Origin of the sequence: Reinekea marinisedimentorum, assembly GCF_004341165.1 — a bacterium.
In the GTDB taxonomy this organism is placed as follows: Bacteria; Pseudomonadota; Gammaproteobacteria; order Pseudomonadales; family Natronospirillaceae; genus Reinekea; species Reinekea marinisedimentorum.
In genome coordinates, this window is the sequence record NZ_SLZR01000013.1 from 57672 (window position 1) to 107634 (window position 49963).

Consider the following 49963-nt stretch of genomic DNA (forward strand, 5'->3'; position numbering starts at 1 on the left):
TGGGAAACAGCGCGCACCTCGATACCCAGGCGGGTGTAGCGCAAAATAAAGAACAACAGCGCGAACACGATTAAACAGAACACAATGATGTACAGCCGGTTGAGCGTGAAGCTGAGCAGCGGGTTCAGCTCGACAACCCCGGTCATGAATTCCGGTGTGGCCACCGAGCGGTTGAGCGGCGAAAACACCGAGCGCACCGCCTGTTGCAGAATCAGGCTGATACCGAAGGTGGCCAGCAGCGTTTCCAGCGGGCGACCATATAAAAAGCGGATCACGCCGCGTTCGATACCAATACCCACCAGGCCGGAAACCACAAAGGCAGCGGGGATCGAGATAAAGATCGATGCCGCTAAATGGTCGGGCATCAGCGTTTGAATCACGTAAGTCGTATAGGCACCGAGCATCATCAACTCGCCGTGCGCCATATTGATCACACCCATCACGCCAAAGGTAATGGCCAGACCAATCGCCGCCAGTACCAATACCGAGCCCAGGCTTAAACCAAAGAACAGGGTTTCGGCCAGCTCGGCCACCTTCACGCGGCCATCGAGTTTAGTGAGTGCGCTTTCGGCACTGCGGGCAAGCGCAGCTTCCGGCTCGGTTGCTAAAAACTGCGTTACCGCAATGCGCGCTGCCGGCTGGTAGCTGGCACCTAAGGTGCTCAGTGCCGCCAGTTGCTGATCGATTGCCGAGCCGGGCGCTTGCAGGCGATAAATGGCCAGCGCGACATCAATCAGTTCGCGCACGGTTCGGTCTTGCTCGGTCGCCAGTTGCTCGCTCAGGCGGCTGAACAGGGCTTCGTCAATATCACCCAGGGTTTGTTTAACCGCAGCGGCACGGTTGGCCGCCAGCGGCGAAGATAAATTCAGCAGCGCCAGCTCGGTTTTCAGCTGACCGCGCAGTTGGTTATTAATGCCAACGCGCTTAACCCGGCGTTTGCTGACGGTTTCGGTTTCGGCGTTTGCATCGGTAAATAACGGGCGAATGATGGGCTTGGAGCCGTTTTCACCAACGATGGTGACCAACTGATTTTCAGACCGGTACACATACAGCTGGCCTTCCAGCAGCATGGTTAATACATCGAACGCACGCTCGTCACCGCTTTGGCTGATCAGGCGAATGCCCTGGCTGATGTCGTTAAAATCAGAAGATAGCAGTTGATCCAGGCCACTCTTAAAGGCCGTTTGTTCGGTGCTGTTGGCCGATAGCGGGGCGAGTAGCATTGCCACCAGCAACAGGTGCCATATTGCCGCAAACTTGCGGTGGGTATGGCGGGTTAGACGGGTTATGGCATTAACCATATCGATTCCTCGAAGGGTCTTTGGTGCATCTTTTGTAGGTCGGGCTTCAACCCGACGGGCCCTGGCATTCTTGTTGGCCTAAAGACCAACCTACAGCGTTAACATCCTTTGTAGGTCGGGCTTCAGCCCGACAGTGCCTTGGCATTCTTGTTGGCCTAAAGACCAACCTACAGCGTTAGCATCCTTTGTAGGTCGGGCTTCAGCCCGACAGTGCCTTGGCATTCTTGTTGGCCTAATGACCAACCTACAGCGTTAGCATCCTTTGTAGGTCGGGCTTCAGCCCGACAGTGCCTTGGCATTCTTGTTGGCCTAAAGGCCAACCTACAGAGTTCGCATCTTTTGTAGGTCGGGCTTCAGCCCGACAGTGCTTTGGCATTCTTGTTGGCCTAAAGACCAACCTACAGGGTTAGCATCTTTTGTAGGTCGGGCTTCAGCCCGACAGTGCTTTGGCATTCTTGTTGGCCTAAAGACCAACCTACAGCGTTAACATCCTTTGCAGGTCGGGCTTCAGCCCGACGGTACCCTGGCATTCCTGTTGGCCTAAAGACCAACCTACAGAGTTAGCAACTTTTGTAGGTCGGGCTTCAGCCCGACAGGACCTAGGCATCCCGCCGAGCTGAAGACCAAGCCACGTTAACAACTAGTAATTCTGGCCAGAGCACTTACCCGTTTTCACGTTGTAGTTACCGCAGGCCAGCGGCTGACGCCAATCGGCAATCAGGTCTTTAGAACCCGGCAGGAAATCGGACCAGGCATCACCGGCCACCAGGCCCGAGGTACGCCATACGGTCTGGAACTGGCCGTCATCCTGAATTTCGCCAATCAGTACCGGCTTGGTGATGTGATGGTTCGGCATCATGGTGGAATAGCCACCGGTCAGGTTCGGTACCGCAACACCGATCATCGCCTCGCCGACCGCCTCTGGGTCTGTGGTACCGGCTTTCTTCACCGCCTCGACCCACATGTTGAAGCCAATGTAGTGCGCTTCCATTGGGTCGTTGGTAACGCGGTCTTCATTGCCGATGAAGGCGTGCCATTTTTCGATGAACTCGTCATTCACTTCGCTTTCATCGCTCATGAAGTAGTTCCAGGCAGCCAGGTGGCCGACCAATGGGGTGGTATCCATACCGGAAAGTTCTTCTTCACCAACCGAGAACGCCACCACCGGAATCTCATCAGCGGTGATGCCCTGGTTACCCAGCTCTTTATAGAACGGTACGTTGGCATCGCCATTCACGGTAGAAACTACTGCAGTCTTCTTACCGGCCGAGCCAAACTTGCTGATATCGGCAACAATCGACTGCCAATCGGAATGACCAAACGGCGTGTAGTTGATCATGATGTCGGCATCCGCCACGCCCTTATCTTTCAGGTAGGCTTCAAGAATTTTATTGGTGGTGCGCGGGTACACATAGTCGGTACCGGCCAGCACCCAGCGTTCAACGCCCTGATCCATTAAATAGTCCACCGCCGGAATGGCCTGCTGGTTAGGCGCAGCGCCGGTGTAAAACACGTTTTTGGAAGATTCTTCACCTTCGTACTGAACCGGGTAGAACAGCAGACTGTTGAGTTCTTCAAATACCGGCAAAACCGACTTACGGGAAACCGATGTCCAGGCGCCGAACACCGCATCCACCTCTTCTTTAGAGATCAGCTCACGCGCCTTTTCCGCAAACAACGGCCAGTTAGAGGCTGGGTCTACGACGACGGCTTCCAACTGCTTACCGAGCAACCCGCCCTTTTTGTTTTGCTCGTCCACCAGCATCAGCATGGTGTCTTTCAGCGTGGTTTCACTGATTGCCATGGTGCCGGAGAGTGAATGTAAAACGCCTACTTTGATGGTGTCGTCTGCAGCCAGAGCCATTCCGCTCAGCAGCGATGCAGCCAGAACAGAACTTGCTAAGAGTGTCTTTTTCATGTGCATGGTCCCTACATGGTTTTTCAGTTATCGAATGAACAATTGAAACTGCCGGGGCTTTGGCTGGCCCGATTCACAGTGAGCTCAGTATTGAAAAAACGATGCAAGCGGGATATGCGCAAAACAGGTCAGCGGACTACGTTGAATGACGCATATTTTCAATGTAAAAGTGCATTTACTATCGCGCATGCTAATAATGATTCAGTTTTAAGGCAGGCAGCCCGCCAGCCCAACCGAGTTTTGGGAGCGTAATTACACTCATGCAGCAGGTTCCGGTTAACCGCCGCAAGTACAACAAACTGGTCGCCAACGAACTACTGGAAGACTTCGCCCTGCGCTTTACCGCCAAGCGCGCGCGTAAATGGTCATCGGGGTGGATCGCCAACACTGCGCTGGGCATTGTGTCGTTTCTGGTACTGGAGGCACTGGGCGGCTCCATCACGCTTTCGTACGGAACCATCAACGCCTTATGGGCCATTGCTGCCGTTTCTGGTGTGGTCATCTTCAGCGGCATCCCTATTTGCTATTACGCCGCCAAATATGGTGTGGATATCGATCTGCTCAGCCGCGGAGCGGGCTTTGGCTACATTGGCTCAACCATTGTTTCGCTCATTTATGCCTCGTTCACCTTTATCTTTTTTGCGCTGGAAGCTGCGATTATGTCGATGGCGATACAGCTGCTGTTCGGCATTCCGCTATTTTTGGGCTACATCATCAGCGCGGTGGTGGTGATACCGGTGGTGATAATGGGCATTACCAACATCAGCCGGTTTCAGATGGTTTCGCAGCCGTTATGGCTGGCGCTGCAATTAATACCGCTCTACTTTGTGTTCAGCCACCCGGATGCTCAGCTCGATAGCTGGCTGAGCTACGCTGGTGTTACCGGTGATAAACAAGAATTCAACTGGCTGTTGTTTGGTGGCGCTTCAGCGGTGCTGCTTTCCATCGTGGCGCAGATTGGCGAGCAGGTAGACATACTGCGTTTTTTACCAGAGCAGAAAGAATGCGGCCGTACCAAGTGGTGGCTTTCTATGCTGTTCGGTGGCCCGGGCTGGATGCTATTTGGCGCGGCGAAGCTGGCGCTGGGCAGCTTTTTAGCCTGGCTGGTAATCAGCCACGGCTTCAGCCCGGCCGAGGCCGGCGACCCGGCGCACATGTACCTGCAAGTGTTCCGCTACATGCTTTCCGATACCCAACTGGCGCTGATTGTGGCCAGTGTGTTCGTGATTATCTCGCAACTGAAAATCAATGTGGCCAACGCCTATGCCGGCTCGCTGGCGTGGTCTAACTTTTTCTCTCGGCTCACCCACAGCCACCCCGGCCGCGTTGTGTGGATGGTGTTCAACGTTATTATCGCGCTGCTGCTGATGGAGCTGGGCGTTTACCAGCTGCTGGAAAAAACCCTGCAGGTTTATTCAGTGCTGGTGTTGGCGTGGATCGGCACGCTGGTGGCCGATTTGATCATCAACAAGCCGCTGGGTTTAAGCCCTAAAGGCATTGAGTTTAAGCGTTCGCAGCTGTTCGATGTAAACCCGGTAGGGCTGGGCTCTATGGTGATTGCCTCGGCCGTGGGGCTGGCGGCGCATCTGGATGTTTTCAACGAATTCGTCAAGGCGTTTGCCTCTTACATTGCCTTTGCCCTGCCCTTTATTACCGCGCCAATCATTGCGCTGCTCACGCGTAGCCGGTTTTATCTGGTTCAGCCCAATCACGAAATACCGGTGCACCTGCATGGCGAAATACAGTGCGATATTTGCGAGCACAGCTTTGAGCATGAAGACATGGCCTTCTGCCCGGCCTACGGTGGCCATATTTGCTCGCTGTGCTGTTCTTTGGATGTTCGCTGCCAGGACAAGTGCCGTAAAAAAGGCACGCTGGCGCAACAGATCCGTTCTCTGCTCAGGCCCATTGTGCCGAAGAGAATGCTCGGCTTGCTCGATTCGCCCATCAGCCATTTTTTGCTGGTACTGCTGTTAGTCAGCAGTTTTATGGGGGCCATCTTCCTGATTGCCTACAGCCAAATACCCGACCTTGCCCCGGAACATTTAAGCAGCATGACATCGGGCCTTGTACGCGCCTTTATCATGCTGTTGATTCCCGTTGGTATCATCAGCGGCCTGTTTGTATTGGCACATAACAGCAGTAAAGCCGCGATCAAAGAATTACAGGCGCATGCGCAACTGCTCAGCCAGGAAATCACCGCGCACGAAATCACCTCGCAAAAACTGGAAAAAGCCAAGCAACAGGCAGAAACCGCCAACAACGCCAAAAGCCGCTACCTGGCCGGGCTCAGTCACGAACTGCGTACACCGCTGAACGTTCTGCTCGGTTATGCTCAGTTGCTGAGCCACGATGAAGAAATCCCACCGAAGAAACGTGAGTATGCGCAAATACTGCGCCGCAACGGAAAGCACCTATCCGACCTGCTGGAAGGCCTGCTGGAAATATCCAAAATTGAAGCCGGCCGTCTGGAATTACAACGCGAACAGATAGACCTGCACGGGCTGCTCAACGAACTGGCCGAAATGTTCCGCCTGCAGGCAAACCAGAAAGGACTCGGCTTTGAATTTACCTACAACCCTTCCCTGCCGGTACATATTGCAGCCGATAAGCAACGGCTGCGGCAAATTCTGATTAACCTGCTCAACAACGCCGTGAAATACACCGAAGCTGGCACCGTCAGCTTTAACGTCAGTTACCGCAACCAGGTGGCCAGCTTTGAAATTAGCGACACCGGCGATGGCTTAACGCAAAAAGACATTGAACAAATTTTTAAGCCTTTTGAGCGCATTGAAAATGACAACTCGAAAATCATTTCCGGTACCGGCCTTGGGCTGACCATTTCCAACGCACTGGCCAGCCTGATGGGCGGCGAAATTTCCTGCAGCAGCACGCCCGGCAAAGGCAGCACCTTCACCCTGAAGCTGATGCTTTCTGCCATTGATACGCCAAGCCTGAAACAGCCCCTACAAAGCAAAAACATTGTGGGTTACCACGGAGACCGACAAACCATTCTGGTGGTGGATGACATTGAAGATCAGCGCATGCTGGTAAAAAACATCCTCAGCCCGCTGGGCTTTAATTTACTGCTGGCAGAAAGCGCAGAAGCGGCATTAAAACTTGCAGCCAGCGAGAAAATTCATCTCTTTATTCTCGACATCACCATGCCGGAAACCAGCGGGTGGCAGCTGGCCATTCAATTGCGTAAACATAATATCCGCAGCCCTATCATGATGCTCTCGGCCAACATTCATGAGCTGGAAAAAAGCAACATGCTGGCGCAATACCATAACGACTACCTGAGTAAACCGGTTTCCAGAAAAGAGCTTCTGGCGAAACTAACCAACCTTTTACCCATAGAATGGACGTACCAAAATACCGCTACCAGCGAACACGAGCGCACCAGCCACAACCTGATAATCCCTGCCAAAGAAGAACTTAAAAAATTACGCGAACTTGCTGAAATCGGTTTTATGACGGCCTTCAATGAAAAAATGGAAGCACTGATGCACAGCGGCAACGCCAGCAAAAGCTTTTTTGCCCCGCTGCAAAGCAGCCTGCAGCAGTGTCACTTTGAGAAAATTGTTAACTACCTGGATGCACAAATCGATGAACATTATTAAATCTAATAACATCATTGTTCTGGTTGTTGATGATTCACCGGAATCACTCGGCATGCTCAACGCCGCTTTAAACGAAGCCGGGTTAACGGTGCTGGTGGCCCTGAACGGCATGCAGGCGCTTTCTATCGTAGAAAAGGTTCAGCCGGATGTAATTCTGCTGGATGGCGTAATGCCGGAAATGGACGGCTTTGACACCTGCCAAAAACTGAAAGAAAAACTGCCTTCAACGCCGGTCATTTTCATGACCGGGCTGAACGATTCGGAACACGTTGTACGCGGCTTTGAAGTGGGCGGTGTGGATTACATCACTAAGCCCGTGGTGCCCAGTGAAGTACTGGCACGTATCAGAACCCACAGCCACAACGCCAAACTGGCGAAATCGGCACAGGCCGCACTCGACTATGCGGGCCAGTATATCTTTTGCGTTTCGGTCAACGGCGAGTTGGAATGGGCCACACCCCACGCCCAGGAGTTGATCGGCAGCCTGCAGGAAGACTTAGTCGAAAAATGGGCGCACATCAAACCCGCCATCGCCCAATGGTTGGCTGGCAATGAGCGCGACACACCACTCACCCTGCCGGAAATGAACGAGCCCCTGCATGCGGAATACGCCGGCGACTACGACCAACTGCATTCGCTGATACGGCTGGTAAAGCCCAAACAGCTGGGCACCGAAGCCGACCTGCAACAAGCGCTGAACGTCACCAAGCGCGAATCGCAAGTGCTGTACTGGCTCTCCTTCGGCAAAACCAATTGGGAGATCGCCACCATACTGGAAATGAGCCCGCGTACCGTGAACAAGCACCTGGAACAGATTTATAAAAAGCTGGAGGTGGATAATAGAACGGCGGCGGCGAGCAGTGCGATTCGCATACTGGAAAGCAGTTGACCCGAACCGGAACGCGGGCGTCCCGCCCGCATTTAGTAACAGCGGCTACTTCAAGCTTACTTCATCCTCTGTCATTACACGGCTCTCCCCTTCAGCCAACCCCGCCAGCGTATACCCCCCAACCGAAATTCGATGCAGCGCCAGCACCTCGTTATCAAAATAGCCAAACATCCGCTTAACCTGATGGAAAACGGCAACCAACTACTCAGCAAAAGCAGGCGGAGTTCGATTCATCCCCGCATCTTCGGGGAACGGATTTGACGGATTATAGAAACCGTTCCATGTATCGGTTCATCCCCGCATCTGCGGGGAACGGGATAGCGATTTCGTGCTGCACGTTCACCATGGCGGTTCATCCCCGCATCTGCGGGGAACGGCTAATGACATTAGACGACGTAGACCTGACAAACGGTTCATCCCCGCATCTGCGGGGAACGGGTGAAGCCGAGTTTTTGCGCCTGATGCGCGAACGGTTCATCCCCGCGTCTGCGGGGAACGGGCCTCTTGCCGTCAACCAATCACGTTCATAAACGGTTCATCCCCGCGTCTGCAGGGAACGGATAGGTCGGTTATCTTGTCCTGGATACTGGCGCGGTTCATCCCCGCGTCTGCGGGGAACGGGCCTCGGATGCCACCAGCGGCAGCGGGGCGGCTGGTTCATCCCCGCGTCTGCGGGGAACGGCACTTAACATGGTCTGTAATCGTTCCGAATGACGGTTCATCCCCGCGTCTGCGGGGAACGGTTTTACAATGCAACCGAATCAACCTGGGGAGTCGGTTCATCCCCGCGTCTGCGGGGAACGGGGCGTCCTTTATCGCCTGCGCCCGTGCGATTTCGGTTCATCCCCGCGTCTGCGAGGAACGGCCCCAGTCGTTCGCCCTGATCCAGCAAAAATGCGGTTCATCCCCGCGTCTGCGGGGAACGGGTATGGCACCCAACCCGGCGAGCAAACTCTGCCGGTTCATCCCCGCGTCTGCGGGGAACGGGATAACGAGCCGTATACAGAAACATGGGCTGACGGTTCATCCCCGCGTCTGCGGGGAACGGTCATCATTAAGTGCCCACTCAACAAACTCATCCGGTTCATCCCCGCGTCTGCGGGGAACGGAGTTGGTGGCGCCGGGTTCTAATGACCTGCCTCGGTTCATCCCCGCGTCTGCGGGGAACGGTATTCCCAAAAATTAACAGACTCATCAACCGGCGGTTCATCCCCGCGTCTGCGGGGAACGGGCGTATGACGATGACGGTTCAGACGACATGACCGGTTCATCCCCGCGTCTGCGGGGAACGGGGTTCCTGTGTCAAAATTAAGTATGCAAGTATCGGTTCATCCCCGCGTCTGCGGGGAACGGGCCTAGCTATGAACTTCTCAGTTCCGGTGCGGCGGTTCATCCCCGCGTCTGCGGGGAACGGATTCAGTTAGAGACGGCGGTGTGATATGGCGACGGTTCATCCCCGCGTCTGCGGGGAACGGCACTGTCTTTTGCGCCCATTGCTCAGGGGTAGCGGTTCATCCCCGCGTCTGCGGGGAACGGTCAATTATCGCCTGAGCGCTATATCCCCATTGCGGTTCATCCCCGCGTCTGCGGGGAACGGTTAAAACCCACTCATCTGATCCGAGGGTCTAACGGTTCATCCCCGCGTCTGCGGGGAACGGGCGGATTATCGCGCTGGAGTACCCGTCAGTAACGGTTCATCCCCGCGTCTGCGGGGAACGGTTCATGCCATCAATCAGGCCGTTGATGCTAGACGGTTCATCCCCGCGTCTGCGGGGAACGGACTCAAATCTGCAAGGTCTGCTATTGAGTCGACGGTTCATCCCCGCGTCTGCGGGGAACGGGCCGTAGCAGCAGCGGTAAATGCAGCAGTTAGCGGTTCATCCCCGCGTCTGCGGGGAACGGGGTTGTATACTCCGTGTGCTGATGTCTCAATGCGGTTCATCCCCGCGTCTGCGGGGAACGGCGTGAAACACTCACGAGCGATGGCATGGGCGGCGGTTCATCCCCGCGTCTGCGGGGAACGGAATTACGATGCTTCAAACTACATCTATTGGCGCGGTTCATCCCCGCGTCTGCGGGGAACGGAGTTGGTGGCGCCGGGTTCTAATGACCTGCCTCGGTTCATCCCCGCGTCTGCGGGGAACGGTATTCCCAAAAATTAACAGACTCATCAACCGGCGGTTCATCCCCGCGTCTGCGGGGAACGGGACATTGCACCAGAAACGATGCGGGAATTTTGCGGTTCATCCCCGCGTCTGCGGGGAACGGCAGATAGTTTGCTCATTGTCACCAAATCCAGCCGGTTCATCCCCGCGTCTGCGGGGAACGGGCCATTCCGTTGCATGGGAATGCTTTTTTGCGCGGTTCATCCCCGCGTCTGCGGGGAACGGCAAACGTCTCGCAGAATGAAATGACGTTTTACCGGTTCATCCCCGCGTCTGCGGGGAACGGCTGTCGAAACTTTGTATGACCCGCCAGATATACGGTTCATCCCCGCGTCTGCGGGGAACGGCCGTTGTGCTCGTTATAGGTGGGAATTAATGTCGGTTCATCCCCGCGTCTGCGGGGAACGGTGAATCAGTTCTTGCTGCTCGTCTAAACCCCACGGTTCATCCCCGCGTCTGCGGGGAACGGTGCTGCATTAAATGAAACGTACTCACAAATAACGGTTCATCCCCGCGTCTGCGGGGAACGGAGCGTATCAACTCCGGCTGGCGCTCTAAATTTCGGTTCATCCCCGCGTCTGCGGGGAACGGGGGCTGCGATAGTCTGCATGCCATCGATTGCGGCGGTTCATCCCCGCGTCTGCGGGGAACGGTAAGAGCAGTCCACACCCCCTCTTATCAACAACGGTTCATCCCCGCGTCTGCGGGGAACGGCCGATAAATGAGAATAGTCCACGCTTCGGGTCCGGTTCATCCCCGCGTCTGCGGGGAACGGTCAGTCAACGGCAAGGGCTTTTCGTGATAACCCGGTTCATCCCCGCGTCTGCGGGGAACGGAGAACCCGTCGCAACATCATCAACAAACACAACGGTTCATCCCCGCGTCTGCGGGGAACGGACCAGACATCCAAAGCATCATCACTTTGCCAACGGTTCATCCCCGCGTCTGCGGGGAACGGGTTTAATATTGTGGCTCCAGCAACTAAAACGCCGGTTCATCCCCGCGTCTGCGGGGAACGGACTATATCATCATCTAAAATAGATGCTCCGCACGGTTCATCCCCGCGTCTGCGGGGAACGGGAATGAAAGAGAAGCTGGCACGGTACAATAACCGGTTCATCCCCGCGTCTGCGGGGAACGGTCTAATTATAGGTGCTTGTTTTTAAAGAACAATTTAGATTGTTTTCAATCTACCAAGTTTTTATTGGATTATTTACTGCACTGAACAGGCTTGAATTTAACCAGCCTCATGCCATCAATACCTATGGGTTCACGACGATTCTCACCGTAAGTAACAAACTCGAAACCAGACTCCGTATTGGTTGCCCAGCTCATCACTACATTGCCATCTTCTGCAAGTGCATCCACCTGCTCCCAGATCATCTCCCTGATACGCCGGGAAACATCGCCAACATAAACACCGGCTCGAATCTCAAGCAGCCAGACAGCAAGGCGGCCTCGCAATCGATCTGGTACTGCTTCCGTTACGACCATCAGCATTGCCATATCAACCGCTCCTATGACCACTATCACCGATACTATCCGGCTCAGAAATAGCGGGTGGCTGGGCATCATCTGGTGGCAAAGGTGGCTCTATATCTCCGGCGGCCAGAACTTCCTCAATTAAGGGGATCAACGTTTTCAAGGTTTTTGAGGTACGGAAAATTTCCCGGCATGCAATTCTAACTTCACGATCGGGCGCTTTCGGGTGTTTAGAAGCGATTCTAAATGCAACCGGTACAACGGTTTCAAATTTAATAATGTCTGCAATGTCATAAACAAATGAGAGTGGTTTACCGGAATGGATAAACCCGATCGCAGGCGCATAGCCTGCTGCCAATACAGCGGCTTCGGTAATGCCATACAAACAAGATGTTGCCGCGCTGATGCATTGATTGACGACGTCGCCCTTCTCCCAGTCTTTTGGATCGTACTTTCGGCCGTTCCAGTCAACACCATATTGTTTGGCCAGAAGTTGATAGGTTTTGCGCACCCTTGCGCCTTCGATGCCGCGTAACTGATCGACACTTCGCCGCTCGGGTGCAGGCTCGCCAAAGCGAAGTTCAAACATCTTGCGAACCACTTTAAGGCGCAAAGATTCATCCAATGCCAGCTGCGCCTGATACAACAACTTATCGGAGCGCGCACCTCCGGGTTGACCAGAGGCATAGAGGCGCACACCGGCTTCACCCACCCAAATTAACAGGGTGCCAACCTGTGCGGCCAGTTTAATAGCAGCATGAGAGACGCGCGTTCCCGGCTCTAACATGATGCAGGCAACCGAACCCACTGGGATAAGCATTCGCTCACCGTTGACTTCGTCTACAACACAAAACGCACCGTCACGGACATCAATACGCCCCATGCCAACGAACACCATTGAGTTGCGGTCTTTCAGCGGGATGGGCTTTAGTGGAATGAACGACATCAGTCACCTTCACCGGGCAATAGTTGGCTACTGTTTGCGGCAACCAACACTTTCATTTGCTGGATCGCCAACTCATTGAGTTTGACGATGCGTTCAGACTGGCTGATACCCTGCTGAATAAAATGGGCGTTCATCGATTCCAAATTGGCAAGGCACACCAACTGATGAACATTAGCGTGGTCCCTCATATTGCCAGTCAGGCCGGGGTTGGCATCGCGCCACTGTTTGGCAGTCACACCGAACAGGGCGACGTTGAGCAGGTCGGCCTCGCTGGCATAGACAAATGCGATCTGTTGGCTAGTGAGTGCGTCCGGTATCAGATGCTCCTTAATGGCATCGGTATGGATCAGGTAGTTCACCTTGGCGAGGTTTCGGCGGATATCCCAGCCGAGCTGTTCAAACTCCTGTTCCTTAAGGCGCTGAAACTCTTTGATGAGGTACAGCTTGAACTCCACGGAGATCCAGCTGGCGAATTCAAAGGCGATGTCTTTTTGGGCATAGGTGCCGCCGTAGCGGCCTGCTTTGGAGATCAGGCCGATTGCACCGGTGGATGTGATCCACTGCTTTGGGGTCAGGGTAAAGCTGTTAAGGCCGGCTTCTTTTTTAAACCCGTCGAATTCGACGGGTTTAAAACTTGGGTTATTCAGTTGCTCCCATATACCTAAAAATTCAATGGTGTTGCGGTTACGCAACCAGTTTCGGATAAGATCATCTGATCGTGTACTGTGTTTATATTTAGCGATATCAGTAATGCAAATATACTCAATACCATCCTTGGTAGTCGTTGAGATGGTTTGATCTAACACTTGTAGTTTGGGTTTCATGGTTCTTCCTTGATGCCAATTTTATTGTCGATTCAGAAAGTACTCGCCTTTAACCAGAGCTTTAAACAAAGGCATATCATGTTGATATTTACGCTGTACACTAGAATAGATTCTTCGGGCTTCCCTTTGTAGCTCTTGAACAGCATCTTTCCTGAGCTGACTGGCCTCCTTGCGATCAACATCAAGTAAAATACTTTGTATGACCTGCTGGGCATTCGATATGTAGCGGTTCATCGCCTGGTCTTTAATCCCAGTAACAAAATTCTTGTCATAGCCTATACCAAACATCTTATTCAGAGCCTGAGAAAGCCGCTCTTTAGAATCCAGCCCCATGTCTACAACCTGTGTAACCTTAGTAAGCTGTCTACTCAGCGTGGACGGCATTGAATAAAGGTCATATACACGGCCAACTACTGACCCTTGGTCAGCGATATTGCCACCAACTAAAAGGTTGGCACGTGCACTGGATAACTCCTGAAATTGGTGAACAATGTATGCCGGTGCGAAAGTCGCTCTGGCAGACTCTTTACCAACGATATAGCTGCTTAAATCCTGCCAGGAGTGCCAATTTTGATCACGAGCGCAAACTGCATATATCCCATCTTCTCGAATTGAGCTTGGGGTGAACGGATGCGGCCACCACCCTGCACCGGCATCTCTCCCGGTTTTAGTAGAACCGTAAGAGCCTTTGTATTTTTCCCGGATAAAGGTGGTTACAGATTGCTCTGATGAATGGCCGCAAACGTCGCACTGACAAGCGCGCTCTTCAACAGGAAAGTCAATATGGTAAGCAAGAGCGAACAACCCTCGCACCAACCCTATCTTTTGAGCCTGATACACTTCCCCTTGTAATGGAGTGACCCACATTGGTTTTAACTCAGCATCGGTATCCAATTGAGAGTATTTCTGGAAAAGGTCTACGGCTATAACGTTGTTCATAACTGTCTGCCGCAGTTTGGCACCGGACACCAACGTACTAATCGCACCGCCACCACGAATCCCGGTCGCACCCGTCGGACCAAAGCACTCACCTTTTATGTTCATATGCAAATTGTAATTCAGCACATGTGTACAATCCGGGCAAATCGTTTCCGCACGCTTCACTTCGGAGAACAGGCCAATAGCATTCGGCGATGTGCCACACTCTATGCCTGATAACAATTTGGTGATTGGGGCTACTGGATTCTTTGCATTTGCTGGTGGCTTAGAACGCATGAAGCATTCCGAATCAAACCATTCTGAGCACACATCAGAGAGCTTGGAATCGTATACATCTTCGGTCAGGCCATTAGCAATATAGTCTCTAAGCTCTACCGCTGTAGGTTGCAAAACCACAGTCGCCAACGAGCTCAGCATCTGCAACATGGCAAGCTGCACCTCATCAAAGTAGTACTGCAGTTGGTAGTCAATCTCTGATGTCAGCAATGTTCTCAATGAGACCTTGCCTTGATTCGTTGATATGAAATCATCCTTGAGCAGATTCATTCTCACCCCCATTTTTAGCTGGCCTCTGTGGCTTTGCACATACGTAAACTGTGCGCATCCCGTACTTTCTGGGCTCAGAGGTTGTTCTATCCCTAACCTGCAATGTTGCAACCTGATTCTCACCAGCAACATCACTGAATATCTGGCCGCCAAAATCAAGAGCTTTCAGGGCATTAGCAGGGTTACCAACTTGACTCAAACACTCAAACAAAGGTCGGCTCAACGGGCACGACTTACGCCCCTGAAATGGCGTAAACTCAGGCTTCTTGACTCGCTCAGCGAGCATAGAAACGAGCTCCTCACCAGCACAGATCGCAAAGGTATGCTCGCTGTCACACCAATACTCACGATAAGTTGGCTTTGTACCGGATTGGATTTTACCCATTGGGCTGCGAAAATTCTGAACCGTATGGTAATCCACAATTTTCTCGCCACATTGATTCACCTGTACCGCGATATCCAGTTGCTCAGACAATTCAAACAATTCTCGGTGCCTATCACGGGTAATCCCCATCGCAGCCCCAATAAGCCCCATGACAGCAGAACGGGTTGGGAAATGATTAACACGGCGATGGACATCAAAGGTTTGCAACCCGTAAGCAGACATACCTTCAGTCCTTAAAATTAACGTAGAGGTTTGCATAAAACCTCCTTAAAACTTGATGTCACTGATTTTACTCACCCAGGTAATCTGCTCATTCTGGGCACTTCCGGTAAGGTCCAGTGCAATAGCCTCAGACTCTATTTCATAAGCATCTTTCAACTTTTCATAATGTTTAACCAGTGCTGTAATCGAGCCTTCCATAACCTCCCCTGTGTTTTCAATCGGCTTACGAAAAGCATTCGCCAGAGAGAGTGGCTGATCTGATTTAGTGGCCATCACAAAATCTGCCTGGTTGTGAGCAGCAAATACTTTCTGTTTTGCTGTTGGTGCGACCTGCGCAAAGCATCGGATAATCGTTTGAACGATCGGCATTACATCGCTAACGGTTGCCTTAACGTTGTTCGCCAGTAAATCAATGTTGATCGAAGCATAACGATAGAAAACACCGGAGCTAAACTCCGTTGTTCCAATATGGCCTGAACCCTGTTCTGCCAGGTCATCACAGGCTGTGAACCAATCAACTTCGATATCGGCAGTGTGGGTAGTAATAGAGTGGGCAACACTCATCGCGGCTTCAACGTTTCTGTCTGGGCAGCTGGCATCCATTCGACCCGATAGCGCAACATCATATGTTGGGATATGAACCGTTTTCTTTAGTTCTTTTAAATCCGTGCCGGCTTCAACCATGTTAATCGCCTCACGAATGGCGCCTAATGCATAGGGCTGAACTGCATCGAAGTAGCGGTGAGTTTCACCAGTCTCTTTATCTTTCTCTTTCTTAACTTTTGAGCCCATATTGAGAAGCACATCTTCAATTAGCTTTGGCTCTAAGTCTGGCATTTCCTTAATGCATAGGTTTAACAACTCATCAAATTTATTGGTACGAATGGACTTTTCCTGAACAGCATTGCTGTAAATATCGCTCTGCCGTATTGAGCGTTTCAAACACTGGCTCGATATACGGCTACGAACAGTACCGCCGAAAACCGCTGTTTTCTGAAGGCCTGAATCATCACGATTCATCATGGAGGAAGGGTGAGAAATTAGCGTATGGATATTGATAAAAGTAGTCATGATAAATTCCTTTATAATCAGTTAGATTCAGTTTCAAATTTTTCAGTATTTGCAAGAATAAATTCTTTTAGAAGCTGCCTTCTGGCATTTTCACCCCAGTACTGCGCCAACTTACCCAAGCTGACCTGGCTGACATCTTTACAGCGCACCAGCTGACGTTTCAGATAATCAATACCGTTGTCGCCACTGCGAACCAGCTGAATAATCTGGCCTTCTTTAACACCGGCATTAATTAATGCTTGCGCTACAGATAACCCATCCTCTCCATCAGCGAGTTTCGTATGGAGAAGCAGGAAAATAATTCTTTGTGTTTGCTTACTGTCTGGCGATTTACTGTAAGCTAAAATTCGGAAGTAAGCAGGCGCATCGGCAATAGAGGCTAAGCTACGGCGCTTCAAATCTGCCACATCACCTTTTGATAAAATCTGTATCGCGTTATAAATATTGTTGTACATGAGTGCTCCTTTAAGACATTCTGGCCAACGAAAGCAGGCCTGCGCCCGCATGTTTCTTACGGCCAATTCCCATCACCAATGCTTTTTCTATGAGCTGCGTATTTAAAACCTGAATAATGCCTTCAAAGCAAACGTATCGGCTGTTGTATGTTTTTTTGCTACTAACCAGAAAGCTATCCATTGCAGTCACCTGTACATTTGCGCCTTCAAGCTTTCGCTGCAACCACTCTACTTGAGCATCAGCTTCTTTTATTTCTACCACCTTTTTCCCGGCACTCAGGCATTTTGTCGGATATGCAACCAGCTTAAATTTGTAGAAACTTCCTTCTGATAGCTGAGGGTTAAACTCTTTAGTTATTAGCACTTCAGCTTCATCGCAAGAGGCGGGTTGAGTCGACGATTGCAACAGCAGCTTACAACTATTTTGGCTTTGCTCCTCGACACGAAACAAATGATCCCTTTTTCTCTCTGGTGTACCTGGGAACAGCTTCCAGATAGCCTGGTGTTGTTCATAGGTGTCATGGTGGTTCACCACAACCTTGGACAAATACATAAATTACCTCCCTACCTTAAGTTCTTCAGACAAATCTTCACGAATGAAGCCCATCTCGTTGTATTGGATATCCTCACCAATCACGGCTATATAGCAGTAATATTCTGCGCATTTTTTACCTTTAGCATGTTTAGGCGCTAAAGAGATCAAGCTTCGCTCCCTATCTGCCTGCTCGGCAAAATTACCGCCATGCCACAAACCACCTTTTTTATTGAAAAGAACAACTGACACACTCATTTCCCCTTCACGTGTTAACAGCGCACAACGCGGGTCAACATCATTTAAGGGTTTTGATTGCATAGCACTGATCTGGCGGGCGGTGTAATGGCTACCCTCCCCCTTTAGCTCAAAGGCTTCTGATAACTGAGTCAGCGCTTTTGGTTCTCCGACATGGGGTTCAAGCCCGTGAACATACTTAATAGCGCTACGATAACAGTCCGGAAATGCGAGCTCCGAGTTCTCATACAGGTATTGCTCTGTTCGATACAACCAACGTATGCTCTGGTAGACGAAGCCACTGCCACCATAGTGTTTCTTTAGACTATCAGGGCCCTGGTTCGGCTTAATTTCAGCGGTAGGAATTAAAGTTATAAAAAGCGGTTTATCAACAGCATCGGAACGCGGGCACAGTTCAGTACCATCGCGGTCATGTCGCCATAACCGCCCCATTCGTTGCATTAAGTACTCTATTGGCGCGATCTGGCTGATCAGAATATCAAAGTCTAAATCCAAAGATTGCTCAACAACCTGTGTTGAGATAAGCAAGCGGCCTTGGCGTGTTGCGTTCTTACCATAGTTCGTCAACACCTGATTTTCGATTCGTACTCTATCTGCAGCGGTATAGCGGGCATGAAATAAATCAACAGGAAACTCAACACAACTTAAGGATACCTGGCGATACAAACGTTGCGCATCGGCTACTGTGTTGCAGATCACACCCACCATTGCGCCTTGCTGTACCCAGTTATAAATTTCTTGGAGCTGTTCACTATCTGGCAAACAATCATTGCTGCGCCATAGTTCAGTATTAACAGTTTTCTTAGTGTTGGGGCTATTTAAACCAGATAAAGAATACTCATTAGTTTTACCGGACAGATCCGTGTGACTCACTAATGGGTAGTCCTGCGACTCAGATACTCCCTGATAGCAACCCAAAAGCTGCTGTTTTATCTGATTAGGTAAGGTTGCTGAAAGTAGAATGACACTTGAATAGGCTTCATGTTGGCCTTTCAAGACTTGCTCAATCAAGGCCATCATATAAGGATCAAAACTATGAATTTCATCCAGAATCAGTACTGACTTCCGGGTACCGAAGGAACGAACAAACTGGTGTTTAATTCCAAGTACGCCCATCAATATCTGGTCAATCGTGGCTACAGAAACGGAGCCAAGAAAGGCCCTCTTTTTAGACTGATGTAAAAAGCCACTTTCATCAGCAACTAAATAGTGTGATTTACCATGCGCAAGTGTTGCCTGGGCATCAGGAAACAAAATATTGGCGGCCGAACCTATTCGGTCAAACAGGCCATTTGCAGTCGCTTGTGTCGGCAAACCAAACACGATTCCGTCTGCCAAACCAGCTTGAATTAATGAAGATGCGTAAGCGAGAGCAAACTCTGTTTTTCCCGCTCCGGTATCCGCCTCGACAATGGTCAATCCTGCGTCCAGGGGCAAATCCGCAAGTAGACACTGAATACCTCTGGGATGATATTCGGGAAATAAAAACCCAAAACCCGACCCTTGTATCGACTCAATCATTCCTGAGTCTTTTAAAGCCTCTGCGGCACGAGGCAGTGCTCGCTGATAGTAGTCGGTTAGGTCTAGTGATTGGTCAATCGTAAAGTTGGTAATTGATGAACCTATCCAATCGGATACGCTGCACAACCCCGCCAGAAGAGGAACCTCCCCTATTTTTGGGATTTCATCCAGCTGACAAAAATCCAAGCAAAACTGAACCCACTCCTTTCTGGCCTGAACGTCTAGTTCGATTAGCTCATCATCTGCTTCGGGTTCATAGTAATCAAATGAAACGTCAACAAAACCATGGTGGCCAGCGACGGCCTTCATCGCCGCATTGGGTTCAAACTCTTCACAAAACTGTTTATAGCCGCAAGAACCATGGGAGTAATAACTTGGATCTTCTTCAAACCACCAATCACCTCCCTGAAGAGATTGGTGAATATCCGCACGAAAGTGCTGAAATCGCGTATCAAACTTTCCTAAATCATGAAGCAGTATGAAGAAAAGCATGAATTGACGGGCAATTTCAGTTTCAACGCCTAACTGACCGGTAATCTTTTTAAGTAAAGACGGTGAGGCTTTTAGCCAAACATCCGCCACCGCCGCAACATCCAAACAGTGATAGGGCAACAAATGGTAATCTGCACCTTCGCCATCGGGCTCTTTCTTAGCTTTCCCCCAATACTTCATATAGGCCGGAATTGTGCTTTCAGCGCCACTCATAAATCACCCCGCACCTTACAACGAGCGCTGTCCAAACTCTCGCCACAATCGGCCATCATGGTGCCAGTGATCTGAAGCACCTGGTTGTTGATGAGGCCATCACGCCCGATACGGTGCTTTTGCTTTAAGTGTTTGAAATTCAGGTTATCCATATACCCTTCCCTCCATGTGCGCCAGTTCACACTAACTGCACAAAGCTATCTCCGCATAAAAGGCTTGTCAATTTGAAAATCTACTATCAAAACGTTAAATTACCGTCTTTACAATTGCCTTGATGGGTTAAATTTGGCATCCCTGCCCTACTGCTATTCCTGGGGTTATTTCAGTGAAAAATGACCAACCTGTCTATACTGGCGACATGTACATGTCGCATTATCAGGCACGTTTTGAATAATCTGCCTGAATAATCGACATGACTATCTATCCAGGGTTCATGACTGGCCGAACAATGAAAAAGGAATTGAAATGAACGACCAAACTGCATGGCCAATGCGTTGGGATTTGCTCTCTCGCTACCGGCTAATAGAAATTGTTGCGCTATGGGAAGGCAGGCTAACAACTAACCATTTATGCAATAGCTTTGGAATGGGCAGGCAGCAAGCTTCTAAAGATATAAATAACTATAACCGCGAGGTTGCTCCGGGCAACCTGATCTACGATGCGCATCTGAAGGGCTATAAGCCTGCGCCTCATTTTAAGCCTGTTGTAACCACCGGCACCGCAGATGAATATCTGCATGTAATGAGCCGCAGCAAAGACCTTTCAGAAACTTACAGGGGGTTAGATTTAGCCTTTGCCCATTCAGAGATCCTGGCAATAGCTCCTCGTACCATTAAGCCTGAAATTCTCAGACCAGTACTTCAGGCAATACGAGAAAAGCGTCGTGTAGAAATTGAATATTCTTCGCTAGCATCACCTACGCCTGAAGTACGCGTCATTGCGCCACATACACTGGTGTGCACGCCTGTCCGATGGCATGTAAGAGCCTATTGTGAAAAAAATCGGGAGTTTCGAGATTTTGTTCTTAGCAGATTTCGGAACGAATCTGGCATTATGGATGAGACAGAGAATACAGTTGATAAGGATAGAGACTGGAATCATTTTGTTGATTTAAAGATAAAACCAGACACTCGGCTAACCACCGAACAGCAAAAAATCATCGCAGCCGATTACAACATGACAAGAAAAGTGCTCAAAATTCACTGCAGGGCGGCCATGGTGCGTTACATATTGAAAGCCTACGGAATTGACCACACAAAGCTTGAAGCTCAACCCGAGGCTCAACAAATCGTGGTTAGCAATATTGCTGAGGTTAAACGGTATATTTAAGGCCAGGTTGATAGTGACGAACTTCCTCAGAAGTTAATACTGAGCTCTCCCCTTCAGCCAACCCAACCAGCGTATACTCCCCAACCGAAGTTCGATGCAGCGCCAACACCTCGTTATCAAAATAGCCAAACATCCGCTTAACCTGATGGTATTTGCCTTCAACCAGGGTGAGCCGTGCTGTGTAATCGGAGGTAATAACCAATTGCGCGGGCTGGGTGGTTATGCCCTCGTACTGAAAATAAATGCCCTTGCGAAAAGCTTCTGCATATTCGCAGGTGATAGGCTTCGAGACCGTCACTTCGTAGGTTTTGCTCAGTTTGGTTTCCGGCAGGCTTATTTTGCGTGACCAGGCTCCATCGTTGGTGAGCAAAACCAGCCCCGTGGTGTTCCGGTCAAGCCGGCCGGCTATGTGAAGCTCGCTCTTTTGCGGGTGGTCGATAAGGTCGAGCACGGTTGTGTGCTGGGTATCTTTGGTGGCACTAACAACGCCCTTCGGTTTGTGCAGGCGGATATAAACCGGTTGTTTATCGTTCAGGCACGCGCCATCCAGCATTATGTGGGTGAATTGGCTGACCTTTTGCTGCACAGAATGTGCAGCCTGGCCGTTAAGCAGGATGCGTTTTTGCGCGATCAGCAGGCGCGTTTCTGAGCGTGAAAACTCGCTATTCTGGCTGATGAAGCGGTCGAGCCGGCTGGTTCTGGATTCCATGTCTCGTCAATGGGGTAAGCAGTAAGCTGGCAATTGTAACGCACAGCGCTTGCTCTGCTAAGCCGGTGCCCTATACTGCAGCCACTTTTAAAAACCAACGCCTCTCAGGAGCCTCATGAAAAAGACCTTCACTCTGATCCACCCTAAAATGAACACCGATAGGCGTGTGGAAGCCGTTAAGTATGAAATTAAAAAATACCTGAAGCGCGAACGCGGTAAGGCTCTGCCGGCCGATGCTGACTTTTGGGGGTTTGACTGTAAATTCGGCTCAACAGAAGCCAATGCAGAAAGCGTTCACCTTGCTGAGATCAACAAGAAAATTGATGAAGTTCATGCTCAGGCGGTAACCGAGTTCTATGTTGAGATTATTGCGGTTGCTCAGCAGAGAACACCGAAACCTGTTGAGGATGATGCCGAGGGCGTACAGGACCCGGAAAGCGAATAAGATCTGAGCCAGCTTAAAGACGTTTCGCTAACCATGCGCGGAGCTATTGATGTATCAGCGCTCACTGTATTTTGAACCAAAAAATAAAGGCAGGTAAACCTGCCCTTAGATGCGTAGTTAAAACAGCAACAAGCGTTACTATTTAGTTTTTCTGTTACGGCCAGCGATCAGTACCGGCAGCATGAATAACGTCAACCAGCCTAAACTACCACCCGCAAGCGAGTTACTACTGTCTTCATTTGTCGAGGTTTCGGTGCTGCTATCGTCAGAACCTGTTGAAGTATCTTCATCCGTAGTCTCTTCTTCTGATTCAACCACGGTAAGAATTACGCTGTCTTCAGCAGCCACTTCGTAACCATTTTCGTCAATGGCTATGACCAGTATGGTTACGGTTGTTGGCTCTTCCGGCATTGTTACATATGCAGTGCCTTCTGCGCTGAGCGTTTCCTGAAGCGCTCCATCCATATAGACATTAGCGCCTTCAGCGTTTTCATAGCTCACAGCTATAGCCAGGTATGAAGATGCTTCAACTTCATCGTAATCTTCCAAACCAGAGATAGATATGGAGGGCACCAGCGGTTCGGCAACCGTTACTGAAACGGTAGCAGGCGCTGACACAGAACCTTCATTATCGATGGCCGTATAGGTAAAGCTGTCTTCACCGTAGAAGTTATCATCGGGTATGTATGTTGCGGCAGAGCCGGAAATATTCACGGTGCCGTTAACGGGCGAGCTGGCTACCTCATAGTAAGCGATGCTGCCATCACTATCTGTTGCACTAAGGTTGATGCTAACGGATGTTGCGTAGCCCGTTTCAGCCGTTACATCGTTTGCAGTGGGCGCGCAATTACTGCCGGCATCACAGCTGACACTTGGCTCTTCCCCCCAAACAAGCTCGTCGCCTTCGTAAAGTGCAAACGAGGTCGCGTTAGTGTAGCCATTTGCAAAATCGCTGTTCCAGCTTGGGTCTGTACTGTATACCCACGATCCGCTCGCACTGTAAGGTAAGCGCATTCTGAACTGCACTTCTGATTTAGAATCGGTTGCGCTGATTGGGGTAATTTCTACACCGTCAAAGTTAACTTCAACATAGTAGATGTTGCCGCTCCATAAAATTGGCCCGCTAATGGTGGTTTGCGAAGATTGCGCATATCCACTTTCTATAGTGATGTCGTCTGCACTATAACCAAGATCAAACTCTTCTGATAAATCCATAAAGTAGCGGAACTTCAGGTTATCGGTTGCGCGCGCTGGCCAGGCGGTGTGGTTATAGGTTACCGAGGCAATTTCTAAATATTGATCACCCGTTGAATTAACCTTTGCTTCCACGTATAGCTCGTCATCGCGCTGCTCTGGCTCTGGGAAGTTTGAATCTGCTATTGGCTCGCCACCGTAATCCAGCCACAAACGCGCAGCGGCACCGGTAAAGCCTGCGTTGTAGTCAGTCGTGACTTCGTTCAGGTAATAATCGCTGCGGTCATCTTCGTAATCATCATTAGAGTCTGGGCCACCCACCAGTGCGCCAACAAGAATGTGTCGGTTATCAGTCGGGTTAGATGAAATGCTGTTCGCCCAGGCGCCATGGGCAGTACGGTGATGAGGCTTAACCGGGTAGTAATCGGAATAACCTATCTGATAGGAAATACCTTTCGGGTTGTCGCCAAGCAAGTATTCCATTTGCGATACCGCAAAGTTGTAGTAGGTATCGGCTTTACTGGCTTCTTCGCTGTTTTCATCCAAGTAATCGGCATACACCAAGGCCATAAAAGCGGTATTTGCGGAGTAACGCGCTGCACCCCAAACATCTAAGTAGGCCAAACCGCCACTGGTGTAGTTGACTTGTGCGCCGTTATAGCCGTCTGTCCAGTAATCCAGCCAACGCTCGGTATCGTCTTCGTATTTGGCATCGTAATAGTCTGTACCTCTTGTTGCTTTAGCCAACAACAAATAGGAGCCATAGCTTTTATCGTCCCAGGCTTGCGTCCAGGCATAGGCTTTTACGGTAGAACCCTGACCGCTGGTACCCAGGTTATCGTATTCTGCAATGGCTTTTTCCAGATAGGTTTCATCCCCGGTGGCACGATACAACCAGATAGCACCCCAAACGATTTCATCGTTGTAGCCACTCCATGAATTGTAATAACTGGCAGCATCGGTAATGGCGTCTGAATATACGCCGCGATAATTATCAGCGAAGGCATACAGTTCTTTTGCATGGCTGAGCAGCTCGGCGGCATAGTCCGGGTCATCATCAGCAAACACCATGGAAATTGCAGCCAGGGCTGCGGCTGTTTCACCGGCTAAATCGGAACCTGGGTTATCGGCATCAATTTTATATGCCGGGCGATCCATAGTCATAACTTCAGCAGAGCCCCACCAGGCATGATCGTAACCACCATTACCTACCTGCCCATATAACTCGTTGGTATCGGAATGGGCTTTAACAAAATAATCGGCAACGAAACTCAAATTATTTTTAATATGCTCTAACTGGCCAGTACCCTCATAGGCTTCAGGGTATTCCACAACACTCAACGCCAGCATGGTGGCCGAGGCTGCCATCGGCAGGCCAAACTTTACATGGTCACCAGCATCGTACCAGCCGCCGGTTAAATCGTAACCAACGTCTGAACCATCATCCAGGCCACTATCGCCACGCCACTCTACGCGGTTCCAATCTGGTAATGGGCCACTTTGCTGTGCTTCATAAAAGTAAATGGATTTTTGTAACACCTCACCATAATTAGGTGAGGCGTGTACCCATGAAGACGCTACTACAGCTACGGCCATAGCTAAGCCGTTTTTCAAATATGTTCTGCTGCTCATGTTTGATTACGCTCTGAATTTGCAATGGAGTTTTAAGCAATTGGGGAAACCGCTTTGAATCTGCTTGTGATTTATAAAACAACAAAACCTGCACATTCCGTACAGAAAATTTCGTTATTTATTGGTTATTTCACACTTAGAGGCGTTTATTTATGAACAGGCTGCGTGAGTTCACGCTCAACTTTAGAACGGGATCAACAATTCAATTTTGATAGATAAAGGCAGGCCGGCTTGCACCTGCGGCTGAATACCGGCCAGACTCGCCCATGAACAGGCTATTGCTTTACTCCAGGCAAAGCATAAGTAACGTGCGACAGCACGACTATATCGTAAAATCCAACGCTTGCTCTTTAATGAACGGCCAGTGAATTACCACCGGGTCAGCCGAATTACCTTCAGCAAAGAAGTAAGCCACCCTTGGGGCAGCGTATACCCGTGCGCCACGTTCCAGCGCTAAATGGCGCAGTTCGCTGTGACTGAGTTTACACTCCCATATTTTTCCATCGCCCCAACCAACCGGTTGCACATCTACCCTGACATCCGACCCCACCGGATTAATGGAAATAATATCTACCGGTAACGATGCTGTGTTGTTTTTCAGTGCCGATAAAGAAAGTTCATGACTGCGAATAAACAGTTTACCGTTCTGCGTAGGGGAGTCTTCGTGCGGTGGTGTTAAAAAAGCCTCGCCGTTGGTCCACTTCCCGGCGCTGTAGTTAACATCCAGCACGTTTACATTGCCAAGAAAATCGAACACGAACTGGCTAGCCGGTTTTGCGTAGAGCTGAACCGGGTCATCTACCTGCTCTATCTTGCCATTGCTCATCACCACGACACGGTCTGAAAGTTCCAGTGCTTCATCCTGATCGTGGGTCACAAAAATACTGGTGAAGCCCAACTCATCGTGCAGGCTTCGTAGCCACCTGCGCAGTTCTTTGCGCACCTTGGCATCGAGCGCGCCGAAGGGTTCATCCAGTAACAATACTTCCGGCTTGGTGGCCAACGCACGTGCCAGTGCAATGCGCTGTTTTTGCCCGCCAGAAAGCTGCTGCGGGTAGCGCTTAGCCAGGTGAGACAGCTGCACGGTTTCTAACAGCTGCGCCACCCGGGCTTTTATTTCCTGCCGGTTTGGCCGTTGCTTTTTATCCAGCACATCCAAGCCGAAGGCAACGTTTTCTGCCACGGTCATGTGGCGGAACAGGGCGTAGTTCTGAAAAACAAAGCCCACGCGGCGATCGCGTGCATGCACATGGGTCACATCGCGGTCGTGAAAATAAATTCGCCCGGCATCTGCGCCTTCCAGCCCGGCAATGATACGCAACAGGGTAGTTTTACCGGAGCCGGATGGCCCGAGCAGGCCGATCATCTCGCCCTTTTCTACTTCCAGGTTGAGCGGAGACAGCGCCTGAAAGCCGCCAAATACTTTAGCAATGTTTTCTATTCGAATACTCATAGTTCTATTAATCCGTTTCGCTTACCGAGACTTGCAGGCTCTGTTCCTGTCGCCATTCAACATAGGCTTTAACAATGAGGGTGATCAGTGCAATGGCCGCCAGAACCGAGGCACAGGCGAAGGCTGCTTCTGCCTGATAGTCTTGATACAACGCTTGCACCTGCAGCGGCAAGGTATTGGTTTCACCACGGATATTTCCGGAAACAACCGCAACTGCACCGAACTCACCCACCGCACGGGCATTGGTAAGGATGACACCGTAAATCAGCGCCCATTTAATATTCGGTAAGGTCACACGGCGAAACAGCTGCCACCAGGAGGCACCTAAAATGACCGCGGCCTCTTCATCGGAATGACCCTGCTGCTGCATGAGCGGGATCAGTTCGCGCGCTACAAACGGGCTGGTAACAAACAGCGTAACCAGAACGATACCCGGCCAGGCGAACATTATTTGCAGATCGTATTGGTACAAAAAGCTACCCAGCCAACCGGAGTTTCCATAGAGCAATAAGTACAACAGGCCGGCGACCACCGGAGACACAGCAAAGGGAATATCAATAAGCGTGACCAGTAACTTCCGGCCGGGGAATTCAAAGCGGGTCACGGCCCACGCCAGCATGACACCAAACACCAGATTGACCGGTACCGTCAGCAGGCTGACAAAAACCGTGAGGCCAATGGCATGCAGTGTATCGGCGTCGGAAAGGTTGCGCAGGTAGGCGCCAGCGCCGGCGGAAAACGCCTGCTGAAAAATACTGATCAGCGGCACCACCAACATAATAAATACCACGAACAGTGCCAGTGAAATTAACGTCCATTTTACCAGAGGGCTGTCGCCAACACGCCCGGGTTGATGCTGTTTCATAGTCACTCCCGTTAATGTCCGTGAATGCGGCGCAGGTAGCGCCCTTGCCAAAGGTTAATCAGCAACAGCAGTATCAGTGAGGCCATCAGTACCACCGAGGCCACCGCGCTGGCACCGGCAAAATCGAATTCCTGCAGGCGTACAAAGATCATCAGCGAGGTTATTTCGCTAACGTAAGGCATGTTGCCGGCAATAAAAATAACTGCACCAAACTCACCCAGGCTGCGGGTAAAAGAAAGCGCGGCACCGGTAATCAACGCCGGCAGGATGGCAGGAAAAATAACGCGCAAAAAAATTGCAGCATCGCTGGCACCCAGGGTTATTGCCGCCTCTTCCTCTTCGCTGGAAAGCTCTTCCAGCACCGGTTGCACAGTACGCACAACAAACGGAATACTGGTGAACGCCATGGCCACAATAATACCCAGCGGCGTGTAAGCCACCTTGATGCCCACCTGCTCAAGCAGGCTGCCCAGCCAGCCGCTGCTTGAATAAAGCGTCGCCAGCGTAATGCCGGCCACAGCCGTCGGCAGCGCAAAGGGCAGGTCGACCAGTGCATCCAGAATACGCTTGCCGGGGAAGCTGTAGCGAACCAAAACCCAGGCCAGCAACAAGCCAAACACCGCATTGAACAGCGAGGCAACGAGTGCCGAATAGAGGGTAATTTTATAGCTGGCAACCAGGCGCGGGTCACTGATGACAAACCAATACTGCGACCAGGTTAAACCCTTGGTTTGCATCACCAGGCCGGTTACCGGCAACAGCAACACCAGGCTGACAAAAAACAGGGAAACCCCCAGGCTGATGCCGAACCCGGGCAATACCCGTTTATGCCGGTTCAAAGAAATAGCGCTCATCTGAATGCTCTTAAATGGTTACTCACAACAAATCGCCGAACAGCTTGCGGGCCATTCAGCGATTCCAGGTATTACGGGTTTAGCGACGCTGCAGCTGATCCAGTTTTGCACCGCTGGCAAACAGCTCGGTCATGGCTGAATCCCAGCTACCGATAATTTGCTCGACGGTTAGCAGATCCACCGCTGGGAATTTTTCAGCAAATTCAGCTTTCACCGCTTCGTTATGAACGCGGTAGTTAAAGCCGGCCAGCAGGCGCTGGGCTTTTTCACTGTAAAGGTAATTCAGGTACTCGGTAGAAACCTCCAGTGAGCCGTTCTTTTTGGCGTTCCTTTCAACCACGGCCACTGGAAATTCCGCCAGGATGGACGTTTTAGGAACCACCACTTCGTACTCATCTACACCGTACTGCTGACGAATGTTGTTCACCTCCGATTCAAAGGTAATCAGCACATCGCCGATACCCCGCTCCACGAAGGAGGTCGTTGCACCGCGGCCGCCGGTATCGAATACCGCTACGTTATCGAGGAATTGCTTGAGGAAGGCATCCTGCTCGCTGGTGCTTTCTTTGCCGAAGGCTTTTTGCGCATAGCCCAGTGCAGCCAGGTAGGTGTAACGGCCGTTACCGGATGTTTTCGGGTTCGGGAATACCAGCGCAACATCGTCTTTTGCCAGATCACCCCAATCCTGAATTTGTTTAGGGTTACCCTTACGCACCAGGAAGGCCGTGGTTGAATAATACGGCGAGCTGTCGTTTGGCAGCTGCGCCTTCCAGTCGGCCGGAATCAGGTTGCCGCGATCGTGCAGAATTTGTACATCGGTAACCTGGTTAAAGGTTACAACATCCACCGGCATGCCCTGCAAAATGGAACGCGCCTGTGAAGAAGAACCAGCATGAGACTGTTTAATCTCAATCGTCTTACCGGTTTTTTCCTGCCAATGCTCAGCAAAAATTGGGTTGTAGCTGGCGAACAACTCGCGGGCAATATCGTACGAGGCATTTAAAATGGTTTGGTCTTCGGCCTGCGCCTGAATTGAACTGCTGATCGCCAAAACACCAGCAAAAACGGTTTTAATAAACTTGGATTGCATATGAGTATCTCTCTGAAGCATGTATGGGGCGCAGTTTTAAGATCGGCCCCAGATTTTGGCGATAGCTTAAGATATCCAAAGGGAATATCGAACACCATTAATAGACCGATTAATCATATGTTTAATTCGTTTTCATTTAAGCCAACAGCCAGGCCCAGGTATACAGGGTATAAAGGTTCGGTAAGCAACGCCTGAACAGGTGGAACTTCTCACGGCCGGCGTCATCTATATCGCGGCCATGAATAAATCTACTCGGCATACCCTGGTTTGCCTGAGTGTTTTTTTGGCTTTCACACAAATACGTATACTATCGATTTCTTTACTCATTAAGGCTGGACACTATGGGCGCAAAAAAGCACCTGGTATTAATTGGCGGTGGCCACACTCATGCACTGCTGCTGAAGCAGTGGGCTAAGGCACCTATAAAAGACGTTCAGGTTTCGGTCATCAACCCCGGCAAGCGCGCTGCCTATTCGGGCATGCTGCCCGGCTTTGTCGCCGGTCACTATGCGCTGACAGATTTACAGCTGAACATCGAAGCGCTGGCTAAAGAGTCTGGCGCAAAGTTCATACAGGCAGCGGCGAGCGATATCGACCTTGAGCAACAAACTGTCGGCTTAAGCATCGGTGGCACCCTTAGCTATGACATCGCCTCTATTGATATTGGCATTACCACCGGGCTTAAAAATATTGAGGGCTTTGCCGAGTTTGGCATTGCTGCCAAGCCACTCGATCATTTCGCGCAAAGCTGGCATCAGTTTATGAAGGATGTGCAGCAAGGCCACAAACGCCCGCAGCTTGCCATTATTGGTGGTGGGGTTGCCGGTTGCGAACTTGCACTGGCCATGGCGTATGCATTACGCAATACCGCGGAAGCCAGCATCGAAATCATAGACCGCTCGGAAATACTGGCTGAGGTTCACCCCCGCACGCGCCAGATTATAGAGCGCAAGCTGCATGAGCAGGGTATTCAGATGCACTCGAATACCGAGGTTCTGCGCCTGACTGAAAACCACGTTCACCTGCAAAAAGGCGACAACGTTCAGAGCCTTGCCTCCAGCTTTACACTCAGCGCTGCCGGTGCCCGCCCCTATGAATGGCTGAGCAGCATTGGCAATGAAGCAAATCCGTTTCTGCTGCACGAGGGTTTTATCCAGGTAGACCCTTACCTGCGCAGCACAAATGATAAAGTTTATGCGGTCGGTGACTGTGCCCACATGACCGCCAACCCGCGCCCGAAAGCAGGCGTTTATGCGGTACGTCAGGCACCGGTGCTGTACAAAAACCTGGTTGCAGAACTTCAGGGCAAACCGGAAAACCGGCAGCTATATCAACCACAAAAAGATTATTTAAAACTGATGTCGCTGGGCGCGAAGGAAGCGGTGGCCGATAAACTGGGTTGGCAGTTTTCCGGCAAATTGGCCTGGCAATTGAAGAACCGGATAGATCAGAAGTTTATGAGCTTGTTTAGGGAGCAGTAGCCATGACTGAGCAGCGCTATAAAGAACGTCAGCAAAAACGAAAAAACAAAGTTGATGAAACAGTCTCTTCCGCGCAAATCGAGCGCGGCTTGCTGCTGGTCATCACCGGGAACGGCAAGGGTAAATCGACATCCGGCTTTGGTACGGTTGCTCGTGCTATTGGGCACGGTCAAAAAGCGGCGGTCGTTCAGTTTATTAAAGGCACCTGGGAGTGCGGTGAGCGTAACCTGCTCGAATCGCACGGCGTTGAATTTGCGGTTATGGCGACAGGCTTTACCTGGGATACACAAGACCGCGAAGCCGATATTCTGGCGGCTGAAAAGGCCTGGAGCGATGCCAAACGGATGCTGGCAGACCCCGGCTTAGATTTGGTGCTGTTGGATGAGCTAACCTACATGCTCAGTTACAAATACCTGGGCTTGGAAGAAGTTCTGCAAACCATCGCAAACCGCCCTGCGGAAATGTCGGTGGTTGTAACCGGCCGCGGTGCGCACCCACTCCTGATTGAAATGGCCGATACCGTCAGTGAGGTTAAGTCAGTTAAGCATGCACTTAACGCCGGGCTAAAAGCCCGCAAAGGCATCGACTGGTAACGCCGGTGCCCTTCCCGCGTTAACCCCTGTCTGCTTTACAGCGCTCCTAAAAATATTTTAGCGATCAGCGGTGCATTGGATGGAAAGTACCAGTGAATATAGGACGCAATCAGGTTTTTCTTTTTCCATACCGGGTCCATCACCTTGCCGCGCTGCGAGCGTGGCGCGCACAAGACAACCTCGTCGGATTCGGTTTTCGAATAGTGGAATGTATGACCGCGCAACACTTCACCTTTAGCAAATTCAGCCTCCACCAAACCCAACGCCGCCAGCTTACTCTGCATTTTTGCCGTATTGCTCAGCACACCACACATGGCCCGTGCTTCGCCCTGGGCATTCGCCAGCTCGCTGCCCAAATAAAGCATGCCGCCGCACTCGGCCAATGCTGGTTTGCCGGCATCCACATGCGCCTGTATTTGCCGGTGTAGCCGGGTGTGATCAGCAAGTTCATTGATAAATAATTCCGGGTAGCCACCCGGTAGGTACAAGGCATCGCACTCGGGTAAATCGTTTTTTGCCAGCGGCGAAAAGAAACACAGCTCTGCCCCCAGTGCGTTGAGCATGTCGATATTGGCCTGATAAACAAAGCTGAAGGCAGTGTCTCTGGCAATGGCAATTTTGCAGCCAGTCAACAGCGCGGGGGCCGAAACAGGCGGTTCATAGGTAAACGCAACGGCTGGCGGCAATTCAATATCGGCCGATTCCGCCAGCAATTGTGCTGCGTTATTTAATCGTTCATCCAAATCGGTAAGTTCCGCTGCCTGCACCAAACCAAGGTGGCGTTCAGGCAACGTAAGGCCGGAACTTTTTGGCAGCGCACCGTAAAAACTGAGCGGGGCTGGCAGTGCTTCCTTCAACAGGCTGGCGTGGCTAACGGAGCCCACACGATTCGCCAGCACACCAAACATTTCAATATCATCACGAAAGTTGGCCAGCCCGTAAGCCACGGCACCAAAGGTCTGCGCCATGGCACCGGCATCGATCACCGCGAGCACCGGAATGCCCAGCGTGGCGGCAATATCGGCGCTGGAACATTTGCCATCAAACATGCCCATAACGCCTTCGATCAGAATTAAATCGGCCTGCAAGGCGGCTTCGGCAACCAGGCGTTTGCAGTGCGCTTCACCGCACATCCAAAAATCGAGCTGATACACCGGCTGGCCGGAAGCGTGTGCGAGAAACGCCGGGTCGATAAAGTCCGGGCCGGTTTTAAATACCCGCACCCGTTTGCCGGCATTGGTGAAGTGACGCGCCAGTGCAGCCACTACGGTCGTTTTACCACTGCCGGAGCTGGGCGCAGCCACAACCAGCGCCGGGCACTGCACGGTTTTAGTTGTTGCGTTAGTCATGGTCGGCCAGCTCCGGCCAGAGCAAACTTAAATTCAGGTGTTGTTCAATGGCATCGGCAACACGGTTAATGCCTTCTTCGCGAAGCGCGGCGAAACTCTGCACCGTTACCTGCTGCATACCCGCCCAACGCAACAGCGCTGCACAGGCATCCGGCTGTTCAAAAATACCGTGCAGGTAAGTACCCAAGACCTGGTTATTGCAGCCGATTGCGCCATCGGCCCCGCTGTGTAACTGCAGCGGCGTTTCGCCTGGTTCCGGTGTGCGCAGCCATTGCGTTTCACCGGCATGAATTTCATAGCCAAATACCGGTGTGCTTGGCTGGCCGGGCAGCGTCAGCTGGCCTTCGTTTCGGCGCAGCTGCTTCTGTGCTTTCACCTCGGTGGTCAACGGCAAATAACCCAGGCCTTCGCTTTCACCGGGCTCACCTTCAATGCCCAGCGGGTCACGGAGTACCTCACCGAGCATTTGGTAACCACCGCAAATACCCATCAGCTTGCCACCGAAGCGAAGGTGGCGGGCTATTTGTACTTCCCAACCTTGTTCACGCAAAAAAGCCAGATCGCTGCGTACGCTTTTGGAGCCGGGCAGGATGATCAGGTCTGCTGCGGGCAAGTCCTGGCCTTTGCCGATAAATTGCAGGTCTACGTTGGGGTGAACCCGCAATGGGTCAAAATCGGTATGGTTGCTGACGCGCTGCAGCACCGGCACAACCACCTTCAGGTGGGTTTCGCCTTCATTGAGCTGTTGGCCGTTAATGGCGTCTTCGGCTTCGAGCATAAGGCCGTGCAAGTATGGCAGCACGCCAATCACAGGCTTGCCGGTTTTTTCTTCGAGCCAATCCAGGCCGCTCTGCAACAGTGAAACGTCTCCGCGAAAACGGTTGATGACAAAACCGGCAACCCGCTGCTGTTCGCTTTCGCTGAGCAATGCCAGCGTGCCGTAAAGGTGCGCAAAGACGCCGCCGCGATCAATATCGGCAACAATAATCACCGGCACATCGGCAGCCTCGGCAAAGCCCATATTGGCAATGTCGCGATCACGCAGATTGATCTCAGCCGGGCTGCCTGCACCCTCAATAACAACGGCTTCAAATTCGCGGCTTAAGCGGTTGAACGATTCCAGTACATAGGGCATCACCGTGGGTTTATAGGCGTGATAGCTGCGTGCATCCATATCGTTAATGGCTTTGCCCTGAATGATCACCTGCGCGCCAATATCGGTATTGGGCTTGAGCAACACCGGGTTCATGTCGGTGGTTGGCTCTATATTGCAGGCAAAGGCCTGCACCGCCTGCGCACGCCCTATTTCACCGCCATCGGCTGTAACCGCGCTGTTTAACGCCATATTCTGCGGTTTAAATGGCGCAACCCGAATGCCTTTGCGCGCAAGTACACGGCACAGGCCGGCAACCAACACACTCTTGCCGGCATCCGATGTGGTGCCCTGCACCATCAGCGCTTTAACTTTCTCTGTCTCTGTTTGACTCATTTTGTCGTTCATCATTCGGTTAGTTTCTTTCGGCCCAGGGTTCTACGGCCAGCTCCAGATTTTCAATAATGTCTTGTTCACTCATGCCCTGCTGCTCAGCAAACACCATAATGCCACCGAAACCGCAGCCTTCGGTGACAAAGCCCTGCTCGTATAAACGAATGGCGTTGTATGCCGAGCTGTTCAGCTGTGAGGTTTGTGTCTTCAATTGGCATCGCGCAGGCAGCTGCGCCAGCAAACGGCTGGCCGCCGGTGACGACATCACCCAGCGAGTGGTGGCCACCTGAACGCTGACAGCCTGAATTTGATCCTGCATGGCAATGATCGGCGCAAGCATCATAACCCCACCGGCGAAGTTCAGCTTTGGCAGCGGTTCGTTCAACAGTGCGCAGCACACCCGTTGAATTGGGTCTGACAATGTTGTATCGCGGGTAAACGAGGAGACCTCAAGCGGTAATTCACGGCTGCGCGCCATTAACCGGTTTAGCAGCTGAGTTTTTAATGCCAGTTTTTCCGGGCATTGGGTACTGCCGGCAAAGGTTAGGTTTTCATCGAGCCAGTGGCGCATCCACAGCGTGGCGAAGGTGGTACCGCCGATACCACATTCGGCGATCAGATGCTGTTCTCCGGCACGCATCTGGCGATGCAACTCCGGCAACAGTTGGGTATTAACAAACGCTGCTTCCTGCCCTACCGGGCAATGGTGTATGACAACCTCATCGAGCTTCGATTCACTAAAATCCGGCGACGCCGCGAGCCCCAACTGATAACAATGAAATCGAATTTTAAAACCGCGCTTTCTAAGCGCCATTAACATGCCATGCACCAGTATTGCCGGTGTGACAACGCCCGATGGCACCACCGGCGTTGGCGAAGCGACACCGTTCAGCAAGGTATTGGCCCGGCCACAAACAATCAGTTCGCTGTCTCGGGTTGGGTGCAGTTGCATCAGGCCTTCGCCGGCGCCGGCATCGCTGACCTGATGCAAATTCGTAATTGGGGCCACGGCATTGAGCATCATAAAATTGAGCCAGCGGCTGCCGGTTTGCTTGGGGTCTGTCAACGTCATCATCCTTTGCTGTTGGTTGCCGCCTGCATTACGGTTAAGGCGCTTTCGAGTTTTTGCCATTGCCTGTCATCGCCCGGAATACCAAACCGCAGAGCGTTCTTTTCATCGCACAAACGGGTCAACACCTGTTGCTGACAAAGCGCCCCATGCACAGCCACGGCATCGCTGAGTTTTACCGTGATAAACAATGCATGGGTGGCCATGGGTGAGTCGAAATGCTGCGCCAACAGCCGGTGCAGGCGTTCGGAGCTGCGGGCCAGACGCTGACGATTCTGTTGCTGCCATTGACTATTACCAAGTGCCTGTTTGGCCGCCCAACGACTCGGGCCGGTGACCGTCCACGGGCCAATGGTTTCAGTAAGCGCCGTTAAAACCGATGGGTTCGCGAACACAAAACCCACCCGTGCACCGGCCAAACCAAAAAACTTGCCGAGCGAACGCAGCACAACCGTGTGATCAAAACGCTGCACGCGATTGAGCACGCTGCAGTGCGGCGTCACATCCATAAAGGCTTCGTCAACAACCAACCACCGCCCCTGCTCTGCCAATTTATTGTGTAATGCCCATAATCGTTCGGCATCCAGTAGGTAGCCTGTGGGGTTGTTGGGGTTGATCAGCACCACAACATCACAGCCAGCGAGCTGTGCATCGGTGGGTTGATCCTGATAATAAACAATGCTCCAGCGCTGATTGTTTTTCTTAAAAACGGTCCAGGCCTGCTCATGTTCTTTGTAGCCCACGCGCGGCAAAGCAACGGTTCCGCAACGGCCCAGCTGCTCGGTGATCACCGCCGGCAACGCCATAATGGCGGCCTGCGAGCCGGCAACGGCAAGCGGCTCGAATGCTGATTGATAATATTGCTGTGCCGCCTGCTCTAAACCGTCTGCGTTTTGTGGCAGGGCTTGCCACGCCTCGATTGGCACCGGCCCCAATGGAATGCTGAACGGGCTGACCCCATCGGAAAGATCCAGCCAGTCGGCAGCGTCGGTTTTGTAGCGCGCGGCGATTTCAAGCAGATTACCACCATGAGTGACAGCCATTCGTTGTTCCTAAACCAGGTAATTAAGCAGACAAAATACAAACCAGTGCAAACACAAGCCCCAGCTGCCGCGCTGCACCAATCGGTTAGCGCCGGTAATGGCGCGCCAGTCGGCAAAGGGGCCGGCACCCATGAAAGGCTTTTCTTTGCGCACGCCAAAATAAACCGCCGCGCCACCCACGGTAACCTGCAGAGCTCCGGCACCGGCAGTCATCACCACACCGCCATTGGGGCTGGCGCATTGTTTAGCCTGAGTTCGCCAGCTGTGCAGCGCCTTTCGGGTATTGCCCTGCGCTGCGTAGGTTAGTGCACAAATTCGCGCCGGAATAAAACCCAAGGCGTCATCCGCCTTTGCGGCAAAGCGGCCAAAAACCAGATAGCGCTCGTTGCGATAACCCCACATGGCATCGAGCGTATTGGCCAAACGCAGCAACACAGCACCGGGCGCGCCAAACAACGCAAACCAGAAAAGCGGCGCAAAAACGGCGTCGTTACCGTTTTCCAAAACAGATTCCACGGCGGCAGAGGTAATGGCCTGCTCATCCATCTGCTCGCTGTTGCGGCTGACAATCATCGCCACGGCGTTACGGGCCCGGTTTATATCGCCTGCCTGCAGGGGTTGGCGTATCGCTTCGGCATGCGCCAGTAAGCTGTTGCCACCGAGCGTCAAATACAAACTAAAACTGCTGGCAATGCCCCACAGCCAGCTATTGAAAGACAGCAGCACCAATAGACTCGCGGTGAACAAAACAATGGGCAACACCGCGAGCAGCCAGGCAAGTTGACCGCGAACGCTCAATGGCAAAAGTTCTATTCGGCGGCAGCGCGGTTCCAGCCACATCACCAGGTGGCCAAAGCCAACCAATGGATGAAACCGCCTGGGTTCACCGAGCAGGTGATCCAACCCTAATGCGATTAACATCAGTGCAGCGTTCATCAACAACCAGGCACTGATGCTGTTCATTGCTTCGGGTAAAAAGCTCGGCCACATAAACGCGCTACTCGCTGTCGATGACCTTCGCCTTGCGGCAGGCGTGGCTGAAGGTTGGGTCGTAGAGTTTGGAGTCTACGAAGTCATCAATCGCCAACACCTTGCTGACGATAATCATCGCTGTGGCGCGAATTTTTGCCGCCTTCATCTGCTCGGCGATATCGGCCAGTGTACCGCGCAAAATGCGTTGCTCCGGGTGCGAGGCTTTTTCGACCACGGCTACGGGCCAATCCTGCGGGTAAACCTCGCTTAGCTCTTTCACGACCTTGTTAATCAGGCTGGCGCTCAAAAACAAACAGAGGGTGGCTTCGTGTGCTGCCAGTGATTTGAGGTTTTCTTTTTCTGGCACCGGGGTGCGGCCCGAAGCACGGCTTAAAATGATGGTTTGGCATTCTTCCGGCAAGGTCAGCTCCTGACCGAGCGCTGCCGCCGATGCCTGAAACGACGACACACCCGGAACAACCTGCCAATCAATGCCCAGTGCATCCAGTCGGCGCGCCTGTTCGGCCAGTGATGAGTAAATAGACAGATCTCCGGTTTGAACCCGGGCCACATCCTGACCGGCCGCATGGGCCTGTTCGTACACGGCGGTAATCTCGTTTAAATCCATATCTGCTGAGTTGTAGACTTTGGCATCATCACGCGCGCGCTCAATCACGGCTTTCGGCACCAGACTTCCGGCATACATAACGACCGGACAAGCCTCTACCAGCTTGGCTCCCTTTACCGTGATCAAATCCGGATCGCCGGGGCCTGCACCAATAAAATAAACCGTCATACTTGCTCCTCACTTAAAACGGGTTGCGCAGTGGCCTGCTGCTTTAGCGCGTGGCCCGGCTTCTGGCCGGCGCGGGTTTTGCCGCTCTCCAGGCTGTATTTATTATCATAGCCACGCGGTGTGACAATCCAATCCTCAAAGCGATAGCTACTGCTGTTACCAACAATGACGGCGGCATTCATACCGAAGGCCAGTTCCGTAAAGTTTGCCAGGGTCGATAGCAGAACCTGTTGATCTTCGCGGTAGGCGGCGTTGACCACCGCAACGGGGGTATCTTCGGCGCGATGAGCTAACAGAATCTGCTGCGCTTCAATAATGTGGCCCTGGCGTTTTTTGGAACGAGGGTTATAAAAGGTGATGGCAAAATCGGCCTGCGCCGCGGCTTCGATGCGTTGGCAAATCACCTGCCACGGCGTCAGTAAGTCAGACAGCGAAATGGTGCAGCTGTCGTGCCCCAGCGGTGCGCCCACCAACGATGCACAGGCATTGGCTGCGGTAATGCCGGGTATGACATCTACGTCGATCTGCAGAGTGCTTTTAGAAAGCATTTCAAAAATCAGAGGCGCCATGGCATACACGCCTGCATCGCCTGAACACACCAGCGCTGTATTACTGCCGGCCATAACCTGTTTGATGGCGGCATCGGCACGCTGCCATTCTTTGGTCATGCCGCTGGCGATGACCGTCTGCTGATCAATTAACGATTCAATGAGTTCCAGGTAAGGGCCGTAGCCCACCACTGCATCGGCCTGCTGAATAGTTTGTTGGGCGCGTATCGACATTAAATCTAAACTGCCCGGGCCAATGCCCACCAAAGATAATTTAGCCACTCGGTTACTCTCCTTTGGCTTGTTTTGAATGAGGTTCGTTTTCGGGCTGCGGCGCATCGATGGGCGCAAAAAACGTTTCATCTACTACCTGATTTAGTGAAACGCCATCGGCCAGTGCCCGGAATAATGTGCGCCAGGTGTCTTCACTGAATGCCTCAACCTTACGCAACCAAACACCGTTGTTTACCGGTAACGCACTGCGCTCATAAATGGCCAGCGTGGCGCGGTTGCGGCAGGCGCCAACGCACTTGGTGCGGCTAATCTTTATGCGCTTATTGCCGCTGGCCAGGCCCATGTCTTTCAGCACAGCGCGCAGATCGTGTGCCAAATTCGCCGCACCCGCCTTAGCGCAACGCGCGCCTTCACACAGCACTATATGGTGACGGTGATGCAGCAATGGGCGGTTAAGATCTAAATGCCTGGGCTTACACTGATAGCCCGGCACAACTTCGCTGCCGTGGGCATTTATTCTTACCGGTTCGCCATGACGTTGATCGCTGCCATGCTTCTTTTCAGCAAACCAGTTTTTACGTTTTTGTGCGCTCAACGGCTCTGCAAACGCTTTGCGGCAGCAGGCAACGGTCATGTTAAAACCATCTTGCTTGAACGCCCATTTAGCCACCAGCAATTGGTTCCGCTGGGCCAACGCAAGTGCCGCCGCTTCGGCCACCGAGTTGCTGCCAGTTACTTTTTTAACGTAGTCAGAAGGGTTTTCGATACCGGTACGGTTATCGAGCTGCTCCGGCGCGTAGGTATGGAATGGCCACTGGTGCTGTTCACTGAGTTCCAACAAGCCGGTTTCGTCTGCTTTTAAATCGATGCTGGCAAATGCGATGACGGAACTGAGCGAAAGATTAAACTGTTTACTGAACTGAGCCAGGCCAGCCTGCAAAACAGCCAGCGGAGTATTGCGGTCACAGCCCAGGCCTAACACCAGAGACTTGGGGCGCCACAAGACCAGCCTATTCTGCCAGCCTTCCATTGCGGGTTCGGCTTCGTCGCTGATTAAAATCGCACCGCTGAAATCGCTGGGGTTAAGCTCGCTCAGGTTGCTGTGGCAAATCAGGTTAGATGGCATGCGTTTATCGCGCCGCCACCAGTGTTTATCGCCAGCCTGCTGCACAATGGCGACCGGTTGGTTGTTCACGACGGCCGCAGACACCGGCGTGATGGCGGGCTCACTGCGCTCACATAGCAGCCAACCGAAAGGAGCGCCCAGCATATCCAACGCAATGGTGCCGGAAACATCCGATGCCGTGGTAATGACCGGTGTCGCTTTAAGAACATGCGCGGCGCGTTCGGCCAGTGCATTTGCGCCGCCGCGATGACCACTGAGCAGCGGAATAACAAAATTCGCCTGTTCATCCACACAGACAATGGCCGGATCAACACGCTTATCCTGAATCAGGCCGCTGATAACACGCGTTACGATGCCAGTCGCGCAGATGAATATATGGCCTTCGTATTCGTTAAAGCGTTCGCCGAGAAACTGACTGAGCGGCAGGTTTAACGGTTGTGCATCCATGCCTTCAAGAAAGTCTGGCTTCACAAACAGATCGGCAAATGGCAAGCCGGACTGTAAGCGCCTGGCCTGCTTTGCGCCGTTTAAGGTAAGGGCGTAGATCGCAAGTTTCATTGCATTGCTCTGCTGGCAGGCGTGCCGCGAAGCACGCCTTTACGGGCACGAATCGACAGCTGAACCATAGCAAAGTAGCGGTGCTCTTCCGGCACATCAGCCAGGTTGTGGTATACCTCCTGATTGGCACCGCTGGCGTGGGATACATAGGTGGCGCAATGTTCAAGACCCTTATCCCTTAACTTAGTGAGCAGCTGCGGAACGATGCGCCCGGCTTTAATCAGCAGGATGGTATCGAACTCTTCAACCAGGCGATCCAGGCATTCAATTCCGTAGGCTGCCGGAACCACACAGAAGCGTTCCTTACCATCCGCCAGCGGGGTTTGAGTGGCCGCAGGCACCGCTGTAATGGAGGTAATGCCGGGTACAACCTCGGCATTGAGGCCAGGCATCAAGCCGTTCAGTTCATCCTGAATATAGGCCCAGGTGCTGTAAACCGAAGGGTCGCCCTCGGTAATAAAAACAACCTGCTTACCCGCGGTTAGGTGATGCATCAGCGTACGCGCGGCCTGCTGCCAGGCGGGTACGTTGATTGAGGCATCACGCGTCATGGGGAAGTGCAAATAGCAGCGCTCGCCGAGCATTTCCTGCTCGGTTAGTGCGCCCGTAACAATCTGCCAGGAGAACGAATCTTTTTGACCTTTGTTCTTTTCAGGTATGGCAATAACATCGGCACTTTTCAGCAGCCTTGCAGCCTTGAGGGTTAAAAGCTCACTGTCGCCGGTGCCGACACCTACTGCATAGAGCTTGCCTGTGGTGTTCAAATTAAGATTCCTTCTGCTTACGTTTGTTCGTGGAAATTTTTGTCATCAAAAATAGATGGATGGGGTTCTGCGCCTGATAGCGTTGATAGTGTGCCAGTGGCTGCGTTTCAGACACGTTAATCAGCTGGCACTGAAGCTCAACTTGCGCTTGTTTGGCCCACTGCACTACCTCGGCAACGGTTTCTAATGTGACGGCGCTTACGGCCAACTTGCCGTTATCTGCCAGCCGCTGCCAAACGCTGCTGAGAATTGCATCCATTTGGCCACGGCTGCCACCGATAAACACAGCCTGCGGTTGTGGTAACGCATCTAAACCTTCGGGTGCTTTCGTGCGAATTAGCTTCAGGTTGTCGGTACCATGCGCCAAGCTGTTGGCTTCAATACTGCTAAAACATTCCGGGTTACACTCAACCGCAAACACCTGACCGTGCCAGCATAATTTTGCCGCTTCGATGGCAACGGAACCGGAACCCGAGCCGACATCCCAAAAAGTGCTTTCGCTGTTTAAACCCAGTTGTGTCAGCACCAGATTACGCACTGCCTGCTTAGTAATTAAACCGGCCTTGGGGGTTCGTTTCAGGAAGGCATCATCCCCGGCAAACTGGCCATAACCGCCCCATGAATTTGCAGTGCTTGCTTGAATGACCAGTATGTTGAGCGCATCAAATGGCTGCCCGGTTTCTGCCAACTGCGCAACAGTAAAGGTGCTGATGCGCTCTTCCGTTCCGCCCAGTTGCTCACAGACATGAACCCGCCAATGGTGCTGCTGATAGCGCAACAAATGCGCAGCGATTCGCTGGGGGTTATTGTGTGCATCCGTTAAAACCGCGAACAGTTTGCCCTGCTGCATTTGACTGACCAGGCCAGCGCCTTCGCCAACCGGGGCGCGACCATGACAGGAAATAAACCGGGCCTGATCCCACGGTAACCCCAGGCGTGCAAACGCCAACTGCGCTGAACTCTGACTGGGCAGAAAGGCAAGTTCATCGGCGGGTAGTTTTTTTAGCAGCGTGTTGCCTATGCCAAAAAACAGCGGATCACCCGAGGCCAATACAACAACGCTGCCCTCTTCACTTTCGTCAATGAGTTGGTTTAACCAGCGACTGAACCCCAGGCCCATGTCCAGAAAGGTACCGCTGAATTGCGGGAACCAGGCCATATGACGGGCATGACCGGCCACAACCCGTGCACTAGCAACCGCATTAACCGCTTGACTGGTTAAACTCACGCAGCCATCTTCCGGCACACCGATAACTCGAATAGAAACGCTCACAGGCTACTCCGCTTGGTACAGCAGCGCATGAATACTGGAAACCACAAGCGGACTGCCGCCCTTACGGCCCAGGCTGGTAATAAACGGCACCTTGTTTTGTTGCGCCAGCGCATCTTTGGATGTATCGGCTTTAACAAAACCGACAGGGATGCCAATCACCAGCGCCGGGTTCGCCTCGCCAGCCTCCACCATACGCAGCAATTCCAACAAGGCGGTGGGCGCATTACCAATGCCGACAATGGCACCGTTTAACAGGCCTTCATCGCGCGCTTTGCGCATGGCCCAGATTGCACGGGTTTCACCATTTGCTTTCGCGGTATTCATCACATCTGCATCGCTGATAAAGCAGTGAGTACTGTTGCCGTGAACGGACAGGCGCTGCGCGCTTAGGCCGCTGGTAATCATGGTGACATCGCTGACAATCGGGCAGCCGTTTTTAAGAGCCTCGATACCACGTTCGACGGCCTGCGCGCTGAAGCGGAATAAATCTGCAAACTCAAAATCCCCGGTGGTGTGAATGGCGCGACGCACGACCTGCCATTGCGCGTCTGGAAAATCGTGGCCGCCATGACGCTCGGCCATTTCCTGATCGATAATGGCGAAGGAGCCGTTTTCAATTTTCTGCCCATCGCGGGTCATTTGCTGCATATCACTCATCGTGCCCCCTGCTATTGGGTGTTGAAACATCGCCGCTGCTGGCCAGCTGATCGCCATTAAAATCGATCAGCGTGACCTCAACGTACAGAGCGTTGTTTATATACTGTTTCGCATGTTGCCAGGCTTCATAACAAAGCCGATTTAAAAATTGATCACCTTGCGGCTGATCACGTACACAATCCAGAACATAACGGCCGGTGTTCGCCTGTGCTATTTGGTCGACGATCTTTACCGGCAAATGGCATTCTTCAGCGATGGCACTTAGCTGGCCAAAATCGATCGCGTAGCCTGAAACGTGTGTCATCATCCGCCCGGAGACTAGCTTGCTCAGCTTGCCGATCATCACCACCAGAGCGACCCGCTGCAGCCGGTAACGTTTGGCAGAGCGCAAGCCTATACCGATAAAATCACCTGCCTGAATCAGACCGATAGCGGGTATGTGTGGGTACAAGTTCATGGCCGCTTTTTCTGATCGGCTGCCCGTTGTTAACACGACTTCAGCAAGGCCGTTAGTCGCTGCAACCTGAACCGACTGCCGCACCGAAGAGGCAAAGGCCGATGTTGAATAGGGCTTTACCGTACCGCGCGTGCCTAAAATTGAAATTCCGCCAAGCAAACCTAAGCGCTCGTTAATCGTTTGTTTGGCCGCCTCTTCACCACCCGGAACGCCTATGGTTAAACGCACCCCACTCGCCTGCCGCAAATGCGCCGGGTGGCTTCGCCATTCTTCGTCGGCCATGGCCAGAATATTTTGCCGGGGCACCGGGTTGATCGCCGGTTCGCCAACCGGTAATTCAAGACCTGGCAGCGTGACCGTTGCAACACCCTCACCACCCGTTAATTTAAAACCCTGCTGCTCCTGCCAGGCTGCAAAGCACTGAATTTCCAGGCCGTGTGTGCAGTCTGGGTCGTCACCGGCATCTTTAATAACACCCGCCAGTACACCGGTTTGGTGGATGTCTAAACGGGCCAACTGAAAACTGGCCTGCGCTTTGTTCGGTAAGGTAATTCCAATTTTGCTAATAGCATGACCTGTTAATAAGGCATAAACAGCGGCCCGTGCCGCTGCGGCAGCACAGGCACCGGTTGTATAACCGCTGCGCAAATCGGTGCGTTTGGCTGAGCGTTTAAGTTGCCCCATGAAAATAACCTACCCTATTGCTTGCAGCTCGGGGGCGTTCAGGCGGGTTAGCCCCTGCTCTATTTGAAGCATCACGATATCGGTAACAGCTTGGGTAGAAATTAAATTAAATGACTCGCCTTCGTCATCGTGAGCCACCTGAACATCACAAACCTCTGACAGCGCCTGTTTAATGTCGGCCATGTCGTTAACAAAATGATTTCCGGAAACAAGCAACATGGGGATCACGTTAAGGCTCGGTTTACGCTCTTCAGAAAACGCGCTAATGCGCTGCTCAATGGCATGTTTCACCAGGCTAAAAGGCAGTGCGCCTTCTAATGAACAGGAGATATTTTTGTCTGAAAGTTTGCCCAGCAGGCTATCGACATAACTGATGGCCTGATGACCTGCGTTATCTAAATAGGGCGCGCCGTGGTGCACATATAAATTAATGTCGGCGCTATCGACAAATTTCTCGTTGAGCGCAGAAAGCAGGTCATTGGCCCGGTGTGTGTGATGGATAATCGCAGGCGTGTAATCAATGTGTGCCAACGAGAAATGCCGAAACCCATCAACAACCTTCGCTACCTGTTTGTGCTCATCGGTCGGGAACAAATAACATGAGACCACCAGAATACGCTGATAGCCTTCCAGATCTAAATCGGCCAGAACCGCTGGTAAGTGCGCGTAATGCTCGCCGGCCTGCTTTAACTTTTTAATCACCATACGCGAGCTGAGCGCCATACGAACCTCGCAGCCTGTATAGCGTGCGGCTATTTTCTGCTTCAAAGACTCGTATCGCCCTTGCTCTACCACCGAGCCGAAACAACTCAATACAATTGCTGTGCTCTGGGTGTAGTGCCTTAGTCTTTTCATATTTTAATCCCGTCACTTAAGTGAAAAATAATGTGCACGTTACAGAACCGCGATATGAACGAACGGTTCGAATTGCATTTTCAGGATGAGATCAGGGAGGTTAAGCCGTTAAAGGTAACGACAGCTTCGGTAGAGGGTTCCGAAAGCGCTAACCTGGAGACACCCGCTCACATGCTGATTGGCACTCGGTGCCATACACTTAAAGAACCTTAAGTGCAGCGGAGGCAGGTCTCCTGGCTTATGGGTCATCATTGAAACTATGCCTTCCCGAGATTAGTTACTCAGTGGCCTTATTTAGCTCAACTCACCATTTACAGTTGCGGGTACAGCCCAAGCTTTTCACTTGGTTCCCTTTTAGAGCGGTTTTCTATAGGTGCCAGATACAAGACACCGGGCCGCTCACCTCAGCGTTGGTCATAGTGCCACCAGATCCGGAATTCATATTGACTACTGTCAAAGGTGCGACGCAGATCCCCATTTGGATCACATTCTTTACAGTTGGGGGATGCTGCTGGAACTGGCTGCTATTCGAGGCTTCGGTTATTGGCGCCGCTGTACAGATGGAGCATCCAATGATGCGCTAGCTGTTGTGATGGAGCTCTGTACAAGGGCTATCTGGATACCGTTCGTAGCCATTACTCACCGCGAACCTTACCGCGCAATGCCTTTGTTTTACCGCGTTGGGTTTTCTTATCTACCCGGCGGCGCTGCGAGCCTTTGGTCGGTTTGGTAGCGCGGCGGGCTTTTTCTACCTTGCCGCAATCGCGAATAAGCTGCTGTAGGCGTTCCATGGCATGCAGCCGGTTCTTCTCCTGGGTACGGAATGTTTGTGCCTTTATCACGATAACGCCATCGCTGGTAATTCGCTGGTCGTTCAGTGCCAGCAGGCGCTGCTTGTAGAATTCTGGTAGCGACGATGCGGCTATATCAAAGCGCAGATGGATAGCACTGGAAACCTTATTCACGTTCTGGCCGCCAGCGCCCTGCGCTCGAATAGCACTGCATTTTATTTCGGAATCGGGAATTGATACGGTGTTAGATATATAAAGCACGGGTCAACGGATAGCCTGAGGTTTAATTAAGGCGAGTTTACCAGAAATGGGGATGAAGCGGTTTTAGGTGGATTAGAGGGTGACCAATTCGGCCTCCCCTTCTTCAAAATCTAAGAATGTATACTAAAAAATGTAACGATTCTGGTATGTAAACTAAACCCTATGATTCTGACCCCTTCGAATATAACGAAGGCACTGTCAGCGTGCTTTCTACTGCAGAAAACTCGGTAATAATTTTGCTGTAATCGACATTCACCGGTACCTGTACGCTTGGTGCGCCGCTATAACTTACGGTGATGTAAACCGGCGCATCGGTGGTTTCTTCAATGGGGTAAAGCACGCCAGAGCTGGACACAATAACCTTAGAGGTATCGCTGGAGGCATAGCTTAGACCGGAGGTGGTAGTATTCAGCTGTACTTCACCATGGAACTCGAAATCAACATAGGTATTTAACGTTTGGCGGTCTAAGGCGTTTGTTAGCACCATCGCTTCCGGTGATACGCGCATACCTTCTACGTTTTCGTTTACATCGCTACCGGTAAAGGCCAGCTGGTTAAAGCTGGCGCTGTTGCCACTGGCATCGACTATGTTTACATCCATCAACACAACGCCGTCATACATAAATTCGGCTGCGCTCAGCGTACCTTCTACTGGCACACTGATAACAATTTCCGTTTGATCTTCTTTGCTTGGGTAAACCGTTGTGTAGCCATCGGTATTGGCGAAGGCATTTTCGGCGGCGATATCAACTACACCGTCTGCTTCGGTTAAGGCAGATGCGCGCAGGCCTAATACGTCTGCACTTAAGCTTTTTAAAAGTTAATTTTTGGGAATATCAACTTTATCATTAGCAGTAACAGACACTTGCAGGTACTGGTCTTGCGACGAACCAGTAACAGAAACTCCGTTAAAGCTGATGGTTGGGTTGGTGGTTTCTACCGAAAAGGATTCGCTGTGGTAATAATGCTCACCACTGATATCAGTTACAGTCACCGAAGGTGAACTTGCATAGCTGCTATCTAACAGTACGGCGAATTCACAACTGTTGCCTTCCGTTGAACGAATGGCATCGGCCAAGCTTAACGATTGCCCGCTGACCGAAATATCCGCCAGTTGGGTACAGTCTTCACCGCTATGCGGAAGTTAACCTCCTGTACTGTATCGGTAGGTACCTCGTCTGCACGGATGTCTATATCACCAATGGCAAAAACCGGGCTCGCTAATAACAACGCACTTATAAAAGCTATAGGCCGAATCACGATGTGTTCCTTTTTCGTTTTTTGGCAGTTTTTTTTTAAACTACCGGGTCGCAAGTTTTTACTACTCTTAATGAATCAATAGTTTTTGCTGATTATTTTTGTAACCAGGCCGCTATTGAATACAACCAGCCCAGGTTTTCTTTTGGGATGGTTAAAAAAACTTTGCCGACTATTTGGCGCAGGTTTATTGGGCCTAAGTTGCGGCTGTCGGTACTGTGCTTGGGGTTATCGCCTAATACAAAATAACCGTTTATATGTTCTAGGGTTTGTTGCTCTCGGTAAGCAACAGGCCTATGTGTTTTTGCATCCATTGCGGTGATCAGTTTTGAATAAGTCACTGATTCACCGGGCACATAAGCGATACGCTTTATTAGCTTCATTTTTTTTACATTTGGGTCGTTGAAAACGATTATGTCGCCTTTGTTAAAAGAATGATGGCTGTTTTCTACTTCTATTTTAACTATTACTAAGTCACCAGGGTTTAATGCTGGTAGCATGGAAACAGAGCGCACCAGATAAACATCAAGGTTAAAAAGTTCTTGCCTGTATTTCCATGCCATTACTCCTGAGGGCAGAACCAACATCAAAGCAACTGATGTTAAAGCTATGACACTCCTTGCTTTAATCTTCAGACATGTACCCTTCATCGATTAAACTATCACTGATAAATGAAACTCCACAGGTGACGAATAGCTTCTTAAGCAATGGAGTTGACTCAGAAAGTGCACTAGCACCGATAAGCTCAACATGAATTTCATCACCCTTAACAAAACTATTTTCTGCTGAAATACATCCCTTTTGATTCGGATACTCTTCCCAAGTATCCATTACATCGCACAGTAGACCTTCAGCTTCTTCACCAAAATACTCAAAATGGTCTTCCAGCCTTGCTCCGAAGTGACCATCCTTTAAATCGTTGACAATCGACTTCCACTTTTCTAAATCTTTAGCTGGAACCCTAAATATGAATGTTACGTAAGATTCAATCACACAAATCTTCCTCTACAGGTATCAATTTACAGCTTTACATTTTTCCAACTATCTACAAGAAAATCAGAGATAGGAGAATCTTCAGACTCAAGATCACAAACAAACTCTTTCAAAAAAACATAGGTTTCATGGTTGAAGTACTCATATTTTTCTACTTCGTTTAAATATTTTTTCATCGTTTTAAACAGAATGTTTATTAACTTAGTTGCCTCATCATCGAGAGACTCAATATACTTTTGTACTGATAGAAAGTATGGATACATTTTTACCATATATGACGCAAATGACCCTGCATAACTCTTACACCTAAAAACCCATACAAACGCATACGCCATATGCTGAATTGCAAATGAACTATCAATACTGTATGAATAATCTACCCCCCCAACCAAAAGATCCTTAGGTTCCGGCCTGTACTCCTTCCCCCAAAAATACTCGGCATGACTAAGAAACTCAGACTCAGTTCTCCCCCAGTTAGAGCTCGAAATAAAGGTTTGCCTTAACTCTGCATCTACTACATCTCTTGCATCATCCTCATTTTCACAGACGAGCATCTCCTGATAAAAGTAGTCAAGACCTTTTTTGGTTTGAATCGGAAAACAATTAGCCAAATCGAACATATTTTCTATTAACGGCAAATCATCATCAATCTCAGCTAAAAAATAATATGACTTTAAAGATTTTAGTTGCTTCTTTCTTAACTCTTTTTCTTCCTGATCGACAACAGCACTCCAAGATTTCTCACGATGAGAAATCCATTCATCAGTTTTCACTTCTGGAAATGCATTTATAAAATCATTCATGACACACCCTCAACTTAATTCAATGTAATTGATAATGCCTCAGCAAAATCTTCTGGTGAAACTTCATCCACCAAATACCCAGACACCCATCTTAAAGAATAATCTAACCCATAACCACATAGCCTGCTCATGAACTGCTGGATGCCACCACGCTTGCTATCAATCGGCCAGTTCCAAGACGTTTCAAGTCAAAACCACCGATTTCAGGCATGCCAAGATTTCAGACCGGCTGAATTTTTCAGTATTGTTTGAAGGATTTTCTAAGTCAGCAGTACACCAACGTTTGGTATACGCTGATAGCCCAGATCGGGCAATTTCTGTTTCAGTGAATCCAGTTTTCCGGCAAAGCCATTAAAGCTTTTTTCAAAACGCTGGGCGCTGTAAAGCCAGTTTTTAGGTTCAATGTGTAGGCGTTTTAAGATGGGCGGCAGGTTGGCGGGTATTGCGCCTCGCTTGTCTTCACGCAGGCAGCGGCCTGTCCAATCGAGCAGTTGCAAGTAATCTTCAAGTTTGAATGGCAGGCCTTCGGGCATGGGCTGGCGTGGATTGCCGACGAATGG

Annotated in this window: 43 protein-coding genes, 1 pseudogene, 1 CRISPR repeat array and 1 riboswitch (1 of these 46 running past the window's edge); of the genes and pseudogenes, 6 read left to right on the top strand and 38 right to left on the bottom strand. The window is 51.2% G+C overall.

Translation table 11 applies throughout. The features are described 5' to 3' along the window. Positions 1-1301, bottom strand: partial view of an urea ABC transporter permease subunit UrtB gene (gene urtB / locus BCF53_RS14160; RefSeq protein WP_243645841.1) — the 5' portion only. It extends 361 nt beyond the left edge of the window; 1301 of the gene's 1662 nt are visible here — the first part of the coding sequence; the start codon lies at positions 1299-1301; its stop codon lies beyond the left edge, outside the window. A 640-nt stretch (positions 1302-1941) separates the two neighbouring features. Beyond that, positions 1942-3219 carry an urea ABC transporter substrate-binding protein gene (urtA, locus tag BCF53_RS14165; RefSeq protein ID WP_207902743.1) on the bottom strand — a complete coding sequence of 426 codons (1278 nt, stop codon included), beginning with the start codon at positions 3217-3219 and terminating at the stop codon, positions 1942-1944. A gap of 260 nt (positions 3220-3479) precedes the next feature. Between urtA and BCF53_RS14170 the strand changes: the two genes are divergently transcribed. Then, positions 3480-6842 (top strand): hybrid sensor histidine kinase/response regulator, encoded by a 3363-nt coding sequence (locus BCF53_RS14170; RefSeq protein WP_132702486.1) that lies wholly within the window; start codon positions 3480-3482, stop codon positions 6840-6842. Next, positions 6829-7731, top strand: a complete 903-nt coding sequence (locus BCF53_RS14175; RefSeq protein ID WP_132702488.1) for a response regulator transcription factor — start codon at positions 6829-6831, stop codon at positions 7729-7731. The genes BCF53_RS14170 and BCF53_RS14175 overlap by 14 nt, the downstream gene beginning before the upstream one ends. Positions 7732-7957: 226 nt before the next feature. Beyond that, positions 7958-11037: direct repeats of the CRISPR family, unit length 29 nt; unit sequence CGGTTCATCCCCGCGTCTGCGGGGAACGG. Positions 11038-11105: 68 nt separating this feature from the next. Here BCF53_RS14175 and cas2e read toward each other — a convergent pair. From cas2e to BCF53_RS19225, 10 genes are read right to left on the bottom strand one after another with little or no spacing between them, the layout of a single operon-like run. Beyond that, a complete protein-coding gene (cas2e, locus tag BCF53_RS14180; protein ID WP_132702490.1) occupies positions 11106-11402 on the bottom strand; it encodes a type I-E CRISPR-associated endoribonuclease Cas2e in 297 nt (98 codons plus the stop codon). Between the two features lies 1 nt (position 11403). Next, positions 11404-12324, bottom strand: coding sequence for a type I-E CRISPR-associated endonuclease Cas1e (gene cas1e, locus BCF53_RS14185; RefSeq protein ID WP_132702492.1), 921 nt, complete (start codon positions 12322-12324; stop codon positions 11404-11406). Then, the gene (locus BCF53_RS14190) at positions 12324-13148 is read right to left on the bottom strand and encodes a KilA-N domain-containing protein (protein ID WP_132702494.1); all 825 of its coding nucleotides are present in this window, start codon (positions 13146-13148) and stop codon (positions 12324-12326) included. Before BCF53_RS14190 ends, cas1e begins: the two co-directional genes overlap by 1 nt. Before the next feature lie 21 nt (positions 13149-13169). Next, complete coding sequence (locus tag BCF53_RS14195; protein ID WP_132702496.1) at positions 13170-14633, bottom strand: type I-E CRISPR-associated protein Cse1/CasA; 1464 nt, start codon at positions 14631-14633, stop codon at positions 13170-13172. Next, complete coding sequence (cas5e, locus tag BCF53_RS14200; protein WP_132702498.1) at positions 14614-15276, bottom strand: type I-E CRISPR-associated protein Cas5/CasD; 663 nt, start codon at positions 15274-15276, stop codon at positions 14614-14616. Before cas5e ends, BCF53_RS14195 begins: the two co-directional genes overlap by 20 nt. A 9-nt stretch (positions 15277-15285) precedes the next feature. Then, positions 15286-16311 carry a type I-E CRISPR-associated protein Cas7/Cse4/CasC gene (gene cas7e / locus BCF53_RS14205; protein WP_132702500.1) on the bottom strand — a complete coding sequence of 342 codons (1026 nt, stop codon included), beginning with the start codon at positions 16309-16311 and terminating at the stop codon, positions 15286-15288. 17 nt (positions 16312-16328) lie between these two features. Continuing rightward, positions 16329-16766, bottom strand: a complete 438-nt coding sequence (locus BCF53_RS14210; protein WP_132702502.1) for a type I-E CRISPR-associated protein Cse2/CasB — start codon at positions 16764-16766, stop codon at positions 16329-16331. Between the two features lie 10 nt (positions 16767-16776). Further along, a complete protein-coding gene (gene cas6e, locus BCF53_RS14215) occupies positions 16777-17319 on the bottom strand; it encodes a type I-E CRISPR-associated protein Cas6/Cse3/CasE (protein WP_132702504.1) in 543 nt (180 codons plus the stop codon). 3 nt (positions 17320-17322) lie between these two features. Beyond that, positions 17323-19782, bottom strand: coding sequence for a CRISPR-associated helicase/endonuclease Cas3 (cas3, locus tag BCF53_RS14220; RefSeq protein WP_132702506.1), 2460 nt, complete (start codon positions 19780-19782; stop codon positions 17323-17325). Further along, complete coding sequence (locus BCF53_RS19225; RefSeq protein WP_165901925.1) at positions 19779-19934, bottom strand: hypothetical protein; 156 nt, start codon at positions 19932-19934, stop codon at positions 19779-19781. The genes cas3 and BCF53_RS19225 overlap by 4 nt, the downstream gene beginning before the upstream one ends. A 313-nt stretch (positions 19935-20247) precedes the next feature. Here BCF53_RS19225 and BCF53_RS14225 point away from each other — a divergent pair, with 313 nt between their 5' ends. Beyond that, entirely contained in the window at positions 20248-21111 is an 864-nt protein-coding gene (locus BCF53_RS14225; RefSeq protein WP_132702508.1) for a helix-turn-helix transcriptional regulator, read from the top strand. On the opposite strand, the gene BCF53_RS14230 is transcribed toward BCF53_RS14225, so the two are convergent. Further along, entirely contained in the window at positions 21095-21820 is a 726-nt protein-coding gene (locus BCF53_RS14230; protein WP_132702510.1) for a pseudouridine synthase, read from the bottom strand. The two genes, BCF53_RS14225 and BCF53_RS14230, sit on opposite strands and share 17 nt — an antisense overlap. 115 nt (positions 21821-21935) lie before the next feature. On the opposite strand from BCF53_RS14230, the gene BCF53_RS14235 reads away from it, so the two are divergent. Continuing rightward, positions 21936-22265 carry a DUF6172 family protein gene (locus BCF53_RS14235; protein ID WP_132702512.1) on the top strand — a complete coding sequence of 110 codons (330 nt, stop codon included), beginning with the start codon at positions 21936-21938 and terminating at the stop codon, positions 22263-22265. A gap of 138 nt (positions 22266-22403) precedes the next feature. Here BCF53_RS14235 and BCF53_RS14240 read toward each other — a convergent pair whose 3' ends face one another. The 5 genes from BCF53_RS14240 to cysP form a co-directional block, all read right to left on the bottom strand. Next, complete coding sequence (locus tag BCF53_RS14240) at positions 22404-25055, bottom strand: glycoside hydrolase family 9 protein (RefSeq protein WP_132702569.1); 2652 nt, start codon at positions 25053-25055, stop codon at positions 22404-22406. A 358-nt stretch (positions 25056-25413) separates the two neighbouring features. Further along, positions 25414-26544, bottom strand: coding sequence for a sulfate/molybdate ABC transporter ATP-binding protein (locus BCF53_RS14245; protein WP_132702514.1), 1131 nt, complete (start codon positions 26542-26544; stop codon positions 25414-25416). 7 nt (positions 26545-26551) lie between these two features. Continuing rightward, positions 26552-27409, bottom strand: coding sequence for a sulfate ABC transporter permease subunit CysW (cysW, locus tag BCF53_RS14250; protein WP_132702516.1), 858 nt, complete (start codon positions 27407-27409; stop codon positions 26552-26554). A gap of 11 nt (positions 27410-27420) precedes the next feature. Then, positions 27421-28263, bottom strand: coding sequence for a sulfate/thiosulfate ABC transporter permease CysT (gene cysT, locus BCF53_RS14255; protein ID WP_132702518.1), 843 nt, complete (start codon positions 28261-28263; stop codon positions 27421-27423). Between the two features lie 79 nt (positions 28264-28342). Further along, positions 28343-29353, bottom strand: coding sequence for a thiosulfate ABC transporter substrate-binding protein CysP (cysP, locus tag BCF53_RS14260; RefSeq protein WP_132702520.1), 1011 nt, complete (start codon positions 29351-29353; stop codon positions 28343-28345). A 341-nt stretch (positions 29354-29694) separates the two neighbouring features. Here cysP and BCF53_RS14265 point away from each other — a divergent pair, with 341 nt between their 5' ends. Together BCF53_RS14265 and cobO are read left to right on the top strand one after the other, a co-directional pair. Continuing rightward, positions 29695-30834 carry an FAD-dependent oxidoreductase gene (locus tag BCF53_RS14265; RefSeq protein WP_132702522.1) on the top strand — a complete coding sequence of 380 codons (1140 nt, stop codon included), beginning with the start codon at positions 29695-29697 and terminating at the stop codon, positions 30832-30834. Between the two features lie 2 nt (positions 30835-30836). Next, the gene (gene cobO, locus BCF53_RS14270) at positions 30837-31427 is read left to right on the top strand and encodes a cob(I)yrinic acid a,c-diamide adenosyltransferase (RefSeq protein ID WP_132702524.1); all 591 of its coding nucleotides are present in this window, start codon (positions 30837-30839) and stop codon (positions 31425-31427) included. 35 nt (positions 31428-31462) lie between these two features. Here cobO and BCF53_RS14275 read toward each other — a convergent pair whose 3' ends face one another. The 20 genes and pseudogenes from BCF53_RS14275 to BCF53_RS19230 all read right to left on the bottom strand — a co-directional run. Further along, on the bottom strand, positions 31463-32776 hold the full coding sequence (locus BCF53_RS14275; RefSeq protein WP_132702526.1) for a cobyrinic acid a,c-diamide synthase CobB: 1314 nt from the start codon (positions 32774-32776) through the stop codon (positions 31463-31465). Further along, the gene (locus tag BCF53_RS14280) at positions 32769-34280 is read right to left on the bottom strand and encodes a cobyric acid synthase (protein WP_243645842.1); all 1512 of its coding nucleotides are present in this window, start codon (positions 34278-34280) and stop codon (positions 32769-32771) included. The genes BCF53_RS14275 and BCF53_RS14280 overlap by 8 nt, the downstream gene beginning before the upstream one ends. Positions 34281-34284: 4 nt before the next feature. Further along, positions 34285-35394: a nicotinate-nucleotide--dimethylbenzimidazole phosphoribosyltransferase family protein gene (locus BCF53_RS14285; protein WP_165901926.1), complete on the bottom strand. Its 1110-nt coding sequence runs from the start codon at positions 35392-35394 to the stop codon at positions 34285-34287. Then, positions 35334-36374 (bottom strand): threonine-phosphate decarboxylase CobD, encoded by a 1041-nt coding sequence (gene cobD / locus BCF53_RS14290; protein ID WP_132702530.1) that lies wholly within the window; start codon positions 36372-36374, stop codon positions 35334-35336. Before cobD ends, BCF53_RS14285 begins: the two co-directional genes overlap by 61 nt. A gap of 9 nt (positions 36375-36383) precedes the next feature. Beyond that, the gene (gene cbiB, locus BCF53_RS14295; protein ID WP_207902744.1) at positions 36384-37364 is read right to left on the bottom strand and encodes an adenosylcobinamide-phosphate synthase CbiB; all 981 of its coding nucleotides are present in this window, start codon (positions 37362-37364) and stop codon (positions 36384-36386) included. Between the two features lie 7 nt (positions 37365-37371). Continuing rightward, positions 37372-38142 carry a precorrin-4 C(11)-methyltransferase gene (gene cobM / locus BCF53_RS14300; RefSeq protein WP_132702532.1) on the bottom strand — a complete coding sequence of 257 codons (771 nt, stop codon included), beginning with the start codon at positions 38140-38142 and terminating at the stop codon, positions 37372-37374. Beyond that, positions 38139-38972 carry a precorrin-3B C(17)-methyltransferase gene (gene cobJ, locus BCF53_RS14305; RefSeq protein ID WP_132702534.1) on the bottom strand — a complete coding sequence of 278 codons (834 nt, stop codon included), beginning with the start codon at positions 38970-38972 and terminating at the stop codon, positions 38139-38141. Before cobJ ends, cobM begins: the two co-directional genes overlap by 4 nt. 4 nt (positions 38973-38976) lie before the next feature. After that, positions 38977-40608, bottom strand: a complete 1632-nt coding sequence (locus BCF53_RS14310) for a cobalamin biosynthesis protein (protein ID WP_132702535.1) — start codon at positions 40606-40608, stop codon at positions 38977-38979. Further along, a complete protein-coding gene (gene cobI, locus BCF53_RS14315) occupies positions 40605-41372 on the bottom strand; it encodes a precorrin-2 C(20)-methyltransferase (RefSeq protein WP_132702537.1) in 768 nt (255 codons plus the stop codon). Before cobI ends, BCF53_RS14310 begins: the two co-directional genes overlap by 4 nt. 1 nt (position 41373) lies before the next feature. Further along, the gene (gene cbiE / locus BCF53_RS14320) at positions 41374-42645 is read right to left on the bottom strand and encodes a precorrin-6y C5,15-methyltransferase (decarboxylating) subunit CbiE (RefSeq protein WP_132702539.1); all 1272 of its coding nucleotides are present in this window, start codon (positions 42643-42645) and stop codon (positions 41374-41376) included. 3 nt (positions 42646-42648) lie between these two features. Beyond that, positions 42649-43302 carry a precorrin-8X methylmutase gene (locus BCF53_RS14325; protein ID WP_132702541.1) on the bottom strand — a complete coding sequence of 218 codons (654 nt, stop codon included), beginning with the start codon at positions 43300-43302 and terminating at the stop codon, positions 42649-42651. Next, a complete protein-coding gene (locus tag BCF53_RS14330) occupies positions 43295-44443 on the bottom strand; it encodes a cobalt-precorrin-5B (C(1))-methyltransferase (protein ID WP_132702543.1) in 1149 nt (382 codons plus the stop codon). The genes BCF53_RS14325 and BCF53_RS14330 overlap by 8 nt, the downstream gene beginning before the upstream one ends. A 9-nt stretch (positions 44444-44452) precedes the next feature. Beyond that, complete coding sequence (locus tag BCF53_RS14335; protein ID WP_132702545.1) at positions 44453-45298, bottom strand: sirohydrochlorin cobaltochelatase; 846 nt, start codon at positions 45296-45298, stop codon at positions 44453-44455. A 217-nt stretch (positions 45299-45515) separates the two neighbouring features. Next, positions 45516-45707: riboswitch (cobalamin riboswitch) on the bottom strand. A 226-nt stretch (positions 45708-45933) separates the two neighbouring features. Then, a complete protein-coding gene (gene arfB, locus BCF53_RS14340; RefSeq protein ID WP_132702547.1) occupies positions 45934-46350 on the bottom strand; it encodes an alternative ribosome rescue aminoacyl-tRNA hydrolase ArfB in 417 nt (138 codons plus the stop codon). Between the two features lie 160 nt (positions 46351-46510). Then, positions 46511-47008 (bottom strand): hypothetical protein, encoded by a 498-nt coding sequence (locus tag BCF53_RS14345; RefSeq protein ID WP_132702549.1) that lies wholly within the window; start codon positions 47006-47008, stop codon positions 46511-46513. A 162-nt stretch (positions 47009-47170) separates the two neighbouring features. Further along, complete coding sequence (locus BCF53_RS14350) at positions 47171-47428, bottom strand: hypothetical protein (RefSeq protein ID WP_132702551.1); 258 nt, start codon at positions 47426-47428, stop codon at positions 47171-47173. Positions 47429-47702: 274 nt separating this feature from the next. Then, the gene (gene lepB, locus BCF53_RS14355) at positions 47703-48170 is read right to left on the bottom strand and encodes a signal peptidase I (RefSeq protein ID WP_165901927.1); all 468 of its coding nucleotides are present in this window, start codon (positions 48168-48170) and stop codon (positions 47703-47705) included. Positions 48171-48231: 61 nt separating this feature from the next. Next, entirely contained in the window at positions 48232-48600 is a 369-nt protein-coding gene (locus tag BCF53_RS14360) for a hypothetical protein (RefSeq protein ID WP_132702555.1), read from the bottom strand. Positions 48601-48626: 26 nt separating this feature from the next. After that, positions 48627-49403 (bottom strand): hypothetical protein, encoded by a 777-nt coding sequence (locus tag BCF53_RS14365; protein ID WP_132702557.1) that lies wholly within the window; start codon positions 49401-49403, stop codon positions 48627-48629. Positions 49404-49663: 260 nt separating this feature from the next. Continuing rightward, positions 49664-49963 (bottom strand): annotated as a pseudogene (locus tag BCF53_RS19230) (transposase); the annotation flags it as partial.

Coding starts and splice junctions, on each gene's coding strand:
- BCF53_RS14225 (WP_132702508.1), top strand. CDS start 20,248: ATGAACGACCAAACTGCATGGCCAATGCGTTGGGATTTGCTCTCTCGC.
- BCF53_RS14280 (WP_243645842.1), bottom strand. CDS start 34,280: ATGATGAACGACAAAATGAGTCAAACAGAGACAGAGAAAGTTAAAGCG.
- cysW (WP_132702516.1), bottom strand. CDS start 27,409: ATGAAACAGCATCAACCCGGGCGTGTTGGCGACAGCCCTCTGGTAAAA.
- BCF53_RS14330 (WP_132702543.1), bottom strand. CDS start 44,443: ATGGGGCAACTTAAACGCTCAGCCAAACGCACCGATTTGCGCAGCGGT.
- BCF53_RS14275 (WP_132702526.1), bottom strand. CDS start 32,776: ATGACTAACGCAACAACTAAAACCGTGCAGTGCCCGGCGCTGGTTGTG.
- BCF53_RS14245 (WP_132702514.1), bottom strand. CDS start 26,544: ATGAGTATTCGAATAGAAAACATTGCTAAAGTATTTGGCGGCTTTCAG.
- cobO (WP_132702524.1), top strand. CDS start 30,837: ATGACTGAGCAGCGCTATAAAGAACGTCAGCAAAAACGAAAAAACAAA.
- urtA (WP_207902743.1), bottom strand. CDS start 3,219: ATGAAAAAGACACTCTTAGCAAGTTCTGTTCTGGCTGCATCGCTGCTG.
- cobD (WP_132702530.1), bottom strand. CDS start 36,374: ATGGCTGTCACTCATGGTGGTAATCTGCTTGAAATCGCCGCGCGCTAC.
- cas7e (WP_132702500.1), bottom strand. CDS start 16,311: ATGACTACTTTTATCAATATCCATACGCTAATTTCTCACCCTTCCTCC.
- cas6e (WP_132702504.1), bottom strand. CDS start 17,319: ATGTATTTGTCCAAGGTTGTGGTGAACCACCATGACACCTATGAACAA.
- BCF53_RS14310 (WP_132702535.1), bottom strand. CDS start 40,608: ATGAAACTTGCGATCTACGCCCTTACCTTAAACGGCGCAAAGCAGGCC.
- BCF53_RS14365 (WP_132702557.1), bottom strand. CDS start 49,403: ATGAATGATTTTATAAATGCATTTCCAGAAGTGAAAACTGATGAATGG.
- cas1e (WP_132702492.1), bottom strand. CDS start 12,324: ATGTCGTTCATTCCACTAAAGCCCATCCCGCTGAAAGACCGCAACTCA.
- lepB (WP_165901927.1), bottom strand. CDS start 48,170: ATGGCATGGAAATACAGGCAAGAACTTTTTAACCTTGATGTTTATCTG.
- BCF53_RS14325 (WP_132702541.1), bottom strand. CDS start 43,302: ATGAGTGATATGCAGCAAATGACCCGCGATGGGCAGAAAATTGAAAAC.
- BCF53_RS14210 (WP_132702502.1), bottom strand. CDS start 16,766: ATGTACAACAATATTTATAACGCGATACAGATTTTATCAAAAGGTGAT.
- BCF53_RS14170 (WP_132702486.1), top strand. CDS start 3,480: ATGCAGCAGGTTCCGGTTAACCGCCGCAAGTACAACAAACTGGTCGCC.
- BCF53_RS14195 (WP_132702496.1), bottom strand. CDS start 14,633: ATGAATCTGCTCAAGGATGATTTCATATCAACGAATCAAGGCAAGGTC.
- BCF53_RS19225 (WP_165901925.1), bottom strand. CDS start 19,934: ATGGATAACCTGAATTTCAAACACTTAAAGCAAAAGCACCGTATCGGG.
- cysT (WP_132702518.1), bottom strand. CDS start 28,263: ATGAGCGCTATTTCTTTGAACCGGCATAAACGGGTATTGCCCGGGTTC.
- BCF53_RS14190 (WP_132702494.1), bottom strand. CDS start 13,148: ATGAAACCCAAACTACAAGTGTTAGATCAAACCATCTCAACGACTACC.
- cas3 (WP_132702506.1), bottom strand. CDS start 19,782: ATGAGTGGCGCTGAAAGCACAATTCCGGCCTATATGAAGTATTGGGGG.
- BCF53_RS14230 (WP_132702510.1), bottom strand. CDS start 21,820: ATGGAATCCAGAACCAGCCGGCTCGACCGCTTCATCAGCCAGAATAGC.
- cbiB (WP_207902744.1), bottom strand. CDS start 37,364: ATGTGGCCGAGCTTTTTACCCGAAGCAATGAACAGCATCAGTGCCTGG.
- cas5e (WP_132702498.1), bottom strand. CDS start 15,276: ATGCAAACCTCTACGTTAATTTTAAGGACTGAAGGTATGTCTGCTTAC.
- cobM (WP_132702532.1), bottom strand. CDS start 38,142: ATGACGGTTTATTTTATTGGTGCAGGCCCCGGCGATCCGGATTTGATC.
- cas2e (WP_132702490.1), bottom strand. CDS start 11,402: ATGGCAATGCTGATGGTCGTAACGGAAGCAGTACCAGATCGATTGCGA.
- BCF53_RS14335 (WP_132702545.1), bottom strand. CDS start 45,298: ATGAAAAGACTAAGGCACTACACCCAGAGCACAGCAATTGTATTGAGT.
- BCF53_RS14240 (WP_132702569.1), bottom strand. CDS start 25,055: ATGGCCGTAGCTGTAGTAGCGTCTTCATGGGTACACGCCTCACCTAAT.
- BCF53_RS14175 (WP_132702488.1), top strand. CDS start 6,829: ATGAACATTATTAAATCTAATAACATCATTGTTCTGGTTGTTGATGAT.
- BCF53_RS14265 (WP_132702522.1), top strand. CDS start 29,695: ATGGGCGCAAAAAAGCACCTGGTATTAATTGGCGGTGGCCACACTCAT.
- cysP (WP_132702520.1), bottom strand. CDS start 29,353: ATGCAATCCAAGTTTATTAAAACCGTTTTTGCTGGTGTTTTGGCGATC.
- BCF53_RS14285 (WP_165901926.1), bottom strand. CDS start 35,394: ATGGCAAAAACTCGAAAGCGCCTTAACCGTAATGCAGGCGGCAACCAA.
- BCF53_RS14235 (WP_132702512.1), top strand. CDS start 21,936: ATGAAAAAGACCTTCACTCTGATCCACCCTAAAATGAACACCGATAGG.